The following is a 56,149-nucleotide window of genomic DNA, read 5'->3' as shown; positions in this document are numbered from 1 at the left end:
CGACAGCTCGTTGGTCACGCTGCGGGCGGTCTCGTAGCTGGTCTCGATGGTCTTCTGGGCTTCTTCGGCACCGGTCTTGAGCTTGGTGTAGGCTTCCTTGGACTGCTCGACGCCCTTTTCGGCGATGACGCGGAACTGGTCGGTGGCCTTGGAAACGTCGAAGCTCGGCATTTCAATGTTGTCTGCGAATTCTGCGGTCTTGGTCTTGGACATTGTCTCACCCTGTGGACTGGACGGGGTGGTGTCACCCGTCTCGTTTATTCGCATGTCTCATATAGGGCATTCGATTGTGCATTGCAATATCTATGTTGCAGTGCACCATTTTCAGGCTGGCGCGGGTTAACCACGTGACGAGAATAATCTCGCTCTATGACAGCTGTTTGCTAGACCTTGGCGATGACGGCTTTTATTAACAAAGCGTTAATTGTGAGAATGCGCGCCTTGCGGGACATGTGAATGCCGTCAGCAGCTTATTCCTTTATCGACGTCGCAGTCGTTGATCGTGTCAGGCAGCGTTTCGCTGCCGGGGACGCTATCGTCGTGCTGTCGGTCGATCTCGAGGACGTGCTCTGGGCCAATGGTCCCGGCGCTGTCGTGCTCGGCTATGACGACATCGACGCGGTGATCGGCGCGCCGGCGCGCCTCGGGCCGATTGCCCGCCGCCAGATCGCTGCGACGTCGGGCTTTCCCGAAATCGGTCGCGACCGCTCCATCATGGTGCGCGTGGCATCGGGGCTGACGAGCAACGCCGTTGCCTTTGTCGCCAGTTCGGTCCGGTTGCCGGACGGCGCGCCCGCGATCATGCTCGCCGTGCCCGCCGGCGCCCGTGGGGCTAGGGACATCGCTGCCAACGCCATCAGCGGATTCACCGAGCAAGGGCATTTCCTGGCCTTTCTCGACGCCCATGGCGAGGTCGAGGCCGCAACCGAAGGCTTTGCCAGGCTCGGCATCGCGCCTTCGACACTGGCCGGGCTGGTATCGGCAGTTGGCCGCGAGCGCGACCGCATCATCAAGCGGGCGATCCCCGCGACCGGCGGTTATCTGCCCGCCGGCCTGGCGCGGCTTACCGACGAGCCGGCACGCCACCTGCTGGTTGTTGTCGACGAACGCCTTGAAGCAATGGAAGATGCGGCGGCTGGCGAGGGACTGGACGTCGCCATCGCCAGCACCGATGCATTGAAGGGTGAGCCGAAAGGCAGCCAGACGACTGCATCAGCAACGGCGCCATCTCAGGACCATGCCGAGCACGACCATTGGTATTTCAGCCCCGAGGAGCGCGAAAGCCGGGCCGGCGCCACCGTTCGGGCGGCGATGGCCGACAGGGCTGTTGTGGGGCCTGTCGATGCTGAGTTTGAAGCGGTAGCCGAAAAGCCTACCATGGTTGATGTTGACGCGCCGGTCTCCGAGGCGGAGGCGGTTGTCCAGCCGGTTACGCCGCCAGAGCAGGTCGCACAGACGACATCCTCGCCAGAGTCGGTTGCCAAATCGGCTGACGTTCTGCAGGCTTCGGAAAAGGCTGCTGTGGCAACTGAAGCACCTGTGGCCGCAAAGCCCGCGCCGTCGCAGCCAGCGCCATCAAGGCCGGCACCGGACCGTTCGACTGCACCTGTCCGCTTTGTCTGGCGCACCGACGCAGAAGGCCGTTTCAGCGCCATTTCGCCTGAATTCGCGGCCGTTGTCGGCGACCATGCGGCGGACGTCGTCGGCCGCCGTTTTCAGGATGTCTCGACCACCTTCGAGCTCGACCCGTCAGGTGAGATCGCAGGTCTTTTGCAACGCCGTGACACGTGGTCCGGCCGCTCGGTGCTCTGGCCGGTTGCCGGCACCGACAGGCGTATCCCGGTCGACCTTGCCGCATTGCCGGTCTATGGCCGCGACCGCAGCTTCGAAGGTTTTCGCGGCTTTGGCGTAGCACGACCCGGCGAGGCCGTCGTCGACCACGAGCGCATCGGGCTGGCGCTGGTTCCCAACGGCAAGCATCCGGAACATGTCGGGCAGCAGGCTGGCGTGGGCGAGGACCGGTCCGCTGCAGCACCGGTTGCCGTCGAACCAACAACTGCAGAACCCGTTGCGGTCGAACCGACCGCTTCAGGGCTCCCAGGTGGTGAACCAGCCGTGACGGCGCCAGAAGCTGGAGACGCTGAGATCGAGCTTGCAGAACCTCGTCCTGTCGAGCCCAGCCGTGCTGCAGAACCAAGCAACATAGACGACCCCTTTGCGGGCGAAGTGCCGGCCCTGGAGATCGATCGCAGGCATGATCGGCGCTATTCCGACAAGGTGATCCGCCTGGCCGAGCATCGGCTGACAGCGAACGAGGAGCCTGCCAACGGCAAGGGCCTTTCCAGCACCGAGCGCAGCGCCTTCCGCGAGATCGGCGAAAAGCTCAAGCGGGCACACGAGATCGTCGCGGCAAGGCAGCAGGCCGCAGCCGGCGAGACAGTCGAGGCCTCGGCAGCGGAGAAGCCCATTTCGGAAAATAACGGTGAGGCCGCCTCGGCCGAGATCGCCGCCTATGCGGAAGCGGCGGCTGCGGAAACGGCCGAGCATGAGCCGACAGCAGCAGAGGCCCCCGAGTCCGCGCGTACAGCCGGAGAGCCGGAGCCGCTCGGGGCGAAAGTTGCCGAGGAACCGGCGACGAGGGACGTGGCCCTACCGACTCCCTTCGAGAGCGCGGAAATCGTGTCGCTTTCGTCAGTGCGGCCTGTCGAGCCCGTCGTCGAGCAGATCGAGATCGAACGCGAGCAGCCGGAAAAGCCGCCACTACGTGCCGAAGACGTCATTCCGTCCTTCGCCGCCGGACGCGATACGCATGTCGATGCGCCTATCCTGGAACAGCTGCCGGTGCCGGTGCTGATCCATGCCGGCGACGTGCTGCATTACGCCAATGCCGAGTTCCTCGACCTGACCGGCTACGGCTCGGTCGACGATCTGGCGCGGGCAGGCGGCCTCGATGCCCTGTTCGCCGAGAGCTATGGTGACGAGCCCGGTTCCGACCACGATCTCAGATTGAAGACCCGCGACGGCGAGGAGTTCCCCATCGAGGCGGTGCTGCGCTCGGTGCCTTGGCAGGACGGCAAGGCGCTGATGCTGGTCGTCCGACGCATCAGCGCTGACGATGATGTCGAAGGTGCCGTCGAGCAGGTGGCCGAACTCGAAGAGCGCCTCGCCGAAATGCGCACGATCATCGACACCGCCACAGATGGCGTCGTGCTGATCGACCGCGACGGCGCTATCCGTTCGATCAGCCGTCCGGCCGAGGCCCTGTTCGGTTTCGACAGCGACGAGGTCACCGGCAAGCCGTTCTATTCGCTGTTCGCCATCGAGAGCCAGCGCGCCGCGCGCGACTATCTCGTCGGGCTTTCCGAACATGGCGTCGCCAGCGTGCTCAATGATGGCCGTGAGGTCATCGGCCGTGAATCGCAGGGCCGCTTCATTCCACTGTTCATGACCATCGGCCGCTTGCCCAACGACAGCGGCTTCTGTGCCGTGGTCCGCGACATCACCCAGTGGAAGCGTGCCGAGGAAGAGCTGACCCAGGCGCGCGCCGTGGCCGAGCGGTCGTCGTCGCAGAAGACCGATTTCCTCGCCCGCATCAGCCACGAGATCCGCACACCGCTCAACGCCATCATTGGTTTTTCCGAACTGATGGTCGACGAAAAGTTCGGCCCGGTCGCCAACGACCGCTACCGCGACTACCTGCGCGACATCAACCGCTCCGGCAACCACGTGCTGTCGCTCGTCAACGACCTGCTCGACATTTCCAAGATAGAGGCCGGCCAGCAGGAGATGGACTACGAGGCGGTGTCGCTCAACGACACGCTGGCCGAGACTGTCGCGATGATGCAGCCGCAGGCCAATCGCGAGCGCGTCATCATTCGCTCGAGCTTTGCCTCGCGCTTGCCGGAGATCGTCGCCGACCGGCGCTCGATCCGCCAGATCGCGCTCAACGTCCTGTCCAATGCCGTGCGCTACACCCAGGCCGGTGGTCAGGTCATCGTCTCAACCTCTTACGAGAGTTCGGGCGATATCGTCATGCGAGTGCGCGATACCGGCATCGGCATGAGCCAGGCCGAGATCGAGCAGGCGCTGAAGCCGTTCAAGCAGATCAATTCGCTGAAGCGCTCGCGTGGCGACGGAACCGGTCTCGGACTGCCGCTGACCAAGGCCATGGTCGAAGCCAATCGTGCCCGCTTTGCCATCGCATCGACACCCGGTGAGGGTACGCTTTTCGAGGTGACTTTCCCTTCGACGCGCGTCCTTGCCGAGTAGTTGGTTGTTAGCGAGGTGCGGCATTTTCGCACATTTTCGTGAACAAGCCATGCGACTGTTAGAAATTGTCGAACAAGCCATTGAATCCGGTGCAAAATGCTCCAGTTTAGAAGCTTTCTAAACTATTGATATGGCTGACCTTTAAACTTGACCGCAAGAGTCACGATGACCATAGGGGAGACAGTCTCGAATTCGAGGCTGCCACGTGTTCCCTGAGGGAATTTGCCCCCTTTGGCCAGGAGAGAGAAATGAAGATTGGAAACGCCAGGTCGGCCATTGCAGGCGGTGCGCTTGCCATTGCCGCACTCTTCACCACCTCGGCGCTCGCCGATGGCGTCGTGAACATCTACACCTATCGCCAGCCCGATCTGATCAAGCCCGTTCTCGAAGCCTTCACGGCCGAGACCGGCATCAAGACTGAAGTGCTGTTCCTCGACAAGGGTCTTGAGGAGCGCGTTCTGGCCGAGGGCGCCAATTCGCCCGCCGACGTCATCATGACCGTCGACATCGCCCGCCTAACCTCGGCCAAGGAAAAGGGCGTTACCCAGCCGCTGGTCGACGAGGAAATCAACAAGCTGTTGCCGGTCGAGTATCGCGATCCGGAAGGTAACTGGTTTGGCGTCACCAAGCGCGCCCGCGTGATCTATGCCTCGAAAGAGCGCGTCAAGGACACGGCGATCACCTATGCCGAGCTCGCCGATCCCAAGTGGAAGGGCAAGATCTGCATGCGCTCGGGCCAGCACGACTACAACCTCGCGCTGTTCTCGGCTGCCATAGCTCACTGGGGTCCGGAAAAGACCGAAGAGTGGATGAAGGGCCTCAAGGCCAACCTCGCCAAGAAGCCTGACGGCGGCGACCGTCCGCAGGCCGGCGCCATTGCAGCCGGTGAGTGCGACATCGCCATCGGCAACACCTACTATGTCGGTCTGATGCGCAACAACGAGAAGGACCCGAAGGAAAAGGAATGGGGCAACGCCATCAACGTGCTGTTCCCAACCTTCGAGAACGGCCTGACCCACGTCAATATTTCGGGTGCAGCACTCGCCAAGAACGCGCCGAACCGTGACAACGCCGTCAAGCTGATCCGCTTCCTGGCCAGCCACAAGGCGCAGCAGGTCTACGCCGAGAAGAACTACGAATATCCGGTCGAGCCGGGCCTGGAGCCGTCCGAGACGGTCAAGGCGTTCGGCGAGCTGAAGGCGGACACGCTGCCGCTGGTCGACATCGCCAAGGGCCGCAAGGCAGCGTCAGAGATGGTCGACCGCGTCGGTCTCGACGACGGCCCGAGCAGCTGATAGTCGGGTACATGAACTGAGGAAGAGCCGGGCCGGGCGATCGGTCCGGCTTTTCTGCATTGGCGCATCGGCCCGAGAATCGGCATCGATCTTCGGACAGCATGATGCGTAGGCACAAAGGACGGGAAAGTGCCCTTGCCGACGACAGGCGGAGCAGGTTCGGGGATTGCAGACGTGGCGTCAGCCGCGAACGCCCGCGCCTTGCCCGTCAGGCGCCTGCGCCATCCGCTGATCGGCACGCTCGCGCTCGCCGTCGGCATCGTCGTCATCCTGCCGGTGCTGTCGCTGGCCTTTGTGGCACTCTCCGGCACCGGCGAGGACTGGCCACATCTGATTACCAACGTACTGCCTGGCGCCACGCGCACGACGCTGGCGCTGCTGGCCATGGTCGCGGCGCTCACATCGATTGCCGGCGTCGCCTGCGCCTGGGCGGTTGTCGCGTATGATTTCCCCTTCCGCCGCATCCTGTCCTGGGCGCTGGTGCTGCCGCTTGCCGTGCCGCCTTATCTCGCGGCTTATGCCTTTGGCGAGTTCTTCCATTACCAGGGGCCGGTGCAGAGCCTGGTTCGCGCAATTTTCGGTTTCCAGACGATCCGCGATTACTGGTTTCCCGACATCCGCTCGACCTGGGGCACGGCCTTCGTGCTCGCCTCGGTGCTCTATCCCTACGTCTATCTCACCACCCGCATCGTCTTCCTGATGCAGGGCCGCAACATCGCCGACGTCGCGCGTACGCTCGGCGCGTCGCCGGCGCGCGTGTTCTGGCGCGTGCTTCTGCCCGTGGCGCGGCCGGCCATCGTTGCCGGTGTTGCCCTGGTGCTGATGGAGACGATCAACGACATCGGCGCCGCCGAGTATTTCGGCGTCCGCACGCTGACGGTCGCCGTCTACACCACATGGCTCAACCGCGGCAGCCTCGAAGGCGGCGCGCAGATCGCTATCCTGATGCTGGTGCTTGTCCTGCTTCTGCTCGTCGCCGAGCAATGGGCGCGCCGACGCCAGCGCTTTCATTCCGGGCGCGGCACACATCTCAAGGTCCACCCGCCGCGCACCGCGCTCAAGGGATGGAGGCGCTTTGCCCTGCCTGCCGCCGTGTCGCTGCCGATATTCAGCGGCTTCGGCGTGCCGATCACCATCTTCGGCCAATATGCATCACGCCGGCTCGAGCAGTTCGTCTCGCCCGATGTGGCCAGCGCATTCCTCAACAGCCTGATGACGGCGTCGCTGACCGCCACCTTCACCGTCGTCATTGCGCTGTTCCTGCTCAATGCCCAGCGCCTGTCGAAAGGTCGCGCCATGGCTGCCACTGTGCGGCTTGCCTCGGTCGGCTATGCGCTTCCCGGCGGCATCCTTGGTCTGGGCCTGCTGTTCGTTTTGGCGCGCTTCGACAATTCGCTCGATGCCTTCGCGCGCGCCTGGCTCGGCTTCTCGACCGGGCTGCTGCTCACCGGTTCGGCCGCTGCGGTGATCATCGCCTGCACCATCCGCTTCGTCGCCCTTGCGGAGGGTGCGGTACGCTCCGGCATGGAAAAGCTGCCCGGCAGCCTCGACGAAGCCGCGCGCAGTCTCGGCAAGACGCCGGCGCAGAGTGCCACCAGCGTGCTGTTGCCATTGCTCAAGCCGGCGATCCTGACGGCTGCTGTCCTCGTCTTCGTCGATACCGTCAAGGAATTGTCGGCAACCATCCTGCTCAGGCCCTTCGGCTTCAGCACGCTTGCGACGCATGTCTATGAAAACGCCTCGCGCGGTGTGCCGGAAGAGGGCGCAGTGTCCGCAATCGTCATCATCATCACCGCCATGGTGCCGGTGGTGCTGCTTTCGGGTGCACTGGTGCGCGACGCAGAGGCGTCACTCTAAGTTCTTTTTAGACCAGGCTAAAGAAAAAGGCGCCACTCGGGCGCCCTTAAGGTAGATGCTGTTTCAACGGGGACTTGAGCTGAACTGGCTATCCTCAGAGATGAGGAAAGGGATTTCTCCCTCAAGTTGATAACGACTATCAGGGTCGAACCTTAACAGCACCTTACTCCAGTGATGAAAAATTTACGAAAGTGTACCACTCCTGAAGTCTAGGTAAATTTGGCGGTTACGTTTCGTTAAGCATGCCGCGTCTCAGCTCCTGAGCTGCGCGATGTCGCTGTAGAGATCGAGCGCTTCGGGATTGGCCAGCGCTTCCTTGTTCTTGACGGCGCGACCATGGACGATATCGCGCACGGCAAGCTCTGTGATCTTGCCCGACTTGGTGCGCGGGATGTCTGTGACGGCGACGATCTTCGCCGGTACGTGGCGCGGGCTTGCGCCTGCGCGGATTTTTGTCCGGATGCGCTTTTCCAGGCTATCGTCGAGAATGACGCCAGGCGCGAGGCGCACGAAGAGCACGACGCGCACGTCGCCATCCCAGTCCTGGCCGATGCAGATCGCTTCCGCGATCTCCGGCATCTGCTCGACCTGGTTGTAGATCTCGGCGGTGCCGATGCGCACCCCGCCCGGGTTCAGCGTCGCATCCGAGCGGCCATGAATGATCATGCCGCCATGGGCTGTCCATTCGGCGAAGTCGCCATGGCACCAGACATTGTCGAAGCGCTCGAAATAGGCGGCGTGATACTTCTTGCCGTCGGCATCGTTCCAGAAGCCGATCGGCATTGCCGGGAACGCCTTGGCGCAGACCAGTTCGCCCTTCTCCTGGCGTACCGGCTTGCCGTCATCGTTCCAGACATCGACGGCGAGGCCGAGGCCGGCGCCCTGGATCTCACCGGTCCAGACGGGTTCGGTCGGCACGCCGAGCACGAAGCACGAGACGATGTCGGTGCCGCCCGAGATCGAGGCGAGGTGGATGTCCTTCTTGATGCCGTCATAGACGAAGTCAAAGCCCTCCGGCGACAGCGGCGAGCCGGTCGACGAGATGGTCCGCACGCTGCCGAGGTCATGGCTGTCGATGGGCCTGAGACCGGCCTTGCGCACGGAATCGATGAACTTCGCCGACGTGCCGAAATAGGTCATCTTCTCGGCATCGGCGAAGTCGAACAGCACGTTGCCGTCGGGATGGAATGGCGAGCCGTCATAGAGCAACAGCGTCGTCTCCGAGGCCAGCCCGGAGACCAGCCAGTTCCACATCATCCAGCCGCAGGTGGTGAAGTAGAAGAAGCGATCGCCCGGCTCGAGCCCGGCATGCAGGCGCTGCTCCTTGAGATGCTGGATCAGCGTGCCGCCGGCGGAATGCACGATGCACTTGGGAATGCCGGTCGTGCCCGACGAAAACAGGATGTAGAGCGGATGCGAAAAGGGCAGGGGCTCGAACGTCGCCGCCTTGGCGGCGAAAGGCGCCAGCGCGTCGTCGAGCGCCTCAGCCTTGCCGATGGTCGCGGCGACATCCCCAGCGGTGCCGAGATAATCGGCGACCAGCACCTTGGCCACGCTGCCGAGCTTGTCGGCGACGGCCGCTATCTTCGACCCGACCTCGATATGCTTGCCGCCATACCAGTAGCCGTCGGGTGCTATGAACAGTTTTGGTTCGATCTGGCCGAAGCGGTCGAGCACGCCCTGTTCACCGAAATCGGGCGAGCATGACGACCATACGGCGCCCAGCGAGGCCGTTGCCAGCATTGCGGCCACCGTCTCCGGCATGTTTGGCATCATCGCAGCGATGCGGTCGCCCCTGGTCACGCCTAGCGAGACGAACAGTTGCTGCAGCCTCGACACCAGCGCCGACAGTTCGTCCCAGGTGAGCCGGCGCTCGACCTTGTCCTCGCCGCGGAAGACGATGGCCTCGCCGCTGCCCGAACCGCGCAACAGGTTCTGCGCGAAGTTCAGGCTGGCATCGGGGAAGAACTGTGCTCCCGGCATGCTGTCGCCATCAACGAGCACACGGCTGCCCTTGTCCCCGATGACACCGCAGAAGTCCCAGACAAGATCCCAGAACGCCTCGCGCTCGCTGATCGACCAGGCATGCAGCTCGGCATAGTTGGTGAATGACTGGCCGGCGCGCTCGCCTGCCGCAGCCATGAACGCCGTAAGGGGCGCTTGCGCCACCTGCGTTGACGAGGGCGTCCAAAGCGGCTTTTCGACAGTCATCGGCATCTCTCCCAGAACGCGCATGGTTATGCATGTCGCACTGCAGCAGATCAAGGAAATGTCGATTAGCGCCATTGCGCTGTGCGCAAACGTCATCGCATGGCCACAAAGACTTGAAATGCCGCGTTACTCGGTTACACCCGTTAGCCACAACGGCGCAGCACGGGCGGCACAAGGGCAACATGCCATCACCACTGTTCAGGCGCAGCATCTGGGCGATTGCAGGACTCATCGTCCTGATCGCCGCTACGGTTGCCGCAGTGCCGTTCATCGCTTCCACACAGATCGTCAAGGACCGCATCGCCTTCGAGATGAGCGCGTGGAGCGGCTTCCGCGTGTCGATCGAGGGAACGCCCGACATCGAAATCTGGCCGGTGTTCCGCGCTACCCTGACCGACGTGACCTTGACCGACTGGGATGACGAGCAGGGCTCGCCGGTCATCGAGGCCGAACGCGTCGAGATAGAGCTTTCGGCGCTTTCGGCGCTGAGTGGCAATGTCGATTTCTCCGACGCGCATTTCATCCGGCCGACACTGCGCCTGAAGCGCCTTGCCGATGGCGGCGTGGAGATGCCGCATTCGAGCGGCGGGCGTCTCAGCCGCGCCATCGAGCGTGCCCGCGCCACTGTCGCGTCGAATCCGATGGAGCCCGATCTCAGCGCACTGCCCGCTGATGAGTTCGGTGCTGTCGAATTCATCGACGGCCGAGTCGTGGCCGTTTCCGACGAGGGCGAGGACGAGATCCTGACCGATCTCACCGGCAAGGCCAGCCTGCCGGCGCTGAACAAGGCGGGCAAGCTGACCGCGACAGGTGTCTGGCATGGCGAGCAGGTGGCGCTTGAACTGTCGTCACCGCGCCCGCTGATGCTGTTTGCCGGTGGTGAGGCGCCGATCGTCGCTTCGTTGAAGTCGGCGCCGGTCGAAGCCTCGTTCGACGGCACCATCGACATGGGCCCCGACGCGCATGTCGATGGCCAGGCCAAGATCGTGTCGCCGTCCTTCCGCCGCATGCTGGAATGGTCGAAGCCGGGCATCCTGCCGGGCAGCCCGGTCGGCTCGATCTCGCTTGCCTCCAAGATCACCGGCGATCTTGCCCGCCTCAAGATCGAGAATGCACAGGTCACGCTCGACGGCAATCCCGGCATGGGCATCCTCGACATGTCGTTCGACGGGCCGGTACCGTCTGTTTCGGGCACGCTGGCTTTCGACACGCTCGACCTGATGACGTTTGCCTCGTCATTCGCGCCGATGGCGCCAACAAACAATGTGGCCACGACCGAGATCGACACCAGCTTTTCTGACCGCATCAATCTCGACCTCCGGCTGTCGGCGACAAAGGCCACGGCCGGTTCCATCGCACTCGCCGAGGTCGCGGCCACGGCGCAGGTCAAGGGCGGTCTGGCAGCGTTCGACATTTCCGATGCCGAAGCCTTTGGCGGCAACGTTCAGGCCAGCATCCGCTTCGACCGTAAGCCGGGCGGCACCCAGGCCGAGATGCGGCTGTTGGCGTCTGATATAGATGGCGGCGCCTTTGGTACGGCGGCAGGCATGAGCCACATCGTGCCGATCGGCCGTGGCACTGTGTCGGTGATCCTCCAAGGCCCGGGCCTGAACTGGAACACGCTGCTGGAGAATGCCAACGGCTCGATCGCCGCCACCTTCGGCGTCGGCGCCATTGCCGGGCTAGACCTGCCGGCCTTTCTCAAGCGCACGGCCGGCCGGGGCTTCTTCTCTCTCGACGAAGTATCCGGCGGCACGCTACCGGTCGACGGCGTCGAGCTGAAGGCGACGATTTCCAACGGCGTTGCCAGGATAGACAAGGCCGAGGCCCGCACCCCCACCAGCCGCATCTGGCTGACCGGCATCGTCCCTTATGTCGGGCGCGGGCTCGCGCTCTCGGGTGCGATCGAAGCCAAGGAAATCACTGCCTCCACCTCGACGACGACAGCCCCTGTTGCACCGACGGTGCCGCCGACCGCGTTCTTCGTCGGCGGCTCGTGGAGCGCACCGTTCATTTCGCCATTGGTGGCGCCGGTCATCTCTTCGCCCACCGGCGACTGACCCTTTGTTACTTTAGAACAGGCTGCCCTGATTGCCAGGTTCCCTGACCTTGGCAGCAGGCCTCGCCACCGGCTTCGGCTTGGCCTCACCGCCGGTGGCGGTCGCATCGCCGCTGGTGGCAATCGCATTGGTGGTGCCGTCTGCGAATTCGATCGACAATGCAGCACCCGTGGCCACCTCGCCGGCACGCTTGAGCACCGTGCCGTCAGCGTCGCGGATGAGTGCGAAACCGCGTGCCAGCACCGCTTTGTGTGACAGCGTCGCCATCAACCGGTCGGCCTGCGACAGGCTGGTCCGCGCCCGTTCGAGTCTGCGTCCGACCGCCATTGTGGCCCGGCGTTCGAGCGCCGTGAGCTGTTGGCCAAAGGCCTCCTGGCGCCGCACCAGCGGCTCCGGCGACAGCCGTCCCTTGGTGCGGTCGAAGCGGATGCGCTTTTCGCGTACCATCGCCCGCAAGGCGGCGTCGGCACGAAGCATGTCGCGGTCGAGATGACGGCGGGTCTCGCCGATGCGCCGGGCCAATGTCGCCGGCGATAGCCGCACGGCGGACAGCCGGGCGCGCTTGCGCTCGGTGGTAACGGTCAGCGCCCGGCCAAGCCGGCTGGTTGCCTCGTCGAAGCGGCGGCGCGGCAGCGCCAGCAACTGGTCCGGAGTGGGCAGGGCACGTGCGGCTGCACGAACCGCCTGGCTCCGTCGGTCGATCATCCGCGAAACGGCGCCACGTAGCCGCGCGCCAAGATTGGCGAGCACGGCCTCGAGTTCGGCTTTGACCGGCACGGCAAGCTCGGCGGCACCCGTCGGTGTCGGCGCACGCCTGTCGGCGGCGAGGTCGATCAGCGTCCAGTCGGTTTCGTGGCCGACAGCCGAGATGACCGGGATGTGCGATGCTGCAACGGCACGGATCAGCGCTTCGTCGTTGAAGCCCCAGAGGTCTTCGAGGCTGCCGCCGCCGCGCGCCACGATCAGAAGGTCGGGGCGGCTGATGGCACCGAGCTCGGGCAGCTCGTTGAAGCCGTTGACCGCAGCGGCCACTTCGGCGCCCGACGTCTCGCCCTGCACCCGCACCGGCCAGACCAGCACATGCAACGGGAAGCGGTCCTTGATGCGGTGGATGATGTCGCGGATGACCGCTCCGGTCGGCGATGTCACTACGCCGATCACCAGCGGCATGAACGGCAACAGCTGCTTGCGCCTGTCGTCGAACAGGCCCTCGGCGGCCAGCCGTCTTTTGCGTTCCTCGAGCAGCGCCATCAGCGCGCCGGCGCCTGCAGGCTCGAGGCTGTCAATGACGATCTGGTACTTCGACGAACCGGGATAGGTGGTCAGCTTGCCTGTGGCGATCACCTCCATCCCCTCTTCGGGACGGAATTTCAGCCGGCTCATTGTGCCTTTCCAGACTACCGCTTCGATGCGGGCGCGGTCGTCCTTCAGCGAGAAATAGGCATGCCCCGACGAATGTGGCCCGCGATAGCCTGAGATTTCGCCGCGTACACGCACATTGCCGAACACATCCTCGACGGTGCGCTTCAACGCGCCGGATATTTCGCTGACGGTGTATTCGGCAGCGTTGGTGCGTGATTCGGTGGCAAGTTCGTTCATGGCGCGATTGAGGGCCGCACGGCCCTGCTCGTCAAGCTTTGTGGCTCAGTTGCCGATTACCATCCCGGCATGATGTGGCTGGGCTTGAGCCGTCGGCCGCGCGCAGCGGCAAGGGCCGCGAAATCGAACGTCCCGCTCTCCTCGGTCAGCGGCACCGAGATGTTGTCGAGGCTCTCCGAGATATGCCGCGCCAGCGCGTCGACGATGTCCGGCCGGCTGGAATGTCCGCGCAGGATGCCGATCTTGCAATCGGGCAGGGCGGCGAAACCGTCGGCTTCGCCCAGCACGCGCATGCCCGGCCGCAGCGCGCATTCGGGCAGCACCGACACGGCGAGCCCGGCCAGAACGGCGGCGGTGATGACGTTGGCCGACCAACTGGTGAAAAGGACGCGGTACTCGCGGCCGCTGGCCTGGAGCAGGTCCGTCGCCATCTGTCGCCACTGGCAGGTCGGCCGGCCGAAAGCCATCGGCAGGATTGTTTCCTCATGCACCATGTGGCTGGCCGACGACACCCAAAGAAGCGGTTCGTTGCGCACGATCTCGCTCGGCCGGGTGTCCACGCACTCGGTCACAAGTGCGATGTCGAGATTGCCGCGGCGAATCTGGTCGGCGAGATTGACGGTGGGCTCGCACAGCACCGACAGCTCGACGCGCGGGTTGGAGCGCGAGAAGCGCGCCATGATCTCGGGCAGGAAACGGTCGGCATAATCGTCCGGCACGCCGATGCGGACCGTACCCTCCAGCGCCTTGTCGTCGAAGGCAGCCAGCGTCTCGCGGTTGAGGTGCAGCAGCCGCCTGGCATAGGTGAGCAGGCGCTCGCCTTCCTCGGTCAGCTTGTTCATGCGCCCTTCCTTTTCGAAGAGCGCCTTGCCGATGCGATCCTCGAGACGGCGCATCTGCATCGACACTGCCGACTGCGTGCGGTGCACCTCGTCGGCGGCGCGCGTGAAGCTGCCGGTATCGACGATGGAGATGAAGGTATGGAGCTGGTCAAGATCGAGAGGAGCGGCCATCGACGTTTCCATCATGAACATTGATGGTAAAGATTAGAAACATTCGTTGGATTAATCAATATGCCGATGGCACTCTCGCATTGTCCACATGAGGCATGTGAATCGGAACCGGTGCGGCAGCTGAAGGAGCGTCGACCGGAACGGGACCCGTTTGTCCCCGATCTGAGAGGAGATCGTCATGACCACGCTCGACCATTCCACTGAGACGACGCGTTCCGCGGCTCGGCCGGTGAATGCGATGCGTATCGTCAACTATACAGCCGATCTATTCCGTGCCTGGAAAAATCGCCGTGCCTTCTATCGCCTTGGCGAGTTGAGTGACACCGAACTCGCCGATGTCGGCCTGACCCGCGGCGACCTGTGTGTGGCCGTCGATCTGCCGTTCGCCACCGACCCGACCGTGCGTCTTCGCTCGATCAGGCAGGCGCGCAGCGAAAACATCGAAGTCATGGCGCGCCGCGTCGCATAGCCGAAATCTGCTTTTGCAGGCTCCCCACTCCCAGCCGGTCCCCGCCGGCCTCGCCTGCACGCTGCCCGGTCCTCCCAAGGACCGGGCTTTTTCGTAATCTGGGGGCTCCTCCGGTATTCAGATCAGATCTGCGACGGTCTTCCTAAGCTGTCGCTGCGAGGATGAGACCGCCGACGACAGCGAAGTTGATGATGAAGGCCGAGCGCAACCCCTGCCTCTCCGGGCCGGTATAGCGCCAGAAATTGAGCGCCATCAACGTCGCGGCGATGGTGAACAGGATCAGTGCCACCGCCGCGTAGGGACGCATCACGCCGATCGCCAGGCAGAGGCCGGCAATGATCTCGACGATCGAGCCCAAAGCAAGCAGAACTGCTGCTACGGGCAGGCCTTTGTCGGTCAGGTAGCCGGTAACAGTGCGGAAGTTCCAGAAATGCTCGGTACCGGCCCAGACGAAGACGCCACCGAGCAGGATGAAGCCGAGGCTTGCGGCCATCGTCGCCATCTCAACTTGCCGACCAGACCGCCAGTTCATAACCGTCGGGATCTGCGAAGTGGAAACGTCGACCGCCGGGAAATTCGAACATCGGCTTGACGATCCTGGCGCCAGCAGCCTCAAGGCGGCTCTGTGTTGCGGCCAGATCGTCGGCATAAAGGATGACAAGCGGTCCGCCTGGTCTGACCGGTCCGCCTGTCGTCAGTCCCCCGGTCAGGCGGCCATCGGTGAAGTCGCAATAGGTCGGACCGTAGTCTGTGAAGCTCCAGCCGAAGGCCTTGCCGTAGAATTCACGCGACCGCTTGAGGTCGCTGACGTTGAATTCGATGTTGTCGATCCGGCGATCGTTTCCGCTCGTACCCATGGCAAATCTCCTGCGTTTCTTGGGATAGCCGCCGATAGCTGACGGGGCGACGGAAATCTTGAACGAAACGGCCAATCAGCCACTTATCTGGCGCACGAAGCTTCCGGCGGTCATACCGCACAATGTCTGGATCTCACGGCCGAGATGCGCCTGGTCGGCATAGCCGGCCTCATAGGCCAGGCCTGCCATACGCTGCTTGCCTTGCGCGCGCACCAGGGAAAGAAAGTTCTGGAAACGCAGGATACGGTCCAGCGTCTTCGGTCCATATCCGAAGTAGTCGTGGCTGCGCCGCCTCAGCGTGCGCTCGCTGATGTCAAGCCGATCCACAAGCGACGAAATCCTGCCGGCGATTGCATCCGATCCCGATGCCATTGCCGCAAAGATCGCGCCTGCGTCCTGCGCCGGGCGCTCCAGTTCCGGCAACTGATTGAGCAGCTGTTGCTGCAGCACGGCAGCCTGCCGTTCGATGGTCGGCGCCTCGCCGATCCGCAGGCTCAGTTCGCGAGCTACGTCACGATCCCATACGTCGGCGAGTTCAACCGCCTGGCCGACGAGCGTGCTCATCGGCGTGCGCAGCCAGCGGAGTGCCGCGCCCGGGCGGAATCGAATGCCCAGCACTGTCGTCCCGCCACCCAACTCGGGACTGGCCGCAACGATGTCAGGCCCGACCACCACCAGCCGTCCGTCCTTCCACAACAGGTCGACGCAGCCGTCCGGCACGACCGCGACCGGCCCGAAATGATCCCTGGGGATGGCGTTGGTCCAAACGCATTGGAAATGGGCGTCGAGGCCTGGCAACGGTGCAAATTCGTCGTAGCGCCCGAGGCAATTGGCGAGCACCGATACCGTCGGCCTGTTCGCGTCGCTACAAGCTGAAGCCTCAGGCGAGGTTCGCATCGACCGCCAGGCCTTAGCTCAGCGATACCTGTCCATGCCCTTGCTGAACTGGTCGAAGATCGACTCGACGCCCTTCTGATAGTCGTCGCGCTGTTGGCTGCCGGTTTCGAACATCTTGCCGAACAGGTCGTCATAAGGATTGCGCGGCCGGCCGCTCGGATTTGCCTGTGGTTGCGGCTGGCGCGCTTGGGGCTGCGGTTCAGGCTGGGCGCGGCCGCCGCCCAGCATCTCCTCGAAGATCTTGCCGAGCGGGTTGTCGCCATAGGGGCTCTGTTGCGGCGCCTGCTGGCGCGGCGATGGCTGCGGCTGACCCTGGCCGCCGCCGAACATGTCCTTCAGCACCTTGCCGAACGGGTTGTCGAAGGGATCGGGCGCCTGGGTCTGCTGCGGGGCCTGTCGAGGCTGCTGCCCGCCGCCCATCATGCCGCCACCCTGCCTCATCATCTGCTCGATGATCTCGCCGAGCGGGTTGTTGCCGCCGCCCATGCCGCTCGCTGCCTGCATCTGGCCCGTCGTCTGCTTGAACAGCCCGCCCATGATCATCGAGGCGATGACAGGCAGCATCTGCTTGAGCACGTCCTGGCCAATGCCGGTCGCCTGCGCCGCCTGGCCGGCGACCGCGCGCGACAGCTCTTTCGAACCGAACAGGTGGCCAAGGATGCCGTTGCCTTCGTCGACGCCCTGGGGCGAGAAGGCGCGACTGGCGTCCTCGAAATACTTGGCGTGCTGGCCGCTCGCCATCGCCTGCAGGAATGAGCCGACGCCATAGGGATCGGAGGCGTTGCGCTTCAGCCCCTGGCTGAAGGCCGGCATCAGCGCTTCGATCGCCGATTGCGTCTGCTGCTGGCTCAGCCCGAACTGGCGCGATAGCGCCTCGACGCCATTGCCGTTCTGGGCATTGGCCAGCATCTCGAACAGTGGCAGCATTTCTTCCTCCTCGGGATCATCGATCGAGGAGGAGCGTAGTGCGTTTCCAGCGGCGATTGAAGGGCTTTTCGCCGCCTAGTAGGCATACTCCAGGAACGCAGGCTCGATCGAACCGCCCCAGCGCGTGTTGTAGGCGCTGAGCATTTCCTCGGCACTCGTCGTACCACGCGCGATGACCTCGTCGAGCGTGTTGAGGAAGCCGGCCTCGTCGAAGCCTTCGCGGTTCTTGCGGCCGCGATTGACGAGCCCCTGGCGCGACAGGGCCAGCACTTCACGGCCGATCTCGCGCTGCGTGGTGTTGCGGAACGGTGCTGCGATACCTTGCTCGGGCACGGCGTCACGCATCGCCAGCACTTCGGCGTAGGTCCAGTTGCGGGTCAGTTCTTCTGCGGCATCGAGCGTTGCCTGATCGTAGAGCAGGCCGACCCAGAAGGCCGGCAGGGCGCAGATGCGGCGCCATGGTCCACCGTCGGCGCCGCGCATTTCGAGGAAACGCTTGAGGCGCACGTCCGGGAATAGCGTCGACAGGTGGTTGGCCCAGTCGCCCATCGTCGGCATGCCCTGGGGAATCTCGTTGCGCGCAGCACCTGCCATGAACTGACGGAAGGTGATGTGCGTCATGTCGCGGTACTGCTCGTCGCGGATGACGAAATACATCGGCACGTCGAGCGCCCATTCGACATAGTCGGCAAAGCCGAATTGCGGCGAGAAACAGAATTCGAGCAGGCCCGAACGTTGGTTGTCGGTATCGCGCCAGATGTCGCCACGCCAGCTCTGCATGCCGTTGGGGCGGCCGTCGGTAAAGGGCGAATTGGCGAACAGCGCCGTCGACAGTGGCTGCAGCTTGAGCGAGACCTGCATCTTGCGGCGCATATCGGCTTCACTCTCGAAGTCGAGATTCACCTGGATGGTGCAGGTCCGGTACATCATGTCGAGGCCCTTGGTGCCGACCTTCGGCATGTAGGCGGTCATGATGTCGTAGCGCGATTTCGGCATGCGCGGCGTCTCGGGAAGCGTCCACTTCGGGCTGCCTCCCAGGCCGAGGAAGCGGATGCCAAGCGGTTCGGCGATCTCGCGCAGCTGTGCCAGATGCGCATTGCCCTCGCGACAGGTCTGGTGGATCGTTTCGAGCGGCGCGCCGGAAAGCTCGAACTGCCCCCCGGGCTCGAGCGAGATCGCACCCTGGCCGGTCGGCTCGACCAGCCCGATGATACGTCCGGCATCGATGATCGGATCCCAGCCAAGCGTCTTCTGCATGCCTTCGAGCAGCGCGCGGATGCCGCGATCGCCGCCATAGGGAACCGGTGCGTTGCCATCGACATAGAACGGGAATTTCTCGTGCTCGGTGCCGATCCGCCACTTGTCGCGCGGCTTGTTGCCGGCTGCGAGATAGTCGACGAGTTCGTCCATCCCCTCGATAGGCCGGAAATCGGTGGTGTCGCGCGCCATATATGCTTCTCCTGAAGGCGGAAGGACCGCGGGCGCTTGATGGACGATCCAGCGCTCGCCGATCAAGCGAAAAATCCTGAGCCTTCGTCAACAGGAATTGATCGTTTCGGGTGCCGATAGTGAAATGTTGATGCTTGGAATTGTCCCGTTGCGGACTGCACGTCCCAAATCCAAGGTTTTTGCGACCGGTTTACGCTAGCGCCGCTTTCACCAGCGTTGCTGCAGCTTCGCCGGCCGTTTCCATATAGGAGGGGTCGCGGTTGAGCAGCACGACGGCGAAACAGCCGTCCAGCAACAGAATGATCTGGCGCGCCAAAAGCTCCGGCGACCGGGCGCCCTCGGCGGCGAAGGCGCTGGCTAGCCAAGCCTCGACCCGCTTCTTGTGCGCGATGCCGGTCTTGATCGCCGGGTGTCCGGGCATGGTGGCCAGTTCGGCTGCCGTGCGCAGATAGCCGCAGCCCTTCCATCTGGGATGCCGTGCGGATTTGGCCAGTTGCCAGAAGATCATCCGAATTTTCTGATCGATCCCGCCCTCGGCCTCGTCGAACCAGCGCTGGAACAGCCCCAGGTTGGGCTGGTCGCGGCCGTCGAGATAGGCTGCTATCAGCTCGTCCTTGCTCTGGAAGTGATAATAGAGCGTGCGCTTGGTAAGCCCCGCCTTTTCGGCCACGGCATCGACGCTGACAGCGCGGATGCCCTCGCCATAGAACAGCTTCGAGGCCGCATCGATGATGCGCTCGCGGGTCGGCTTCCCTGAGGTTTTCATTGCCGAAGTATACTGACTAGTGAGTGTAATTGGAAAGCCGAATTCGCTAGCGCTCGAGGCGGAAAGCGAGGTGCACCATGTCGATTGCAGTTTTGGTGAGTGAGCCCAGAGCTATCGAGGTCGTGTGTGCCGATGGCGTTGTGCTGCGCGGCCACATCTGGCCGCATGCGCGTGGCGAAAAGGCCGGGACCGTCATCGTCAATCCGGCCACTGGCGTGCTTGCCAGCTACTATCATCGCTATGCCATGTTTCTCGCCGGTCGCGGCTTCGACGTCGTCACCTATGATTATCGCGGTATCGGCGCTTCGCGGACGGTTCGCCTGCGCGGTTGTGGCCATCGCTGGCGCGACTGGGGCGAACGCGATTTCGAGGCGGTGCTGCGTCTGGCCAGACGCCTCGATCCGGCCGCGCCATCGATGGTGGTGGGGCACAGCATCGGCGGCGTCTTGCCCGGCCTGGCGGAGTCCGCCACCGGCATCGCCCGCATGCTCACCGTTGGCGCGCAATTTGCCTATTGGCGCGATTATGCCGCCGCCCGCCGCCCTAGGCTGCTTCTCAAGTGGCATGTGGCGATGCCCGTCATCACCGCCCTCTGCGGCTACTTTCCTGGAAAGCGGCTCGGCTGGCTGGAGGATTTGCCCAAGGGGGTCGCCAACGAGTGGAGCTTTCGTGGCGCGCGCATCGAGTTGAGCCACCCCGAGGCGGAACGGGGCGATGTCCTGCGTCGCTTTGCTGCGGTTACGGCGCCCATCCTGGCCGTCGGCGTTGCCGATGACGAAATCGGCACGCCACAGGCCGTTCGCCGTGCACTCGGCTACTACACCGGTTCGAACACGACACAGCTATTGCTCTCGCCTGGAGATTTCGACCGGCCGGCGATCGGCCATTTCGGCCTGTTCCACAGCCGACACGCGGCCGACTTCTGGCTCGACACGCTGTTGTGGCTGCGCGACGGCATTAACCCGTGGCCAGGCAAGGTGCTCAGCTGATTACCAGTCGCCGATGACAGCCTGGATGACGGCAAGGGCCGCCACTGCCGCCGTGTCGGCGCGCAGGATGCGTGGCCCCAGCGGAATGGCGGTCACGTAAGGCAGGGCGCGCAGCATGCGACGTTCGTCGTCGGAGAAACCGCCCTCAGGCCCGACCAGCAGGGCGAGCTTGCGCTCCTTGATGCCCTGCAAGGCTGCCATCGGATTGTTGGTCGAGGCGTCCTCGTCGCAGAAGATCAGCCGCCGTTCCTTGTCCCAGCCGGCGATAAGGTGCTCCAGCTTCACTGTCTCGCGCACCTCGGGAATGGCCAGGATGCCGCATTGCTCGGCGGCTTCCACGGCGTTCCCCCGCAGCCGGTCGATCCCAGGCTTCATCTGCGTGTGCTGGGTGATGACGGGCACCAAAGTTCCTGCGCCCATCTCGACGGCCTTCTGCACGAGGTAGTCGAGCCGTCCGACCTTGAGCGGTGCAAAGCAATAGAAGAGGTCGGGATGAATGGGCTGCGGCCGTTGCAGGTCGACAACCTCGAGCCGCACCGCCTTCTTGGTCTTGCCCGCGATCCTTGCGGACCACTCGCCGTCGCGGCCATTGAACAGCAGGACTTCCGCGCCTTCGCCGAGGCGAAGCACATGGGCGAGATAGTGGCTCTGCTGCGGATCGGCATCGAAGGTCGCGCCGGAAGCGAGGTCATCAGGCACGAACAGCCGTTGCATCTTGTAGTTTGCGCGCATGGCCGAGCAATGCGGCAGGCCGCGCCAGCGGTCAAGGGACAGCTTCGGCCGAAAGCCGCTCGGCGCTTGGATGCCATTCCGGCGCATAGCCCTGGTGCAGCACTGCAAGTGTCGTCGCCGGCGTGACAATGCACATGTCGGTGTCGGCAATGTCGTCGAAGCCGAGTGCGGCATCGTAGCCCGCGAAGCTCCAGCGCAGTGCCTTGCCGCTGCGCACGGCATAGTCGGAAGCACCATCCGAAAACATCGCCCCATCAGGCAGCAGGTGCAGTCCGTGCCGGTCCAGTTCGACCGGCTGGCCGCGCGAAGCCAGCCGCTCCCGGTGCAGCCGGGCGTCGATCTCGTCGACATTCGTATGCTCCTTGCCGAAGGCGCCGGCATAGGCCGCCGCAAAAGCCTTGGCGCGCTGGCGCCGGCAATAGAAGCAGGGGCGGTGCCCGGCGGCGAGCGCCGTCACTTCGTCCAGGAAGAACAATTCGGTCCAGCCGGTCTTGTTTCCGGGACGGTTGCGCCCCATCGGCACACGGCGCACGCCCTTGAATTCGAGCGCGCAGGTGATCCACGCCTTGGTCGCCCAGCGCCGGTTGAGCAAGGTCCGGGTCTCAGGGTCGTGGATGATGCCGCGATTGCCGGTGAAGCTGCCGCGCTCCGATGTGGCGTGAATTTCGCCGAAAGGGTCGACCCGGTTCTGCAGTGGCATAGCCGATCCTTCTTGGCTGCGGTGCAAGCCGCATGATAGGGCTCGCCGCAACTTTGTCACCGCCGGAAAGGCCGAGATGCGCGTCCTCGTTGTCCAGAATTATGAAGGCACCGGCCTTGGTCAGCTCGGCAATGCCCTTGCCGAAGTCGAGGCGGTGATCGACCAGCGCAATGCCCATCTCGGCGATGCCTTGCCGGCAAGCGCCGATAGCCATGACGCGATGATCATGCTTGGCGGCGGCCAGAATGCCCGCGACGATGCGCATTCGCCCTACTTTCCCGAATTGCTGGAGTTGGCGCGCGACTTCGTCGAACGGGACAAGGCGGTGCTCGGCATCTGCCTCGGCGGCCAACTCCTGGCGCGCGCCTTCGGCGGCCACAACCGCGTTGGCGGCTCGACCGAATTTGGCTGGCACGGCATTACCTTGACCGATGAGGCCCAGGACGATCTCGTCTTCAGCGAATTGCCGCAGCGCTTTCCGATCTTCCAGTGGCACGACGACACCTTCACCTTGCCCGAGGATGCGGTGAGGCTGGCCGGCAGTTCGGTCACCGGCAACCAGGCGTTCCGCGTCGGTCGCGCCGGCTACGGCATCCAGTTCCATTTCGAGGCCGACCGACCGCTGGTGCGCCAGTGGAACGAGGCCTTTGCCGATACGATTGCCCGGCGCCACCCCGATTGGGCCGGGCGCCACGAAATCGAAGCCGCCCGCGACGGCCCCGAGGCCGATGCGGTTGGCCTGGCACTGTCGCGTGCCTGGGTCGCCGCCATCTGACCATTTTTAGTGACATTTTTGGCACGTCGGACAAAATCCGCAGTGCATAGTCATCTGCCGGCTGGATTGTGCCCGGAAGCCTTTTTAAAGACAGCTCGGCGCCAGCTGGCGATGGTATCGCGAATGAACCATCTCCGAGTGCAGCGCGACACAAGCCCGATACAGAACCACCCTAGAAGCACGGCCGTGATGCTGCGCGACTGCGGTCAGGCATAAACTTTTCGGAAACGTATTCGTAACCCCATTCGTGCAGGATGCAGGAAGCTCAACCTGAGATGACTCCCTTGAAAGCAGCGCTTCTGTCCTTCGCCATGCTGTCGGCAATCGTGCTCGGCGGCTTCGGGATTTATGCCGCGGATGCCGCGGCCGACCATCATGCGGTCGACGGCTACGGCGTCACCGCAGCCGCCCGCTAAATCAGGCCGTTCGCACTGAGATCAGCCGTTTTTCCGCGCCGTCGACGACGAGCGCGGTCAATACGCCTGAGTGGAACACGCCGGTGTCGACATTGACGCGGTTGGCCAGCACTTCGGGCTCGGCCTGCGGTGTGTGGCCGTGCACGACGACCTTGGGGTGCAACTCGGGATAACGCAGGAATTCGTTGCGGATCCAGATGAGGTCCTCCGGATCCTGTCGATCGAGTGCGACGCACGGGCGAATGCCGGCGTGGCAGAAGAAGAAATCGCCGAACGACGCCGACCGGGGCAGGGCGCGCAGGAAGCGTTGATGGCTGTCCGGCACGGCTGCCGCCAGTTCGCTATGGCCTCTCGCGAGCGACGCGGCATTGTCGACTTGCAGATCCACTCCATATGACCGGGCGGTCTCACGACCACCATGTCGGGCAAACAGGCCAACCGGGTCGGGCTCGGCGAGGAAATCGAGGAAGCCGACGTCGTGATTTCCCGCCAGCACCATGTTGCGCGGATCGCGCGCCACCGCAGCGATCAGGAACCCGATCACACCGGAGCTGTCGGGGCCCCTGTCGACGAGGTCGCCGAGGTGGATGATGCGCCAGTCCGCCGGCTTGTCGCGCGCGATCTCCCCGGCGATACGCTCATGCATGTCGCGCAGCAGGTCGAGATGGCCATGAATGTCGCCGATGGCATAGACACGCATGCCGTCGGGGCTGCGGGCGTCGAGATAATGCATTCCAGTCACGGCTTCCGGCCCGTCTCGGTGCTGTCGGTGCGCTGCCTCAGCCTCAGGCGCGAGATACGCTGCCAGTCGCCGCTGCGCTCGGCCTCGGCCATGGCACGCTCCAGATAGGTGATGTGGTCCATCGCCGCCTTGCGCGCCGCGGCCGGGTCTCCTGCCACGACCGCGCGATGGATCGCCTTGTGCTGCTCGAGCAGCACGTCGCGCGTGCCGCTGACGGTGAACACCACCAGGCGGTTGGTGAACACGCCGTCCGACAGCAGCCTGTAGCATGAGCGCAATGTGTGCAGCAGTATGATGTTGTGGGCGCATTCGCCCACCGCATGATGGAACTCGACGTCGACCGCACTTTCTTCCGCCGGATCGGCACGCGCGTGCGCCGCCTCCATCCGCGCCACGATGCCGTCGAGCAAAGCGAGGTCTTCTGCCGTCGCCCGTTGCGCCGCATATTCGGCGGCCAGCCCCTCGATCTCGCGGCGATATTCGAGATAGTCGGCTGCTGCCTTGCGGTGGTTGACGATCAACTCCATCACAGGCTTGGAAAACACCTCGCCGATGACGTCGGCGACAGAGGTGCCGCCGCCATGGCGTGTCACCATCAGCCCGCGCGCTTCCAGCGTCTTCAGCGCATCGCGCAGGATCGGCCTGGAGACGTCGAACTGCTTCGCCATCTCGCGCTCGCCCGGCAGCCTGTCGCCGGCGCGCAGCACACCTTCGAGGATCAGGCTTTCGATCTGCTGCACCACCTCGTCGGCCGTGCGCGAATGCTCGATCCTAGAAAAAATGTCGCTCAATGCTGCTGTCCGGAAACTTTGTCCTGTCCGCAAGGATAGGAGGGCGCCCCTCGACTGGTCAAATTATTTATCCAGTCCGGCGGTTTCCAGCCCGGCACGCCATGAGGCACAGTATCAGCTGCCCCTGAAGTTGGCGTTTGCCACTGGCGGCAAACTTACCTAGAGGCAGGAAGGTCTGGCATCGAGGGAGCCTGAAGTGACAGCCGAGCCGTCATCACTGGAGTTCCTGCCGCGCTCGACCGGCAGCGTCCTGGGCTTTCCAGCCCATGAGGGGCGTCCCGGTGCGCTTGGCGAGGTCCATTCGCGGCCGCATCCGCTAGTCGAAAGCCCGCGCGTTCTGGTACAGCTCTCGTTCATGACCGAAGGCGGATCCGCCGTCGACCATGCGGTGCTGTCCGAACTGTCCCGGCGCCTCGGCATCGCCGCACCCGACCGCCAGGCCCGCCATCACGCCATGAAGTGGGGGCAGGGCACGTTGCGCTGGGAGCGTCACACCGAGTTCTCGACCTATTTGTGGGAAGGCCCGCTCGACGAAGGCGACCGCTCGCACGAAGAGTCGCCCTTCGGCAACGGCTTCAGCCCGCCCGGCACGGTCATCTCGGGCATCCGGCTGGAGATCCGCAAGTGGACGCCGGCCAACGAGAAGCTGATCGCCAGCTTCGATCCGACCAGCCTGTGCTACTCGCTTGTCGAGGGCGGTGCAGCCGGTATCGTCACCGATTTCCGCCAGGATGGCGACGGAATGACCCGCATCCTCATCCTCGACCGTGGCCTGACGCCGGCGCGGACAGGTGCGCTGTCGCAGCGCCTGATCGACATCGAGACCTACCGCACGCTGGCGATGCTCGGCCTGCCGATGGCGCTGTCGCTGTCCGGTCGCGTCCGTCGCATCGAGGACCGGCTTGCCCAAGCAACCCGCGAGATGAAGGCGACAGAGACGCGAGACAGCCAGGCGCTGCTCGCCGACCTCACCGAACTCGCCGCCGAACTCGAGGCGGATGCCGCTTCGAGCCTCTACCGCTTTGGCGCCAGCAAGGCCTATGACGGCATCGTCCGCGAGCGCCTCGAAGCGCTCGAGGAGGAGGTCGTCACCGGCTACGACACCTGGGCCGGTTTCCTCAAGCGCCGCGTCGCGCCCGCCATGCGCACCTGCCGCTCGGTCGAGGAGCGCCAGGCCAACCTGTCGCGTAAACTCACCCGCGCCACCACGCTCTTGCGCACCTGGGTCGATGTCGAGGTCGAGAAGCAGAACCGCGACCTGCTGGCGTCGATGAACAACCGCGCCCGGCTGCAACTGCGCCTGCAGCAGACGGTCGAGGGTCTGTCGGTCGCCGCCGTCTCCTATTATGTCGTCGGCCTCGTCGGCTATATCGCCAAGGGCGCCTCGGCCATCGACCATGCCTTTGCACCCGAGATCGTCACCGCCGCCGCCGTGCCGCTCGCCGTCCTGCTCGTCTGGTGGGGCGTGCGCCGCGTCCACCGCGCCCACAGCGAATCCAAGCTGCATGCGGGCGAGTAGCTGCGCCCGGCGGCAAGCGCCCAGAGCAATAGCGGAAGGTTAGGGCCAGCGGCAGATTGACGCTGCGAAGGCCGCCGGTCCACCTGACCCGGCTAACGACTTTCGTTCGATTTGCATGCATCGGCACCAACTGGTAAAAGCTTTTTACCAGTTGTCGACCGAGGTGACCGATGTCCGGCATTTTGATGCCCAAGCCCGATGCGGCAACGCTTGCCCGCCGCGCCGAGATCGTCGCCGACATGCGCATCATCGTGCCGGGCGAGGGTGTGGTCGACACGATCAACGAGATGCGCGCTTTCGAAAGCGACGGCCTTACCGCCTATCGCCAGCTGCCGCTGGTCGTGGTCCTGCCGGAGACGGTCGCCCAGGTTTCGCGCCTGCTCAAATACTGCAACGAGCGCAACATCCGCGTCGTGCCCCGCGGCTCGGGCACCTCGCTGTCGGGCGGCGCGCTGCCGCTGGAAGATGCCGTGTTGCTGGTCATGAGCCGCTTCAACCGCATTCTCGAGATCGACTATCCCAACCGCACCGTCACAGCCCAACCCGGTGTCACCAATCTCGGCATCACCACATCAGTGGAACTCGACGGCTTCTACTACGCCCCCGATCCATCGTCGCAGATCGCCTGTTCCATCGGTGGCAATGTCGCCGAGAATTCGGGCGGCGTGCACTGCCTGAAATACGGGCTTACCGCCAACAATGTGCTCGGCATCGAGATGGTGCTGATGAACGGCGAGGTCGTGCGCCTCGGCGGCAAGCATCTTGACGCCGAGGGCTACGACCTGCTCGGCGTCATGACCGGTTCGGAGGGACTGCTCGGCGTCGTCACCGAGGTCACCGTCCGCATCCTCAAGAAGCCCGAGACGGCACGCGCGCTGCTGATCGGTTTTCCCTCAAGCGAAGAGGGCGGCCAATGCGTCGCCGACATCATCGGCGCCGGCATCATCCCCGGCGGCATGGAAATGATGGATGGCCCGGCAATCCGCGCCGCCGAAGATTTTGTTCATGCCGGCTATCCTCTCGAATCCGAGGCGCTTTTGATCGTCGAACTGGACGGACCCGCCGTCGAGGTCGACCACCTGATCGGTCTGGTCGAGGCGATCGCCAACCGCAACGGCGCCACCACCTGCCGCATATCGCAGTCGGAGCAGGAGCGGCTGACCTTCTGGGCCGGTCGCAAGGCGGCATTCCCCGCTGTCGGCCGCATTTCGCCTGACTATTACTGCATGGATGGCACCATCCCGCGCAAGGAACTGCCGCGCGTGCTGGCCGGCATGCGCGAGCTGTCCGAGCAATATGGCCTCGGCGTCGCCAACGTCTTTCACGCCGGCGACGGCAATCTGCACCCGCTGATTCTCTACGATGCCAACAAGCCGGGCGAGCTCGAAAAGGCCGAGGCCTTCGGCGCCGACATCCTTCGCCTCTGCGTCAGGGTCGGCGGCGTGCTGACCGGCGAGCATGGCGTCGGCGTCGAAAAGCGCGACTTGATGCCGGAGATGTTCAACGACATCGACCTCGACCAGCAGATGCGGGTCAAATGCGCCTTCGACCCCAACCACCTGCTCAACCCGGGAAAGGTGTTCCCACAACTGCGCCGCTGCGCCGAGCTTGGCCGCATGCATGTCCACCGCGGGCAGGTGGCCTTTCCCGACATTCCGAGGTTCTGATGCTTTTGAAGCAGGCGACCCTCGAAGGCATCAGGCGCGGCGACATCACACTCGCCTTCCGCCGGTGGCAGAAGCCTACCGTCAAGGCTGGCACCGGCTTGCGCACGGCGATCGGCGTCGTCCGCATCGGCGCGGTCGAGCATGTCGACGAAGCGACCATCTCCGACGGCCACGCCCGCGCCGCCGGCTACGCGGACCGTGCTGGACTGATCGACGACTTGCGCGCTGACGGCACCCTCTATCGCATTGCCTTCGACGGCATCGAGCCAGACAACAGGCTGGCGCTGCGCGCGGCGGCCGACCTCAGCGATGACGACTGGCACGTGCTCGCCGCCCGCTTCGCCAAATGGGACAGCACGGTGCCAGCCTATTTCCCCTCGATCCTTCGCCTCATCGGCCAATGCCCTGAAGTGGCAGCCGCCACACTTGCCGAACGCCTCGGCGTCGAGAAGCTCAAATTCAAGCGGGATGTGCGCAAGCTCAAGGAATTCGGCCTGACCGAAAGCCTCGACATTGGCTACCGCCTGTCCCCGCGCGGCGCGGCAGCCCTCGAAAAGCTGCGGGAGCATCGTTTGTGATCGCGGTGAGGGCTTTTTCAGCATGGCTTCCTCGCCCCTCCGGGGAGAGGTGCCGAGCGCAGCGAGGCGGAGAGGGGCGATGACGCACGCGACCCGTCGCCGACCAGACGAGATAAATCGTCGTGCCCGGGCCCTCAGGCATCGCGACAACACGGCCGAGGCGTTGCTATGGGACGAGCTCAAGGCCAAGCGCCTGGGCGGCCACAAATTTGTTCGCCAGATGCCGCTGGGGCCGTACTTCGCCGACTTCGCCTGTCGAACCGCAAAGCTCGTCGTAGAACTCGATGGTTCGCAGCACACAGACAGCGATTACGATCGCCAGCGTGACGAGTTCATGCCAGTGCAGGGCTATTCGGTTCTGCGCTTCTCCAGCGCGGATGCGGTGAAGGCAAGGGCGAGCATCTGTTCAACGATCCTTGCAGCCCTGGCCGCACAGCTGAATGTGGACGTTGCGGTAGCGGATCTCAGGTTCGTCCTGGCGCGACTGGAAGCGGGAGACGTTCTATGATCGGACCCCTCTCCGCCTCGCTGCGTTCGGCACCTCTCCCCAAAGGGGCGAGGAAGCCAAGCCTTGCAGCGTCGCCAGTTTCGACGCCGGTTCAAGCTGTCGAGCCGATACATGGCGCGACATTGCAGAATCTAGTTTCCTCGCCCCTCTGGGGAGAGGTGCCGAGCGCAGCGAGGCGGAGAGGGGCGACACGCACACCATGACCACCTTCACCCCCACCACATCAGCCGACATCCTCGCCGCCGTCCAATGGGCAGCCGCCGAAGAGGCGCCGCTCGAAATCGTCGGCCACGGCTCCAAGCGCGCCATCGGCCGGCCGCAGCAGGCCGAGCACACCCTGGATCTCTCGAAGCTTACCGGCGTCACGCTTTACGAGCCGGCCGAACTGGTGCTGTCGGCCAGGGCAGGCACGCCGCTGGCCGAGATCGAGAAGCTGCTCGCCGACAATGGCCAGCGCTTCGATTTCGAGCCCATGGACTATGGCCCGCTGCTGGGGAACGCGCCGGGCCGCGGCACCATCGGCGGCGTGCTCGCAGCCAACCTCGCCGGACCGCGTCGGCTCAAGGCGGGGGCTGCCCGCGACCACATCCTCGGAATCCACGCCGTTTCCGGGCGCGGCGAGGCCTTCAAGTCGGGTGGGCGCGTGGTCAAGAACGTCACCGGCTACGACCTGTCCAAGGCCATGGCCGGCTCCTGGGGCACGCTGGCGGTGGCGACCGACGTCACCTTCAAGGTTTTGCCCGCGGCCGAGACCGAGACCACGCTGGTCATCCGCGGCCTGCTCGACGACGACGCCACGGCCGCTATGTCGATTGCCATGGGCTCCAGCGCCGAGGTGTCGTCCGCGGCACACCTGCCCGAGCGCATGGCGGCTACCGTGCTTGACGGCAAGCTCGGCGGCGACCCGGCGACCTTGCTGCGCGTCGAGGGTTTCGGCCCCTCGGTCGCCTACCGCCTCGGCCAGCTCAGGCAGATGCTCGGCAATGCCGGCCCCCTCGAGGAGGTCGCCGAGGACGCGTCGCGCACGCTTTGGCGTGATGTCCGCGATGTCAGGCCATTCGCCGACGGCAATGACAAGCCGGTCTGGCGCATCTCGATGCCGCCGGCCAATGCCCATCATATGGTGCTGGCGCTGCGCATGCAGGCGGCGTGCGATGCCTTCTATGACTGGCAGGGCGGCCTCGTCTGGCTGCGCATGGAAGGCGAGCCGGAAGCGGATCTGCTGCGTGGTCTGATCAGGCAGTTTGGCGGCGGCCATGCCACGCTGGTCCGCGCCACCCCCGCCTGGCGCGCCTCCGTGGCAGTCTTCGAGCCGCAGCCGGCGGCGCTGGCAGCCCTTTCGGCGCGCCTCAAGGCCGAGTTCGACCCGAAAGCCATCCTCAACCCGGGCAGGATGGTGCATTCGTCCAACTCTGCTACCTCTATAGGAGCAACAGAGGGAGCCCCATCATGAGCGATCCGCAGCCGAATTTCACCCCGCGCCAGACCGACCGCTGGCTCGATCCAGGCCCAACCAACGTCCAGGTCATCTACATCCTCTATCTCGCTGGCCTGGTGATCGGCATCAGCGGTATTGTCGGCATCGTCCTGGCCTACATGAACCGGGGTAAGGCAGGTGGCTTCGTCGAGAGCCACTACACATGGCTGATCCGCACCTTCTGGATCGGCCTGATCTATGCGCTCGTGTCCTTCGTGCTGATGATGGTCTTCATCGGCTTCATCCTGATGTTCGCTGTCGCCGTCTGGTTCATCGTCCGCTGCATCATCGGCCTGCAGGCACTGGGCCGCGGCGAGCCGATCAAGAACCCCGAAAGCTGGCTGATCTAGCCACCGAAAGAGTGTCATAACGCCGTGCAGACCAATTTCACCACAGCCCAGCTTGCCGATCCGCATGTCCAGGAATCGGAGAAGATCCTGCGCAAATGCGTGCATTGCGGCTTCTGCACGGCGACATGCCCGACCTATGTGACGCTCGGCAACGAGCTGGATTCGCCGCGTGGCCGCATCTACCTGATCAAGGACATGCTGGAGAACGGCCGTCCGGCGGATAAGGAGATCGTCACCCACATCGATCGCTGCCTGTCCTGCCTCGCCTGCATGACCACATGCCCCTCCGGCGTGAACTATATGCATCTGGTCGATCATGCCCGTGCCCATATCGAGAAGACCTACAAGCGTCCGTTGGCCAACCGGCTGACGCGCGCACTGCTGGCATTGGTGCTGCCGCATCGCGGCCGCTTCCGTGCCGCCCTCAAGCTGGCGAAGCTCGGCCGGCCCTTTGCCGGTGCCTTCGACAAGGTAGCTGCGCTCAAGCCCATCGCTGCCATGCTCCGCCTGGCACCTGCTTCTGTGCCGGTGGCATCGTCGCTGGAAAAGCCGGGCGTGCACGCGCCGAAGGTGGCCGTGCGCGGCCGTGTTGCCATCCTCACCGGCTGCGCCCAACCGGTGCTCGACCCCGGCATCAACGAGGCGACGGTGTCGCTGCTCAACCGGCTCGGCATCGAGGTCGTCGTGCCCGAGGGCGAGGGCTGCTGCGGCGCACTCGCCCACCACATGGGCCGTGAAGAAGCAGCACTCGATCAGGCCAGGCAGAATGTCGATGCCTGGACGCAAGAGATCGAAAAGGGCGGGCTCGATGCCATCGTCATCACCGCTTCCGGCTGCGGCACCACCATCAAGGACTACGGCTTCATGCTCCGCCTCGACCCGGCCTATGCCGAAAAGGCGGCGCGGGTTTCGGCCTTGGCCAAGGACATCACCGAGTATCTTGTCACCCTCGACCTGCCCGAACCTCAGCGCAAACCCGGCCTGACCGTCGCCTATCACTCGGCGTGCTCGATGCAGCACGGCCAGAAGATCACCCGCCAGCCCAAGGACCTGCTTGCCCGTGCCGGCTTCGTCGTCAAGGAGCCGCGCGAAGGCCACCTCTGCTGCGGCTCGGCCGGCACCTACAACATCATGCAGCCGGAGATTTCGGCAAAGCTGCGCGAGCGCAAGGTCAAGAACATCGAGTCCACGGGGGCGGCGATCGTCGCCACCGGTAACATCGGCTGCATCACCCAGATTGCTTCGGCCGCCAACATGCCGGTGATCCACACGGTCAAGCTGCTCGACTGGGCCTATGGCGGCGAGAAGCCGGCCGGGGTGCCCGAGGCGAGGTTGGCAATGGCCGAGTGAGCACCAGCCAATCTGGCACGCAGTAAATCGAACCTATTACCTCTGAGGTCATTGAAGCCGCGCGCGGCTCTGGCATTTTCCTCGTCATTCGGACGGCGCCTTGCCGGACAATTCAGAGGAAACTGCAATGAGCGTCACCTACATCATCGGCTTCGACGTCCGCCCCGAACAGCGCGCCCGCTACCTCAAGCTGATCAATGGCGTGCTCGACACGATGCGCCATGAGCCGATGTTCGTCAGCGCGACGCTGCACAGCGACCCGGCCGACGAAAACCGTTTCCTGTTGCACGAAACCTGGGCTGATCACCAGGATGTGCTGGATGTGCAGCTCAAGCGGCCCTATCGCGAGGAATGGCACGCAGCTCTGGAGGAATTGTTGGCCGCACCGCGCGACATCTCGATGTGGCAGCCGATGCGCAGCGACTACAACCAGAGTTGACCAGAGCCTCGACCGTTCGGGATTGAACTTGGCGGGTGGAACGTGCGAAGGCTCCGTGCGTTGCAACAGATCGAAATCGCATTGGAAGCCTCTATGCCGACATTCACCCGCCGCAGGTTGCTGGCCTTGGCAGCAACTGGCGCAGCATCGGCCGTCCTGTCGGCATGCTCGACGACGCGCAGCGAACGGGTGGCTTATGAACCGTCGTTTCCTGCTGCACCCCCGCCGCCCACCATGCGCAACGATCCGTCTTTCGCCGACCCTGAGATGATGTATGCGCCGGTCAACGACAATGGCTATGACATTCCGGGCGTACCCTTCAAGAAGATCGATCCGCGCTACTACCGCCAGGTCGTGACCGACCCCACCGGCGAAGCGCCAGGAACGGTGGTCATCGATACGGCCGGCCATTTCCTCTATGTCGTCGCCGACAATGGCGAGGCGATCCGCTATGGCGTCGGCCTCGGCCGGGCCGGCTTCGAATGGGCCGGCCGCGGCGTCATCGAATGGAAGCAGACCTGGCCGCGCTGGTTCCCGCCGAACGAGATGATCGACCGCCAGCCTGAGCTGGAAAAGTATCGCGCCCGCCAGATCCCCGGAAAGAACGAGTGGGAGGGCGGCATGCAGCCAGGTGTGCAGAATCCGCTCGGCGCGCGCGCACTCTACATCTTCCAGGATGGCAAGGACACGCTCTACCGCCTGCACGGCTCGCCCGAATGGGCATCCATCGGCAAGTCGGTGTCATCGGGCTGTGTCCGCCTGATCAACCAGGACGTCATCGACCTCTACGGGCGCGTGCCTGACGGCACGCCGATCGTCGTCACCAACGGGCTGCAGATGGTTGCCAATCCGGTGGCGCAGCAGCCGATACAGCAGGACAGCTGGCGGCTTTAGCACCTGTAGGGTGGGGCGCGCCGGCGCGAACCCGGCGCAAAGCCCTATTCGGCGGCCAGCGTTGCCTCGGCAGTTCCGAACGTCGCGCGATAGACGGCGCGCTGGCGGTTGAGCGCCACCATGGTGTTGCGCAGCAGGATCGCCACCGTCACCGGCCCGACGCCGCCCGGCACCGGCGTGATCCACGACGCCACTTCCTTCACACTTTCGGTGTCGACGTCGCCGACGATGCGGCTCGAACCGTCGGGCAGCGTCTCGGAATTGATGCCGATGTCGATGACTGCGGCCCCGGGCTTGACCATGTCGGCCTTGATCAGCCTGGGCTTGCCGACGGCGACGAAAAGCGCGTCGGCGCGGCGCGCATGGGCTGCCAGCGAGCGCGTCATGTGATGGCACACCGTGACGGTGGCGCCTTCGCTCATCAACAGGAAGGCGATCGGCTTGCCGACGATCTCCGAATGCCCGACGACAACCACCTCAAGCCCCTTGAGGTCGAGTCCGGTCGCCTTCAGCAGTTCGACCGAGGCCGCGGCCGTGCACGGCGCTAGGTCGAGCTGGTTGTAGACGATGTTGCCGATCGAGGCCGGGTGCATGCCCTCGACGTCCTTCAGCGGATGCACCGCCGCCTGGATCGCCTTGATCGGGATGTGCGCCGGGACCGGCCGCTGGATGATGATGCCGGTGACGCGCGGGTCGGCGTTCATGCCGTGGATCGCCGCTTCCAGTTCGCCTGCCGTCAGCTCCGCCGGAAACCGCCGTTCCTCGAAGTCGATGCCGGCCAGCTCGGCCTTGGCGCGCTGGTTGCGGACATAGACGTCGACAGCGGCGACGTCGCCGACGGTGATCGATACGAGCTTGGGGCGGAAACCCTCATCCGTCGCCTGCTGCGCGGCGGCGCGGACTTCGGCGATGATGCGGGCGGCCACGGGGCCGCCTTTGAGATAGCGGTTGTCGTCGAGCGGCGGCATATGTCTTCCTTCGCAGGTCATCATCGGCTTGGAACGGGATACTTCGGCGCGCCCGGGATGAAAAGGGTTGATCCGATCAAATTTCATCCATGTTAAACAATTTTTCCTGAAATTTGCCGCGGAGTGAGATTTCCAGCCGCCGTCACGCGATGCGAAAAGGGCAGCACGGTCTTCCGCCGCACTGCCCTTTTGCATGGGAGCCTGGCCTTGCGGCCGGCTCCGCCCCCGTAACCTGATGATTACCTGACGATAACAGTGGTGCCGACCGCGACGCGCTCGTAGAGATCCATGACGTCTTCGTTGCGCATGCGGATGCAGCCCGACGACACAGCCCCGCCGATCGTCCATGGCTGGTTGGTGCCGTGGATGCGGTACAGCGTCGAGCCGAGATAGAGCGCGCGCGCCCCGAGCGGGTTTTCCGGGCCGCCGGTCATCATCGCCGGCAGCACGCGGCCCTTGGCGCGTTCGCGCGCGATCATCTCGGCCGGTGGCCGCCATTCCGGCCATTCGCGCTTCGACGTCACCTTGTGCGTGCCCGACCACTCGAAGCCCGGCTTGCCGGTGCCGACGCCGTAGCGCCGCGCCTGTCCGTCCGTCCCGACGAGATAGAGGAAGTTCTCCGTCGTATCGATGATGATGGTGCCGGCCTCCTCAGCACCGTCATAGGCGACAGTCTGGGGCAGGTAGATCGGATTGATCTGCGGCTTCACGCTGCGCTTTTCCGGGGCGCGCAAGGCTGCGGTCTGCACGCCGTCGGGGCGGACCTTCTGGCGCTGGGCGGTGCGGGGTGCCTCGCGCGGTGCCGCCGGCCTGACCTGAACCTGGGCGCGCTGCGGACGCCGCTGCTGACGCGGCATCACCTCGCCGGGATTGCGTCCGAGCTGCAGCACCCAGGGCGCCGACAGGTCGGGGCTCACTACGACAGGTGGCCGCTCGGCGTAGCGGTCATAGGCCAGAGCCGGCGAAACAAGCTCGGCCAACATGGCGGCCGATGCCAACAGGATCAGAGGTTTTCTCATGACGTGCTCTCAACTCGATCGTCAGCGGGGCAGGGCACGACCCATTCCCTTTTCAGGGTCATGTTGTCCGCGCCTTCCCACCGAAACATGAATCGGGTTGCTTAAAATGCGAGATTGTCAGGAAAGCTTTTGGTGTGGTTACCAGCCGGTTCAGGAGTCTGGTAAACCACCGGTAAATCAGTGCGATTACAGCGCCGCGCGTCCTCTTGGACGCGCAAAGGACGCTGTAACACTTTGGGTCGGTGCATGATCCTTTTCCGAAAATCGGCTTTCGATTTTCGGGGTCATGCACTGGACTGTTAACGAACGGAATGGACATGGACGAGAAAAAGACAGGCCTGATGGTCGGCGCGGATGGGGTGACACGCTGCTTCTGGCCGGGCACGCTGCCCGATTATCTGCACTACCATGACAATGAATGGGGCCGTCCGGTCGTCAACGACGTCAGGCTGTTCGAAAAGATCTGCCTCGAAGGGTTCCAGTCCGGCCTGTCGTGGCTGACCATCCTGCGCAAGCGCGAGAGCTTTCGCGAGGCATTCTCCGGCTTCGACTTCGACACGGTCGCCGAATATGGCGAAACCAATATCGAGAGGCTGCTTGGCAATCCCGGTATTGTCCGCCATCGCGGCAAGATCGTCTCGACCATCAACAATGCCAAACGGGCTCGAGAACTCGCCGACGAGGCCGGATCGCTCGCGGCTTGGTTCTGGAAGTTCGAGCCCGGCCCGGACGAACGGCCCAAGGTCGTCGACTATCCGACGCTGATCGCCAACCCGACGACGCCGACGTCGACGCGCATTTCGAAGGAATTGAAGAAACGCGGCTGGAGCTTCGTCGGCCCGACCACCGTCTACGCCTTCATGCAGGCGATGGGCATGGTCAACGATCATATCGAAGGCTGCATGTGCCGCGGCAAGATCGAAGCCGAGCGCAAGGCGTTCAAGCGGCCGGTGTGAGGGGGCCAAGTTCCTTCTCCCACAAGGGGAGAACGCGTTTAGCGTTCATACCGGCCCTTGTAGCCGCTGCCGGCGATGTTCCAGACCAGCGACCGGCCGGAAACCGTCAGCACCAGACCGCCGAAGCCGCGGTCGTCCGGCGTGTGGCGGCGGGAGGCGGCGCTGCGCCCGGCAGGGATGACCTCGACGGTCGCGCCGCGCTTCACCCAGCAGCCCTTGCCGTATTGGTCGTTGGCGCCATAAGCGAGCATGAACTCGAAGCTGCCGTTCGGCCTGAGCAGCAGTTCGGAGCCGACTTCCATCACGCCGTTGAGATAATAATGTCCGGCGAGCCTGGGGTCGCCGGGTGAGCAGGCCGCAGCCGTTGCAAGCCCGGCGGCGAGCGACAGCGCGCAAAGCGCTACGGTTGAAGCGATCCGTGGCATGGCAGTGCCCTTTCGGGACCGGATGAGGGTCCTAAGCGGAAAACATCAGGCCGGCTGCGATGGCACCGACGGCGGCAAGTGCCGGATAGAGCACGAGGCCCACCGCAAGCAGCGTATCCCCGAATGATGCCGCCCGTCGCGGGGCGACCTCTTCGCGCCGCGCCGGCAGTGGCTGCGTTGCGGTCTTATCGAGTTCTGCTGCGATCGTGGGCATCGTGTTTGTCCTGGCATTCAATGCTGCGCCTTGTCGCTTCGAGCTGTATCGGCACGATGTCGGTCAAATTGTGGAAATGTTTCGGCTTCCCCGCGGTGAGCCAAACGCTTGCCGCTCCATCCCATTTCGGTTACGACACGCCGCGCCGTGATCGCGGCCAAAATTTCTGGAAAACAGCGGAATTCTCGCCATGGCCGACAAATCGGAAAAGATGAAAGCGCGACTGCCGCGCGGCTTCGTCGACCGCAGTGCGGACGACATCCGGATCGTCGAGAAAATGATGGCTAGGATCCGCGAGGTCTACGAACTCTATGGCTTCGAGCCAGTCGACCAGCCGCTGATCGAATACACCGACGCGCTGGGCAAATTCCTGCCCGACCAGGACCGGCCCAATGAAGGCGTCTTCTCGTTCCAGGACGATGACGAGCAGTGGCTGTCGCTGCGCTACGACCTGACCGCGCCGATGGCGCGCTTCGTTGCCGAAAACTACGAGAAGCTGCCCAAACCCTACCGCAGCTACCGCTCCGGCTGGGTGTTCCGCAATGAGAAGCCCGGTCCCGGCCGCTTCCGCCAGTTCATGCAGTTCGATGCCGACACCGTTGGCACGCCTGGTGTCGCGGCCGATGCCGAGATGACGATGATGATGGCCGACGTGATGGAAGCGCTCGGCATCAAGCGCGGCGACTACGTCATCCGCGTCAACAACCGCAAGGTGCTCGACGGCGTGCTTGAGGCCATCGGACTTGGCGGCGACGAGAACGTCAATCGCCGGCTCACCGTGCTGCGCGCCATCGACAAGCTCGACAAGTTCGGCCCCGAAGGCGTGCGCCTGCTGCTCGGCAAGGGGCGGTGGGATGGCGGCCAGGAGGGCGAGGGCGACTTCACCAAGGGTGCTGGCCTGGATGAAGCGGCGATTGCCACCGTCATCGCCTTCACCGAGGCTGGCTCTGCCGATGTGGCGACCACCGCCGAAAACTTACGTGCCATCGTTGCCGGCAATGCCAGGGGGACCGAAGGCGTGGAAGAGCTCGCTCAGATCGGTGCTCTTGCCGCCGCGGCCGGCTATGACGACGGCCGCGTCAAGGTCGATCCGTCGGTGGTGCGCGGCCTTGAATATTACACCGGTCCTGTCTTCGAAGCCGAGTTGCTGGCGGAGATTCCCAATGACGATGGCCAGGTCGTGCGCTTCGGTTCGGTAGGCGGCGGCGGCCGCTACGACGGCCTCGTCTCGCGTTTTCGTGGCGAGCCGGTTCCGGCGACCGGCTTCTCCATCGGCGTGTCGCGCCTGATGACCGCGCTGAAGAACCTTGGCAAGCTCGACACGTCGGACGTCGTCGCACCCGTCGTCGTGCTGGTCATGGACAAGGACACCGAAAGCCTCGGCCGCTACCAGAAGATGGTCGCCGACCTGCGTCGCGCTGGCGTGCGTGCCGAAATGTATCTCGGTGGTGCCGGCATGAAGGCGCAGATCAAATATGCCGACCGCAGGGGCTCGGGTGTCGTGATCATCCAGGGCGGCGACGAGCGCGCCAATGGCCAGGTCCAGATCAAGGACCTGATCGAGGGTGCGCGCATGTCCGCCGAAATCACTGACAATGCCGAATGGCGCGCCGCGCGTCCGGCCCAGGTCACCGTTGCCGAGGCCGAGCTCGTTGCCGAGGTGAAGAAGGTCCTGGCCGCGCAGGCGGAAGAGCGGGCCAGGCAGTAAGGCCATGAACGCGCGTTATCCGGCGATTGCATCCGACATCCTGAAGCTCTTCGCCGCGCGCGGGGCCGATGCCGTCGATGTGCCGGTGCTGCAGCCGGCCGACCCGTTCCTCGACATGGCCGGCGAAGACCTGCGCCGCCGTATCTTCCTGACCGAAAGCGAGACGGGTGCCGCACTCTGCCTGCGGCCGGAATTCACCATTCCGGTCTGCCTCGACCACATCCACACCCAGTCCGGCACGCCGCGCCGCTATTCCTATCTAGGCGAGGTGTTTCGCCAGCGCCGCGAGGGCGGAAACGAGTTTTTCCAGGCCGGCGTCGAGGATCTCGGCGACAAGGACATCGCCGCGGCCGATGCGCGCTCGGTGGCTGACGCGCATGCGCTGCTGTCGCTATGCCTGCCGGGACATGAGTTGACCGTCACGCTCGGTGACCAGGCGATTTTCGAGGCGGTTCTTGCAGCGCTCGGCTTGCCGCGCGGCTGGCGCATGCGTCTTGCCCGCGCCTTCGGCTCGGCCGAGCTTCTGGCTGCCGCCCTCGGCGATCTCGCAGCCCCCACCCGCACCTCGGCCCTTGCTGAGCCCGCAGCGTCGCTCGTCGCCGACGGCTACCACGACGCGCTTGCCGCCCACATCGCCGCCGGCATGGAGCAGGCCGGTCTTTCGCCATCCGCCGGCCGTACACCCAACGACATCGCCCGCCGCCTGATCGAAAAGGCCGAACTGCGCAGCGTGCGGCTGTCGAGCGATGCCTTCGAAGCGCTCGAACGCTTCCTCGCCATCGACGTGGCGCTCGACGACGCGCCGGCAGCACTCAAGGAGTTCGCTGCAGGTGCCGGCCTGACGCTGGGGGCTGCACTCGACAATTTCGCCGCCCGCGCCAAGGCGATCTCAGGTCACGGTCTCGCCACCGGCTCCGTCCGTTACGATGCTGCCTTCGGCCGTCCGCTCGATTATTATACCGGCCTAGTGTTCGAGATCTTCGGTCCCGAGGCGGATCGGCCACTGGCCGGCGGCGGCCGCTACGACCGCCTGCTGACCCTGCTCGGCGCCGGCAAGCCCATTCCCGGCGTCGGCTTCTCCGTCTGGCTCGACCGTATCGAAGCCTTGAGGGAGGCGCGCTGATGGCCATTTCGATCGCACTTCCTTCCAAGGGCCGGCTCAAGGAGCAGGCGCTCGAGGTGCTGGCCAAGGCCGGCTTCACCGTCAACCTGCCCGACGACGACCGTCGTTACCGTGCCACCATCGAAGGCCGCCCCGACATCGAGATCGCCTTCCTGTCGGCGTCGGAAATCTCAGGCGAGATCGGCCAGGGCAATGTCGATCTCGGCATCACTGGCGAGGACCTGATCCGCGAAAACCTCGCCGACTGGGAACGCAAGGCCGCGATATCAGCTCGCCTCGGCTTTGGCCACGCCGATGTCGTCGTTGCCGTGCCGGACATCTGGCTCGACGTCGACACCATGGCCGACCTCGACGATGTCGCCGCCGATTTCCGCCAGCGCCATGGCCGCCGCCTGCGCATCGCCACCAAATACTGGCGGCTTACGCAGCAGTTCTTCTCCCAGATGCACGGCATCCAGGTCTACCGCATCGTCGAGAGCCTCGGCGCCACCGAAGGCGCGCCGGCCGCAGGCTCCGCCGACGTCATCGTCGACATCACCTCGACGGGCTCGACGCTACGCGCCAACCACCTGAAGATCCTGTCGGACGGCGTCATCCTGCGCTCGCAGGCCTGCCTCGTGCAGTCGCTGAAGGCCCGTACCGCCGCCGACGAGGCGACTCTCGCCGAGTTCAATGCCGCAATAGCGGCTGCAGTCCGCTGACAATCCGCGCCAGCTCCAGGCACTCATTGTGCCGCGGGCTGTTGCGGCGCCAGGCAAGGCAGATGCGCCGCTCCGGCACCGGCTCGGCGAAGGGCACGATCTTCAGGTCGCGCTGGTCGCTCGCTGGACCTGCAGCCATCTCAGGTATCAGCGTCACGCCGAGGCCATGCGCCACCATCTGCAACAGCGTCGTCAGGCTGGTTGCGCCATAATTGGCCATCGCCACCGGCTTGACGCTGCCGCATACCGCCAGCGCCTGTTCGCGCAGGCAATGGCCTTCCTCAAGCAGCATCAGCCGTTCCAGCGCCGGACTTTCCGGCGGCACTGGCGGTGAAACGAAGTCGGGGTCGTTTGCCGGCACTGCGAGGTAGAAGCGATCGGAAAACAGCTCCTGTGTCATCAACCCGGCATGGTCGAGCGGCAGGGCTGCCACGAAGGCGTCGATGCGCCCGTTCAGCGCGTCCTCGGCCAGCGCACCGGTGATTGCCTCGCGCAGTTCGAGCCTGAGCTTGGGGTATTCGTCCTTGAGCGCCGGCAGCACGTGCGGCAGCAGATAGGGTGCCACAGTCGGAATGATGCCAAGCCGCATTCGCCCTTCCATGGCCAGCCGGCCGCGCCGCGCCGTTGCCTCGACCTCGCGGATGTCGGTGAGGATCCTGTCGATGCTTGGCTGCAAGACCAGCGCATCCTCGGTCAGCCGCACGGCCTTGCCGCCGCGCTCGAACAGCGTGCAGCCGAGCCGTTCCTCCAACTCGGCGATCTGGGTCGAAAGCGCCGGCTGGCTGACGCCGGCATATTCGGCGGCGCGGCCGAAATGCAGCGTTTGCGCCAGCGCCGCGAAATATTCCATCTGTCGGATTGTGAGGCGGATCATAATCAAAAGCTATCAAACTTCTTAGAAAAGGCAATTTGGCTTTATCGGAATCGCATCCTAGACTGGAACTATTCCAATCAGGGCGGTATACAGTATTCAGTTTCGCGCCTAAAACGGTCTAGCAAGTTCTATCCAGAGGGAGGGCGCAAGCCATGACGAAAATGAAGATGTTCAGGAACGCTGCGGACCCCGTGCCCGACCCCGTCATGGCCGCATTGGCCTGACCGCTTCTGGCCTCGTCCTGCCTTTGTCGCAGGATGCCCGACAGGCCGCAAACCAACCACGCAAAGACGTTCGGAAAGAGATTTCAGATGGATACCACGACCGAGACGAGCGCGGGCAAGTGCCCTGTCGCCCACAAGCCCACCGGCACCGGCAATCGCGACTGGTGGCCGAACATGCTGGACCTCAGCGTCCTGCACCAGCACTCCGCCCTGTCCGACCCGATGGGCGAAGCCTTCGACTACGCCAAGGAATTCGAGAGCCTCGACCTCGACGCGGTGATCAAGGACCTGACCGCCCTGATGACGGATTCGCAGGACTGGTGGCCGGCAGACTTCGGCCATTACGGCCCGCTCTTCATCCGCATGGCCTGGCACAGTGCCGGCACTTACCGCATCGCCGACGGCCGTGGCGGTGCGGGTGCGGGCCAGCAGCGTTTTGCTCCGCTCAACAGCTGGCCTGACAACGTCAATCTCGACAAGGCCCGCCGCCTGCTGTGGCCGATCAAGCAGAAATATGGCCGCAAGATCTCGTGGGCCGACCTGATGATCCTGACCGGCAACGTCGCGCTGGAGACGATGGGCTTCAAGACCTTCGGCTTCGCCGGCGGCCGCGCCGACGTCTGGGAGCCCGAGCAGGACATCTATTGGGGCAAGGAAGGCAAGTGGCTGGCCGACGAACGCTACAGCGGCGACCGCGAGCTCGAAGGGCCGCTGGCCGCCGTGCAGATGGGGCTGATCTACGTCAACCCGGAAGGCCCGAACGGCAATCCTGATCCGCTCGCAGCCGCGCGCGACATCCGTGACACCTTTGCCCGCATGGCGATGAACGACGAGGAAACCGTTGCCCTGATCGCCGGAGGTCACACCTTCGGCAAGACCCATGGCGCCGGCGACGCCGCCAATGTCGGCAAGGAGCCCGAAGCAGCCGATCTCGAGCTGCAGGGTCTTGGCTGGCACAACAGCTTCGGTACCGGCAAGGGCGGCGACGCAATCGGTTCCGGCCTCGAAGTGACATGGACCACGACGCCGACCAAATGGACCAACAACTTCTTCTGGAACCTGTTCGGCTATGAATGGGAGCTGACCAAGAGCCCGGCCGGCGCACACCAGTGGACGCCCAAGCACAATATGGGTGCCGGCACCGTGCCGGATGCGCATGACAAGGCCAAGCGCCATGCTCCGGCGATGCTGACCACCGACCTGTCGCTGCGCTTCGATCCCGAATACGAGAAGATCTCGCGCCGCTTCCTGGAAAACCCGGATCAGTTCGCCGACGCCTTCGCCCGCGCCTGGTTCAAGCTGACCCACCGCGACATGGGCCCGCTTGCCCGCTATCGCGGTCCGCTGGTGCCGCAGGAAGAACTGATCTGGCAGGATCCGATCCCCGCCGTCGACCACGTGCTCGTCGACGATGCCGATATCGCGGCCCTCAAGGCCAAGATCCTCGGCTCGGGGCTTTCAGTGTCGCAGCTGGTCTCGACCGCCTGGGCTTCGGCCTCGACCTTCCGCGGTTCGGACATGCGTGGCGGCGCCAATGGTGCGCGCATCCGCCTTGCCCCGCAGAAGGATTGGGCCGTCAACCAGCCGGCGCAGCTCGCCTCGGTGCTGGAGAAGCTTGCAGCGATCCAGAACGAGTTCAACGCGTCGCAGGCGGGCAACAAGAAGGTGTCGCTCGCCGACCTGATCGTGCTTGGCGGTGCAGCTGCCGTCGAGAAGGCGGCCAAGGATGCCGGAAATGACGTCACGGTGGCCTTTACGCCGGGCCGCATGGACGCCTCGCAGGAGCAGACCGACGTCGATTCCTTCGCCCCGCTCGAACCCACCGCCGACGGCTTCCGCAACTATTCGAGCGGCCGTCAGCGCCTGAGCGCCGAGGAGAACCTCATCGACCGTGCGCAGCTGTTGAAGTTGACGGCACCGGAACTGACGGTGCTGGTCGGCGGCCTGCGCGTGCTCGGCGCCAACGCCGGCGACACTGCCCACGGCGTCTTCACGACCCGTCCTGGCACGCTTTCCAACGACTTCTTCGTCAACCTGCTCGACATGGGCACGGAGTGGAAGGCAACGTCGGACGCCAAGGACCTCTTCGAGGGCCGTGATAGAAGCACGCAGGAAGTGAAGTGGTATGGCACCCGCGTCGATCTGCTGTTCGGCTCGCACTCGCAATTGCGTGCGCTGGCCGAAGTCTATGGTTCCGCCGATGCCGGTGCGAAGTTCGCCAAAGACTTCGTCGCCGCATGGAACAAGGTGATGAACGCCGACCGCTTCGCATAAGCGGGCCGAACGGATCCAGGGCTATTCCAGGAAAAGGGTGTAGCGGTTTTCCGTTCGGGATTGCGCAAGAACAAACGGTAGAGAGATTCCGCTTGTTCGAAGAAAAGCGGAAACGCTCTAACGAGACCGGCGCGGAGCGATCCGCGCCTGTTTCATTTTGCGCTGTGCGCCTTTATGGGAAGTTTTTGCCTCGACAAGGCTGGCCGGCGCTTGTGCATTCCGCCTCTGCTGTTTAGCTAGGTCTGATACGGGTCAACCGAAAGCGGAAAACCGAATATGCGACTTGGCGGACGACTGGCTGCGGCCATTGAAGTTCTCGACGACATCGACAGGCGGCACAGGCCCGCCGCGGACGCACTGAAAGATTGGGGCCTTTCCCATCGCTTTGCCGGCGCCGGCGACCGCGCCGCGATCGGCAACATCGTTTACGACGCCTTGCGCCGCAAGCGTTCCGCCGGCTGGCTGGTCGGTGACGAGACTTCGCGCGCGCTCGGCTTCGGCGCCCTGCTGCTCGAATGGGACCAGTCCGCCGAAGCGCTCAACCAGACGCTCGACGGCGACAAGTTTGCGCCTGAGCCGTTGAGTGCTGCCGAACTTGCGACGATCGCCAACAACAAGTTGGACAATGCGCCAGATGCCGTTCGCGCCGACTGCCCCGACTGGTGCGCACCGCTGCTCGAACGCGCCTTTGGCCAGGAGTGGGTCGCCGAGGGAGCCGCCCTTGCCGCGCGTCCGCCGCTCGACATTCGCGCCAACACTCTGAAGGCCGACCGCGCCCGCGTCATCGCCGAACTCGAAGGCACTCAGGCAGCGCCGACCGCACTTGCCCCGCATGGCGTGCGTATTCCCCCCATCGACGGCAGCGGTCGCCACCCCAATGTCCAGGCCGAGCCGGCATTCCAGAAGGGCTGGTTCGAGATCCAGGACGAGGGCTCGCAACTGGCGGCCGAACTGGCCGGCGCGTTGCCCGGCATGCAGGTTCTCGATTACTGCGCCGGTGCCGGTGGCAAGACGCTGGCGCTGTCGGCGGCGATGGAAAACCGCGGCCAGATATTCGCCCACGATTCGGAGAAGTCGCGGCTCGCGCCGATGTTCGACCGGCTGCGTCGCTCCGACAACCGCAATGTCCAGGTGGTGTCCAAGCCATCCGAGCTCTTGGGCCTGAGCGGTCACATGGACCTCGTTCTGATCGACGCGCCCTGCACCGGCAGCGGCACCTGGCGCCGCCGGCCCGACGCCAAGTGGCGACTGACACAGCGCCAGCTTGACGTGCGCAAGGCCGAGCAGTCGGCTATTCTCGACACCGCCAGCGCCTATGTGAAGCCGGGCGGGCTCGTCGTCTACATCACCTGTTCGGTCTTCGACGAGGAGAATGCCGACCAGGTCGCAGCGTTCATCGAACGCAACGAACGCTTCACAACCGTCGACCACCAGGCCCTCTGGTCGCAGCATTTTCCTGGTCGCAGCGATGCCGTACGCTTCGGGGAACAGGGCCTGTCGTTGACCCCGGCCCGCAGCGGCACCGACGGCTTCTATTTCGCCGCGATGCGTCGCGCCTGATCTCGCGTGGCACAGGTCGTTCTGCGCTGTGGCGGAGCGAAATGTGCAACCAGATCCGGCCTTTGGCGTTCTGCGCCTCGGGTGCGCAGTGCAGGAGGTCGCATGAACAGATACGTCGCCTTGCTCGGTTTCATCGTCGTCGTCTTCGGCGGCGGCTTGCTCATAGGCTATCTGACGCTGCCGGGCGAGTGGTATGCCGGGCTCGCCAAGCCATTCTTCAATCCGCCAAACTGGATTTTCGGTCCGGTCTGGTCGGTGCTGTATGTCCTGATAGCGCTCGCCGGCTGGCGCGTCTGGTCCAGCGATCCTCATGGCGCTGCCATGCGCCTGTGGGTTGCCCAATTGGTGCTCAATTTCCTGTGGTCGCCGACCTTCTTCGGACTGCAGCAGATGGGCCTGGCCCTGTTGGTCATCCTGGCCTTGCTTGGCGCCATCCTCGGCTTCATGGCGACTACAGCGAAATCGGACCGTGTCGCTGCCTGGCTGTTTGCGCCTTATGCCGCCTGGGTCGCCTTCGCCACGTTGCTCAATGCTGCGCTTTGGTGGTTGAACTGATTTCAGTTTTGCACTGCAGCATTTCCGGTTGCCAGCTTTTGCCGGCTTTGCGATAAGCGAAGCCAAGAGGACATCCGATATGGCAGCCAAGATCGTACCCGCGGCCGACTATGACGAGCGCGTCAGGTCGTCCTTCGCGCGCCAGAGCGCGATGCGCACCATCGGCGCCGAACTGACGCTGGTCACTCCAGGCATCGTCGAGATCGAGATGCCTTATTCCGGCGAGCTGACCCAGCAGCATGGCTTCCTGCATGCCGGCGTTATTTCCACCGCTCTCGATTCCGCCTGCGGATACGCGGCCTTTTCGCTGATGCCCGAGAATTCGAGCGTGCTGACCATCGAGTTCAAGGTCAATCTGCTGGCACCCGGCAAGGGCGAGCGCTTCCTGTTCCGCGGCTCCGTTACCAAGCCGGGCCGCACGATCGTCGTCGCCGACGGCCAGGCCTATGCCATCGCGGCCGACGGCGAGGCCAAGCTGATCGCCACCATGACCGGAACGATGATGGCTATCGCCGGCCGCGACGGCATCGAGGGCTGAAACCGTGCCTGTTGCCCAATTCTCCGGCCGCAACGTCCTGTTCGTCATGGCCGTCAATGCCGAATATGGCCCGCATCTGCGTGAGTTGTTCGAGCCGCTGATGACCGGCGTCGGCCCGGTCGAGGCTGGCGTCAATGTCGGTGCCGAACTGTCGCGGCTCGCTGCCTGCAACGCGCTTCCCGACCTCGTCGTCTGCCTTGGCTCGGCCGGCAGCCGCAGGCTGGAGCAGACCGAGGTCTACCAGGCCGTTTCGGTAGCCTATCGCGATATGGACGCCTCGGCCCTCGGCTTTGCGAAAGGCACCACGCCCTTCCTCGATTTGCCGGCGACGGTGGCCTTGCCGCTGCGCATTCCCGGTGTCAGGGCGGCTAGCCTCTCCACCGGTGGCACCATCATTTCGGGCAGCGCCTATGATGCGATTCGGGAGGACATGGTCGACATGGAGACCTTTGCCGTGCTGCGCGCCTGCCAGATGTTCGGCGTGCCGCTCATCGGCCTGCGCGGCATCTCCGACGGTGCCGCCGACATCAGCCATGTCGGCGACTGGACCGAGTATCTCCACGTCGTCGACGAGAAGCTGGCGCATGCCGTCAACCTGCTCGGCCGCGCCATCCAGAGCGGCGAGCTGAGGCTCTAGGCAATTCCAGAAAAAGTGTTCAGCGGTTTTCCCAGGAAGCCGAAACCAGACAGCTGGAAGGATTGCGCTTTTCGAAGAAAAGCAGAAGCCCTCTAGGCAGCGCGCGGCAAGTTCTTGGCGTTGCCGAACAGGACACCCGCAAGCCGCACTTTGACGTCGCGGTCCCTGCTCACATAAGTGATTTCGCCGGCCTCGTGGTCGAGCGCCCAGCGGCCGGTCACCCCATTGTCCCAGTCGACGACATAGCCGCCCTCGGCGAGCGCCCATGTTCCCGTGCGTGTCTCGCCGTCGTCGAGCAGCATGTGCGCCACATCGCCGGTTTCGAAATAGACATAGGCCTCCTTGCCGTTGCGGTCGAGCACATGGGTCGTGCCTGCAATCAGCACCTTCAGGGCGTCTTGATCGAGAATTGCCATCGTCGTTTCCTCTTGCTACCCAGTTGGTCAAGTATCTTGACGATATGCGCGATTGGAAAAATGGTCAAGCAGCTTGACGAAAACGCGGAAAAACCACTGCCAGACCATGTCGGCTGGCGCCTGTGGCAGGCGAGCCGCGCCTGGCAGGCCGAGTTCGCCGAGGCGATGCGCGCGGCCGGCCATGGCTGGTTCAGCGAAAGCCGTGCCGGCCTGCTCGGCCACATCGCGCGCCGCGGCACCAGGCAGGCAGCGCTCATCGAACGCGCCAGCATCTCCAAGCAGGCGGTGCAGCAACTGCTCGACGGGCTGGAGGCGGAGGGCGTCATCGAGCGCGCGCCCGATCTTGAGGACAAGCGCGGCAAGCTGGTTCTCTACACCGCAAAAGGCCTTGCCGCGCTCGACGACGGCGACGCCATCAAGCTCGACATCGAAAAGCGTTACCGGCAGCATCTTGGCGAGGGCGGCTTCGATGCCTTGATGGCAGCGTTGCGCGCTCTCGCTGAACCGCAAGCCCGGTGATCGGCCGGGCCGGACAGGTCGGGCCCTGCACAGCGCACTTGTCACCCATGCAATCGAGCCCATTGCACAGACGTGATTCTTTCTTTAAACGCCCGCCATGAAGAACTCCGAGCACCCCGAAACCGTCCTCATCATCGACTTCGGCAGCCAGGTGACGCAGCTCATTGCGCGTCGCGTGCGAGAGGCCGGGGTCTATTCCGAGATCGTGCCCTTCCAGTCGGCCGCAGAAGCCTTCAAGCGGATCAACCCCAAGGCGGTGATCCTCTCGGGCAGCCCGCACTCCACCGTCGACATCGGCAGCCCGCGCGCCCCTGAAGCCGTCTTTTCGGCCGGCATCCCGGTGCTCGGCATCTGCTATGGCGAACAGACCATGTGCGCCCAACTCGGCGGCAAGGTCGAGGCAGGCCATCACCGCGAATTCGGACGCGCCTTTCTCGAGATCCAGGACGACAGCCCGCTGTTCGAGGGCGTCTGGGCCAAGGGCACCCGCCATCAGGTGTGGATGAGCCATGGCGATCGCGTCACCGAGATCCCCGAGGGCTTCCGCGTCATCGGCACCTCGAATGGCGCGCCATTCGCGGCCATCGCCGACGAGAGCCGCAACTTCTACGCCGTGCAGTTCCACCCCGAGGTCGTGCACACGCCCGACGGCGCCAAGCTGCTGCGCAACTTCGTCCACAACATTGCCGGCATCGAAAGCGACTGGACCATGCACGCGTATCGCGCGCATGCCGTCGAGGCGATCCGCCAGCAGGTCGGCGACAAGAAGGTCATCTGCGCCCTTTCGGGCGGCGTCGACTCGTCTGTAGCGGCACTGCTCATCCACGAGGCTGTCGGCGACCAGCTGACCTGCATCCTCGTCGACCATGGTCTTATGCGCAAGAACGAGGCGGCCGACGTCGTCGCCATGTTCCGCGAGCACTACAACCTGCCGCTGATCCTCGTCGACGCCTCCGAGCGCTTCATCTCGGCGCTCGAAGGCGAGTCCGACCCGGAAAAGAAGCGCAAGACCATCGGTCGCCTGTTCATCGAAGTGTTCGAGGAAGAAGCCAAGAAGCTCGGCGGCGCCGATTTTCTCGCCCAGGGCACGCTCTATCCGGATGTCATCGAGAGCGTATCCTTCACCGGCGGCCCCTCTGTGACCATCAAGTCGCACCACAATGTCGGCGGTCTACCCGACCGCATGAACATGAAGCTGGTCGAGCCGCTGCGCGAGCTGTTCAAGGACGAGGTCCGTGTGCTCGGCAAGGAACTCGGCCTGCCTGACAGCTTCATCGGCCGCCATCCGTTCCCCGGACCAGGCCTCGCCATCCGCTGTCCGGGCGGCATCACCCGCGAGAAGCTTGAGATCCTGCGCGAAGCCGATGCGATCTATCTCGACGAGATCCGCAAGGCCGGCCTCTACGACGCCATCTGGCAGGCTTTTGCCGTGCTGCTGCCGGTCCAGACCGTCGGTGTCATGGGTGACGGCCGCACCTACGAATTCGTCTGCGCGCTCCGCGCCGTGACCTCGGTCGACGGCATGACCGCCGACTTCTACCATTACGACATGAACTTCCTCGGCCAGGCCGCCACCCGCATCATCAACGAGGTCCGTGGCATCAACCGCGTCGTCTACGACGTCACGTCCAAGCCGCCAGGCACGATCGAGTGGGAATGATTAAGGTCCAGCCGGGCGTATCCAAAAAATACGACATGTCGAAATAGCAGCTCTCCGGTCACGCCTTGTTCGGCGCCGTCCACCAGGGCGTCGTAGATCTTCTGCATCTCCCCACCCATGCCGATGACCTGCTGGCGCTTCGTCTCGATCGACGGCTCAACTGGCGGATTTCGGTCTCGATCTCCTGCATCAGCTTCTCGCGCTGCTGCACTTCGGCTGCTTGGGCAGGCGTCAATCTCTGCCGCCTGGAGCGCTGAATGCTGCGCTGCGCCCTATCATATAGGTCCTGGGGCTGATCGATCTCGTTGAATGGCACGGATCCTTGCTGGCCAATTCCGAGCTTACTCAACCGCTGCGAATGCGAACAGCCCCGCAGTGCTGCCAGGCAATCGGGAGGATCAGGGTCGCTGTCGGATACGAGCCTGCTATCCCACGCGGGCGATGACAGTTCTTTGACTACCGCATTTGGGGCGGTATGCGCCTTAGTCTTTGGCGGCCGGCAATTGTCCGATCAGCACGAGATATTCGCAAAGCAAGGCGCGAACAGCATCCTGGCGATTGCCGAGCGCCACGTTGCCCTGGCGATAGGCATCTATGGCATCCAGAACTTCAGCCGATAATCTTACATGCACTGGTACGCTGCCCGTCGGGGGCCTGCCCCGCTTAGGTCTATTGTCCTTCACGCAGTCGAATCTCCCCCACACCCAAGTGAATGCTAATATTCAGATCAGCTATAGGGCAAGATGGGGCAAAGGACTGGAACCACGGATTTGCGGAAGGTCAGGTTGCCGCCTCTACGGATCGTGAGCTGTTTCATTGGCTCATCTCCTGCGACCAGCTGATGGCATTGACGTAGATGCCGAGCCTATTGGCGCTGAGCCTTTCGGCATCGCGTGGCGGCTGGATCACGTTGGTCAGGGTCGCAGTCCAGCACTGGGTCGCAGAGCTTCTCGCTCTCGCAGCGGCGCTCGGTCCAGCCGACGCGGAAAGAGTCCGAAGATGCGCGGCTGACCGAGGAGACCTCGACGGCGATCTGTTGCTCGCCGACTTCGGTGAATGGGTCATTGGTGCGAACATAGTCGTTGAGCGCCGCCGCACTGCGATCCGTGCTCGACGCATAGGCGCGCAGCCAGTTCTGGCGCTCGATGATCGGGTCAGCCGGGATCGAGCGGACCTGTTCGATGAAGTGGGCGAGGTACCGTGCGATCTGCGGATCGGTCGGGCCGGAGTGCGGCGAGCACGACAGCCATGACGTCGTCGATGCTCGGGGTTTGGCTGCCAGAGCCTTGCGTGAACTGGATGAGAACTGTCGAGCCATGCCGATGATCACGGCAAGCACCATCAACGTGTCGAAGAGCTGGATCGCCAAGATGCCGAAACCCTTCACCGTGTACGCCGGCTGACACCCGAAATCCTTCGCCATCGGCTGGTGAAGAGGCAACAGCCAGCTTTGCGCTGCGGGTGGACATTCTTGTACCTTCGATGCGCCGCACCGTGATTGGTGCGGCTGTGGCTCATGGCCGGATTATTGCGACGAAATCGCAGGCCAACTCATTAGTTTTTCTCCAAGAAGGGCAAATAAAATCATTGGTCCTGCTGGACCCAGTCGTGCAACATTCCTGACGTAAAGCGATAGCTTCTGCGGCTCACGTCGTTGGGAGGTTTGATGACCAAGCTGGCTGTGGCCCTTGGAGCAATCCTCTTGGGTATCATTTTGCTCCCGGTTGTTCAGCCCGTGCTCGCGCAGGAGCGATCCGAACGCATCATTTTCGCAAGCGGACGCTCCTCGCAGACCGTGCAGGACAGCATCGCCGGCTACGAAACTGTCAACTACCGGATCAACGTCCGCGCCGGGCAGCGACTTGCGGCGACTTTGAAGACGGACAATGCCAGCAACTACTTCAACATCTGGGCGCCCGGCGCGTCGGAAGCGATCTACAACAGTTCGACGTCGGGTGAACTGGCCGATGTAATCGTTCAGTCGAGCGGCGACTACCGCATCCAGGTGTACCTGATGCGCAACGCGGCGCGTCGAAACGAAACTGCCGACTACAGTCTCAGGCTGGAGGTTACCGGCGGCAATCCGGCCAATGGCGACGACGCCAAGACTGTACCGGACTATGCCGACGGCTTGTCAGGCGGCCCCGATTTCTGGGAAGTGGCGAATGTCGCGCCGGGAGACCGGCTCAATGTCCGGTCATGCCCGACGGCGCAGGCCCCGATCGTCGTTCGCTTGCGCAATGGCGCGGTCCTGCGCAATCTCGGCTGCCGCATGAACGGCCAGACACGCTGGTGCAAGGTCGAGCGGCGCGAGGGCAGTGGTTCGGGCTGGGCGGCGGGACGGTTCCTGGTCGAGTCGGGCGGTTAGCAAACGGTCGTGTCCGCAAGAGTGCGTTTCAGGGAGGACTGACATGAACCGATACTATTTCCTGCTCGCAGGGTCGTTGCTCATAGCCGGCTGCTCGACCGATTCCGGCTCGTCCGTGCCTGCCGGCGCGGCAGCGCCCATGATGGACCAGAGCGTGCCCCAGGTCGCACGAAACGCCTGCCTTCGCGAGGTGGCCCGTACCACCAACACCCAGCAGGGCGTCATTCTCGACATGCTTTATTCCGAGGCGAACTCGCAGGTCACCATTGGCGTCGGTCCGGAGCGTGCGCGGTGGCAGTGCACGGTTTCCAACAGCGGCGTCGTCGCAAATGTGATGTCGTTGACAGACGAGGGCAAGCTCTGATCGGCGAGACTGAGGAGCGTGGGAGAGGAGAACGCCGTGAGATCGATGCGCCTGCGTGCTGCCGCCACGTTCTTCCTTGCCGCGCTGGTCGCAGGTTCCGCGCGCGCTGAGGATGCTGCCGGTCTTCCAGCCCTCGACGCCGACAAGCTCGTCTTCTCCATCTCCAACATGGATCCGGGCGTCAAACCGGGGATAGACTTCTATCGGTATGCCTCGGGAGCCTGGCTCGACAGGGTGGACCGTCCCGCCCGCCTGTCGAGCTACGGCGTTTTCGATGTCATGGCCGAGAGGCTACGCGCCCAGATGTCGCTTGCCGTTGCGAAAGCAGGCGAGGAGGCGGCTAACGCGCCGAAAGGCATCCCGGTGCAGCAGGTCGGGAGTCTCTACAACGCGTACATGGATACAGCTAAGCTCGATGCTGCCGGCATCGAGCCAATCCGCGGTGAGCTTGACCGCGTTGCGGCGATAAAGTCGTTCGACGATCTGGTTCAGGTCATGGCTCGGCAAATCTATGTCAACGGACCGATCCTTTTTGCCGCCTTTGCGACCTTGAACGATCCGGCCGACACGACGCGGAACGCGTTCTATGCCGTCGGAGGAGGCTTCGGGATAGAAGCCGGTTTCGATTCGATACTGGCCGCGGCACCGGATGACCCGCGTCGTGCGGCATATCGCAAGTACGTCGCGTCAGTCATGCAGATCGCTGGATACCCCGATGAAGAGGCAGCTCGAATCGCCGACCTCACGCTGACCGTCGAGACCGAACTCTACGCCGCAAAATTGTCTCCGGCCGAAGGCGCCGACCCGCGCAATCGCTTCACGAAGGCGACATTCGATGAATTGCAGCCCCAGATTCCTGAACTGGACCTCAAAGCCTACTTCCGCAGCGTCGGGTATGAAGTCCCTCAGTCGGTCGTGATGTACGAACCGCGCTATCTGCCGGTGCTATCGAAACTGCTGCGCGAGCGGCCGCTCGGCGAAATCAAGGACTACATTGCCTTTCGCATTGTAAGGTCGTTCAGCCCTGTCCTGACGACGGCGTTCGACGCGCCGGAACTGGCGCTGCAGGAAGCCCTGACCGGGGTCGGCGTTCAACAGCCGCGACAGGAGCGGCTGCTGAAGCTGCTGCAAGACAACCTCGGACATCCGGTCAGCCAGATCTACGTCCAGAGCTTCTTCCCTGAAGAGAACAAGCAAAAGGCGCTCGACATGGTCGAACGCATCCTGACCGCATTCCGTGAGCGGATACCATCGCGCGCATGGCTGTCTGACGCCACCCGTGCCGCGGCTCTCGAGAAGGTGAACAAATTCTACTATCGCGTCGGCTACCCGGAACATTGGATAGACTACTCGAGAGTCGAGATCGGGCCGGACCTGGTGGCCGATATGATCAATATTGGCGCTTTCGGCCAAAAGCGGGAAATCGAAAAGCAGGGGAAACCGACGGTACACGAGGAGTTCAACAGCTCTTCCGCCACGCTGCCAATCGTCATCAATGCGGGATATACGCCATCGATCAATGGGTTCGAGGTTACCGCCGCCATCCTGCAAGCGCCCGCTTTCCTGCCCGACATGGATGCTGCCGTGTATTTTTGCAGGATAGGCGGCATCATCGGGCACGAGATGGTCCATGGCTTCGACAGCGGCGGCCGGCAATATGATGCGCAGGGCAACTTCCGCGACTGGTGGGCGCCTTCAGACGCCAAGGCTTTTGAAGCCGAGGCGCAGAAGCTGATTGACCAGGCCAACGCATTTGAAGTCCTGCCCGGTCTCCATGCCAATGGTCCCCTGAATGTCCGGGAGAACATGGCCGATGTGGGAGGCATCACGCTCGCCTACGCTGCGTTGATGGATTATCTGAAGGAGCACCCGGGCGAGAACGTCAAAGTAGATGGGCTGACGCCGGCGCAGCGCTGTTTCATATCCTGGGCCCAAATGTGGACGTGGAAGGCCACGGACCAATACCAGCGCGCCATCGTTGCAGGTGATGGCCATCCGCCGAATAACTACCGAGCCGTAGCGCCGCTCCAGCACCTCGACGCCTTCTATCAAGCATTCGACATCAAGCAAGGTGATCCCATGTGGCTGCCGCCCGAGAAGCGCGTAAAGGCATGGTGACCAAGGATGCCATCTTTGCCTAACGACGGTATCAGCAGACGCGCGTTCGGATTGGGTGTGGCGGCTTCCGTCTGGTCGGGCTTGGTCGCGAGCGCTCTTGCCGACACCAGGGCCAACAAGACCGCGGACTTTCTTCAGAACGGCGAATACAACTGGTTCCCCGAGAGGTCGCCGACTGGGCCTGTCGTGATCATTGTTTCCGTTCCCGACCAGATGGTCCATGTCTATCGAAACGGCATCAGGATAGCGGCGTCGTCCTGCTCCACCGGAAAGCCGGGTCACGGCACGCCGACAGGCGTGTTCAAGATCCTGCAGAAGGACAAGCATCATCGTTCCAGTACCTACAGCAACGCGCCAATGCCCAACATGAACCGACTGACCTGGTCTGGGATCGCGCTGCACGCCGGCAACCTGCCCGGCTATCCTGCGTCTCACGGCTGCGTGCGGCTGCCGCTAGGGTTCTCGGAACTTCTCTTCGGGATCACCAAGCTCGACATGACCGTGGTCATCGCCGACGAGAATTCACAGCCAGCCTCAGTGGTGCATCCTGGCATGGTTCTCGGCAATTATGCGAGCCAGGAATTCGGCGCGGTGGACGCCTCGATAAAGCACTACCAATACGCGCAAGGGCGCAGCCAGGAAACCAGTGCGACCAGCATCGTCGTCAGCGCAAAGGACCGATCGATAAGCCTGTGGGACAACGCCAGGATCGTCGCCACCGGAAAAGTCGACATAGCACAGCCGGAAAAGCCCATAGGCAGGCACGTTTATACGCTCACTCAGGTCAACGAAGGGACGAAAGAGCTAACGTGGGTGTCGATGGCGATGTCTTCCCGCAGCAAGAATGCCGATGACAATGCGTTGCGGCGAGTGAAGGCGCATCCAGACATATTGAAGAAGGTTCAGAAGGCGATGAGGCAGGGTATGACCCTGGTCCTTACCGACGAGTCGAGCGGTTCCAGCAATCGGACTGCTGACAATTTCACCATCTTCACCGGTGAGGGCCTCTACTAGCGTCGCGGGCGCTGGTGAGGAAGTTTAGAAAATATCCCAAAAGGAGGCACAGATGAAGTCGCGTGTTTTGCTTGTCGCAACGTTTGGCGTGGCGTTGGCCGGGGAGGCCGCCGCCAAAATTCCGCTTCTCAACGCCACATGCCCGACTGGTATCGAGGTCCATGCCGACGAAGGCGGTCCCGTTTACATCGACGGCAAGGAAGGCAAGCTGAAGGTCTTCAACGAGAATTACTACGAGATCAAAGGCGGCGGCGTCACCATTTCGCTCAGCATCAATCCAGATGGTTCCGCAGATGTTTCGTACACCGGCAAGGGCGG

General features: G+C 63.9%; 53 protein-coding genes and 1 pseudogene (2 of these 54 running past the window's edge). 33 read left to right on the top strand and 21 right to left on the bottom strand.

Annotation, left to right across the window (positions count from 1 at the left end; genetic code table 11):
* Nucleotides 1–213, bottom strand: partial view of a phasin gene (locus DY201_RS23025; RefSeq protein ID WP_115733235.1) — the start only. It extends 246 nt beyond the left edge of the window; 213 of the gene's 459 nt are visible here — the first part of the coding sequence; the start codon lies at nt 211–213; its stop codon lies beyond the left edge, outside the window.
* A gap of 243 nt (nt 214–456) precedes the next feature.
* Here DY201_RS23025 and DY201_RS23020 point away from each other — a divergent pair, with 243 nt between their 5' ends.
* From DY201_RS23020 to DY201_RS23010, 3 genes are all read left to right on the top strand, one after another.
* Complete coding sequence (locus DY201_RS23020; protein WP_115733234.1) at nt 457–4,269, top strand: PAS domain S-box protein; 3,813 nt, start codon at nt 457–459, stop codon at nt 4,267–4,269.
* A 248-nt stretch (nt 4,270–4,517) separates the two neighbouring features.
* Nucleotides 4,518–5,564: a Fe(3+) ABC transporter substrate-binding protein gene (locus tag DY201_RS23015; RefSeq protein ID WP_115733233.1), complete on the top strand. Its 1,047-nt coding sequence runs from the start codon at nt 4,518–4,520 to the stop codon at nt 5,562–5,564.
* A gap of 384 nt (nt 5,565–5,948) precedes the next feature.
* Nucleotides 5,949–7,421 carry an ABC transporter permease gene (locus DY201_RS23010; RefSeq protein ID WP_245432150.1) on the top strand — a complete coding sequence of 491 codons (1,473 nt, stop codon included), beginning with the start codon at nt 5,949–5,951 and terminating at the stop codon, nt 7,419–7,421.
* Nucleotides 7,422–7,673: 252 nt separating this feature from the next.
* Here the strand turns inward: DY201_RS23010 and DY201_RS23005 are convergent, their stop codons facing one another.
* Nucleotides 7,674–9,632 (bottom strand): acetoacetate--CoA ligase, encoded by a 1,959-nt coding sequence (locus DY201_RS23005; RefSeq protein WP_115733948.1) that lies wholly within the window; start codon nt 9,630–9,632, stop codon nt 7,674–7,676.
* A 182-nt stretch (nt 9,633–9,814) separates the two neighbouring features.
* Here DY201_RS23005 and DY201_RS23000 point away from each other — a divergent pair, with 182 nt between their 5' ends.
* Nucleotides 9,815–11,692, top strand: coding sequence for an AsmA family protein (locus tag DY201_RS23000; RefSeq protein ID WP_115733231.1), 1,878 nt, complete (start codon nt 9,815–9,817; stop codon nt 11,690–11,692).
* Nucleotides 11,693–11,704: 12 nt separating this feature from the next.
* On the opposite strand, the gene xseA is transcribed toward DY201_RS23000, so the two are convergent.
* Complete coding sequence (gene xseA, locus DY201_RS22995) at nt 11,705–13,291, bottom strand: exodeoxyribonuclease VII large subunit (RefSeq protein ID WP_115733230.1); 1,587 nt, start codon at nt 13,289–13,291, stop codon at nt 11,705–11,707.
* A gap of 56 nt (nt 13,292–13,347) precedes the next feature.
* A complete protein-coding gene (locus tag DY201_RS22990) occupies nt 13,348–14,304 on the bottom strand; it encodes a LysR substrate-binding domain-containing protein (protein ID WP_115733947.1) in 957 nt (318 codons plus the stop codon).
* Between the two features lie 178 nt (nt 14,305–14,482).
* On the opposite strand from DY201_RS22990, the gene DY201_RS22985 reads away from it, so the two are divergent.
* Nucleotides 14,483–14,773, top strand: coding sequence for a DUF1127 domain-containing protein (locus DY201_RS22985; RefSeq protein ID WP_115733229.1), 291 nt, complete (start codon nt 14,483–14,485; stop codon nt 14,771–14,773).
* A 142-nt stretch (nt 14,774–14,915) separates the two neighbouring features.
* Here the strand turns inward: DY201_RS22985 and DY201_RS22980 are convergent, their stop codons facing one another.
* From DY201_RS22980 to DY201_RS22955, 6 genes are all read right to left on the bottom strand, one after another.
* Entirely contained in the window at nt 14,916–15,275 is a 360-nt protein-coding gene (locus DY201_RS22980) for a DoxX family protein (RefSeq protein ID WP_115733228.1), read from the bottom strand.
* A 1-nt stretch (nt 15,276) separates the two neighbouring features.
* On the bottom strand, nt 15,277–15,630 hold the full coding sequence (locus DY201_RS22975; RefSeq protein ID WP_115733946.1) for a VOC family protein: 354 nt from the start codon (nt 15,628–15,630) through the stop codon (nt 15,277–15,279).
* 75 nt (nt 15,631–15,705) lie between these two features.
* Nucleotides 15,706–16,527, bottom strand: coding sequence for a helix-turn-helix domain-containing protein (locus tag DY201_RS22970; RefSeq protein ID WP_115733227.1), 822 nt, complete (start codon nt 16,525–16,527; stop codon nt 15,706–15,708).
* A gap of 18 nt (nt 16,528–16,545) precedes the next feature.
* Nucleotides 16,546–17,454, bottom strand: coding sequence for a DUF937 domain-containing protein (locus tag DY201_RS22965; protein WP_115733226.1), 909 nt, complete (start codon nt 17,452–17,454; stop codon nt 16,546–16,548).
* A gap of 75 nt (nt 17,455–17,529) precedes the next feature.
* Nucleotides 17,530–18,903 carry a glutamate--cysteine ligase gene (locus tag DY201_RS22960; RefSeq protein ID WP_115733945.1) on the bottom strand — a complete coding sequence of 458 codons (1,374 nt, stop codon included), beginning with the start codon at nt 18,901–18,903 and terminating at the stop codon, nt 17,530–17,532.
* A 190-nt stretch (nt 18,904–19,093) separates the two neighbouring features.
* Nucleotides 19,094–19,669 carry a TetR/AcrR family transcriptional regulator gene (locus DY201_RS22955; RefSeq protein WP_115733225.1) on the bottom strand — a complete coding sequence of 192 codons (576 nt, stop codon included), beginning with the start codon at nt 19,667–19,669 and terminating at the stop codon, nt 19,094–19,096.
* Between the two features lie 77 nt (nt 19,670–19,746).
* On the opposite strand from DY201_RS22955, the gene DY201_RS22950 reads away from it, so the two are divergent.
* The gene (locus tag DY201_RS22950; protein WP_115733224.1) at nt 19,747–20,658 is read left to right on the top strand and encodes an alpha/beta hydrolase family protein; all 912 of its coding nucleotides are present in this window, start codon (nt 19,747–19,749) and stop codon (nt 20,656–20,658) included.
* Here the strand turns inward: DY201_RS22950 and DY201_RS22945 are convergent, their stop codons facing one another.
* Nucleotides 20,659–21,390, bottom strand: coding sequence for a 16S rRNA (uracil(1498)-N(3))-methyltransferase (locus tag DY201_RS22945; RefSeq protein WP_115733944.1), 732 nt, complete (start codon nt 21,388–21,390; stop codon nt 20,659–20,661). It lies immediately after the preceding gene.
* A gap of 31 nt (nt 21,391–21,421) precedes the next feature.
* Nucleotides 21,422–22,090, bottom strand: a complete 669-nt coding sequence (locus tag DY201_RS22940; protein ID WP_115733223.1) for a hypothetical protein — start codon at nt 22,088–22,090, stop codon at nt 21,422–21,424.
* Nucleotides 22,091–22,166: 76 nt separating this feature from the next.
* On the opposite strand from DY201_RS22940, the gene DY201_RS22935 reads away from it, so the two are divergent.
* Nucleotides 22,167–22,865, top strand: coding sequence for a type 1 glutamine amidotransferase (locus DY201_RS22935; RefSeq protein ID WP_115733222.1), 699 nt, complete (start codon nt 22,167–22,169; stop codon nt 22,863–22,865).
* 275 nt (nt 22,866–23,140) lie between these two features.
* Nucleotides 23,141–23,281 (top strand): hypothetical protein, encoded by a 141-nt coding sequence (locus DY201_RS22930; protein WP_165915765.1) that lies wholly within the window; start codon nt 23,141–23,143, stop codon nt 23,279–23,281.
* A 1-nt stretch (nt 23,282) separates the two neighbouring features.
* Here the strand turns inward: DY201_RS22930 and DY201_RS22925 are convergent, their stop codons facing one another.
* Complete coding sequence (locus DY201_RS22925) at nt 23,283–24,014, bottom strand: metallophosphoesterase family protein (RefSeq protein ID WP_245432149.1); 732 nt, start codon at nt 24,012–24,014, stop codon at nt 23,283–23,285.
* A 5-nt stretch (nt 24,015–24,019) separates the two neighbouring features.
* Nucleotides 24,020–24,814 (bottom strand): FCD domain-containing protein, encoded by a 795-nt coding sequence (locus DY201_RS22920; RefSeq protein ID WP_115733220.1) that lies wholly within the window; start codon nt 24,812–24,814, stop codon nt 24,020–24,022.
* Nucleotides 24,815–25,010: 196 nt separating this feature from the next.
* On the opposite strand from DY201_RS22920, the gene DY201_RS22915 reads away from it, so the two are divergent.
* From DY201_RS22915 to DY201_RS22875, 9 genes are all read left to right on the top strand, one after another.
* Complete coding sequence (locus tag DY201_RS22915) at nt 25,011–26,333, top strand: DUF3422 family protein (protein WP_115733219.1); 1,323 nt, start codon at nt 25,011–25,013, stop codon at nt 26,331–26,333.
* Nucleotides 26,334–26,503: 170 nt separating this feature from the next.
* Entirely contained in the window at nt 26,504–28,000 is a 1,497-nt protein-coding gene (locus DY201_RS22910) for an FAD-linked oxidase C-terminal domain-containing protein (RefSeq protein ID WP_115733218.1), read from the top strand.
* Entirely contained in the window at nt 28,000–28,578 is a 579-nt protein-coding gene (locus tag DY201_RS22905) for an ASCH domain-containing protein (RefSeq protein WP_115733217.1), read from the top strand. The genes DY201_RS22910 and DY201_RS22905 overlap by 1 nt, the downstream gene beginning before the upstream one ends.
* A 79-nt stretch (nt 28,579–28,657) precedes the next feature.
* Nucleotides 28,658–29,086 carry an endonuclease domain-containing protein gene (locus DY201_RS22900; protein WP_115733942.1) on the top strand — a complete coding sequence of 143 codons (429 nt, stop codon included), beginning with the start codon at nt 28,658–28,660 and terminating at the stop codon, nt 29,084–29,086.
* Between the two features lie 199 nt (nt 29,087–29,285).
* Nucleotides 29,286–30,539 (top strand): glycolate oxidase subunit GlcE, encoded by a 1,254-nt coding sequence (glcE, locus tag DY201_RS22895; protein WP_115733216.1) that lies wholly within the window; start codon nt 29,286–29,288, stop codon nt 30,537–30,539.
* Nucleotides 30,536–30,913 carry a DUF4870 family protein gene (locus DY201_RS22890; protein ID WP_115733215.1) on the top strand — a complete coding sequence of 126 codons (378 nt, stop codon included), beginning with the start codon at nt 30,536–30,538 and terminating at the stop codon, nt 30,911–30,913. The genes glcE and DY201_RS22890 overlap by 4 nt, the downstream gene beginning before the upstream one ends.
* Nucleotides 30,914–30,937: 24 nt before the next feature.
* A complete protein-coding gene (gene glcF, locus DY201_RS22885) occupies nt 30,938–32,263 on the top strand; it encodes a glycolate oxidase subunit GlcF (RefSeq protein ID WP_115733214.1) in 1,326 nt (441 codons plus the stop codon).
* Between the two features lie 127 nt (nt 32,264–32,390).
* A complete protein-coding gene (locus tag DY201_RS22880) occupies nt 32,391–32,702 on the top strand; it encodes a putative quinol monooxygenase (RefSeq protein WP_115733213.1) in 312 nt (103 codons plus the stop codon).
* Nucleotides 32,703–32,795: 93 nt separating this feature from the next.
* Nucleotides 32,796–33,596, top strand: a complete 801-nt coding sequence (locus DY201_RS22875; RefSeq protein ID WP_115733212.1) for a L,D-transpeptidase — start codon at nt 32,796–32,798, stop codon at nt 33,594–33,596.
* Between the two features lie 44 nt (nt 33,597–33,640).
* Here DY201_RS22875 and DY201_RS22870 read toward each other — a convergent pair whose 3' ends face one another.
* Together DY201_RS22870 and DY201_RS22865 are read right to left on the bottom strand one after the other, a co-directional pair.
* A complete protein-coding gene (locus tag DY201_RS22870; protein WP_115733941.1) occupies nt 33,641–34,564 on the bottom strand; it encodes a bifunctional 5,10-methylenetetrahydrofolate dehydrogenase/5,10-methenyltetrahydrofolate cyclohydrolase in 924 nt (307 codons plus the stop codon).
* Nucleotides 34,565–34,803: 239 nt separating this feature from the next.
* Nucleotides 34,804–35,583, bottom strand: a complete 780-nt coding sequence (locus tag DY201_RS22865; RefSeq protein ID WP_115733211.1) for a L,D-transpeptidase — start codon at nt 35,581–35,583, stop codon at nt 34,804–34,806.
* Between the two features lie 317 nt (nt 35,584–35,900).
* Here DY201_RS22865 and DY201_RS22860 point away from each other — a divergent pair, with 317 nt between their 5' ends.
* Complete coding sequence (locus DY201_RS22860) at nt 35,901–36,539, top strand: DNA-3-methyladenine glycosylase I (protein WP_115733940.1); 639 nt, start codon at nt 35,901–35,903, stop codon at nt 36,537–36,539.
* Between the two features lie 38 nt (nt 36,540–36,577).
* Here the strand turns inward: DY201_RS22860 and DY201_RS22855 are convergent, their stop codons facing one another.
* Nucleotides 36,578–36,964 carry a hypothetical protein gene (locus DY201_RS22855; RefSeq protein ID WP_115733210.1) on the bottom strand — a complete coding sequence of 129 codons (387 nt, stop codon included), beginning with the start codon at nt 36,962–36,964 and terminating at the stop codon, nt 36,578–36,580.
* Between the two features lie 31 nt (nt 36,965–36,995).
* A complete protein-coding gene (locus DY201_RS22850) occupies nt 36,996–37,178 on the bottom strand; it encodes a hypothetical protein (RefSeq protein ID WP_131922221.1) in 183 nt (60 codons plus the stop codon).
* Between the two features lie 190 nt (nt 37,179–37,368).
* Here DY201_RS22850 and hisS point away from each other — a divergent pair, with 190 nt between their 5' ends.
* Genes hisS through hisG form a run of 3 tightly spaced genes read left to right on the top strand, consistent with a single transcriptional unit; the run spans nt 37,369 to nt 40,710 of the window.
* The gene (gene hisS, locus DY201_RS22845; RefSeq protein ID WP_115733208.1) at nt 37,369–38,886 is read left to right on the top strand and encodes a histidine--tRNA ligase; all 1,518 of its coding nucleotides are present in this window, start codon (nt 37,369–37,371) and stop codon (nt 38,884–38,886) included.
* Nucleotides 38,887–38,890: 4 nt separating this feature from the next.
* Nucleotides 38,891–40,009 carry an ATP phosphoribosyltransferase regulatory subunit gene (locus DY201_RS22840; RefSeq protein WP_115733207.1) on the top strand — a complete coding sequence of 373 codons (1,119 nt, stop codon included), beginning with the start codon at nt 38,891–38,893 and terminating at the stop codon, nt 40,007–40,009.
* Nucleotides 40,009–40,710 carry an ATP phosphoribosyltransferase gene (gene hisG, locus DY201_RS22835; protein WP_115733206.1) on the top strand — a complete coding sequence of 234 codons (702 nt, stop codon included), beginning with the start codon at nt 40,009–40,011 and terminating at the stop codon, nt 40,708–40,710. Before DY201_RS22840 ends, hisG begins: the two co-directional genes overlap by 1 nt.
* On the opposite strand, the gene DY201_RS22830 is transcribed toward hisG, so the two are convergent.
* Complete coding sequence (locus tag DY201_RS22830) at nt 40,679–41,584, bottom strand: hydrogen peroxide-inducible genes activator (RefSeq protein ID WP_115733205.1); 906 nt, start codon at nt 41,582–41,584, stop codon at nt 40,679–40,681. The genes hisG and DY201_RS22830 overlap by 32 nt on opposite strands.
* 311 nt (nt 41,585–41,895) lie before the next feature.
* On the opposite strand from DY201_RS22830, the gene katG reads away from it, so the two are divergent.
* The 5 genes from katG (at nt 41,896) to DY201_RS22805 (ending at nt 47,372) form a co-directional block, all read left to right on the top strand.
* Nucleotides 41,896–44,082 carry a catalase/peroxidase HPI gene (gene katG / locus DY201_RS22825; protein WP_115733204.1) on the top strand — a complete coding sequence of 729 codons (2,187 nt, stop codon included), beginning with the start codon at nt 41,896–41,898 and terminating at the stop codon, nt 44,080–44,082.
* 276 nt (nt 44,083–44,358) lie between these two features.
* Entirely contained in the window at nt 44,359–45,642 is a 1,284-nt protein-coding gene (locus DY201_RS22820; RefSeq protein WP_115733203.1) for an RsmB/NOP family class I SAM-dependent RNA methyltransferase, read from the top strand.
* A 102-nt stretch (nt 45,643–45,744) separates the two neighbouring features.
* Complete coding sequence (locus DY201_RS22815; RefSeq protein ID WP_115733202.1) at nt 45,745–46,197, top strand: TspO/MBR family protein; 453 nt, start codon at nt 45,745–45,747, stop codon at nt 46,195–46,197.
* 79 nt (nt 46,198–46,276) lie between these two features.
* The gene (locus tag DY201_RS22810) at nt 46,277–46,735 is read left to right on the top strand and encodes a PaaI family thioesterase (protein ID WP_115733201.1); all 459 of its coding nucleotides are present in this window, start codon (nt 46,277–46,279) and stop codon (nt 46,733–46,735) included.
* Between the two features lie 4 nt (nt 46,736–46,739).
* Nucleotides 46,740–47,372, top strand: coding sequence for a 5'-methylthioadenosine/S-adenosylhomocysteine nucleosidase (locus tag DY201_RS22805; RefSeq protein ID WP_115733200.1), 633 nt, complete (start codon nt 46,740–46,742; stop codon nt 47,370–47,372).
* Between the two features lie 92 nt (nt 47,373–47,464).
* On the opposite strand, the gene DY201_RS22800 is transcribed toward DY201_RS22805, so the two are convergent.
* Entirely contained in the window at nt 47,465–47,788 is a 324-nt protein-coding gene (locus DY201_RS22800; protein WP_115733199.1) for a hypothetical protein, read from the bottom strand.
* 60 nt (nt 47,789–47,848) lie between these two features.
* Between DY201_RS22800 and DY201_RS22795 the strand changes: the two genes are divergently transcribed.
* Entirely contained in the window at nt 47,849–48,307 is a 459-nt protein-coding gene (locus tag DY201_RS22795) for a MarR family winged helix-turn-helix transcriptional regulator (RefSeq protein ID WP_115733198.1), read from the top strand.
* 97 nt (nt 48,308–48,404) lie between these two features.
* On the top strand, nt 48,405–49,967 hold the full coding sequence (gene guaA / locus DY201_RS22790) for a glutamine-hydrolyzing GMP synthase (protein ID WP_115733197.1): 1,563 nt from the start codon (nt 48,405–48,407) through the stop codon (nt 49,965–49,967).
* Nucleotides 49,968–50,780: 813 nt separating this feature from the next.
* Here guaA and trbF read toward each other — a convergent pair.
* A pseudogene (trbF, locus tag DY201_RS22775) lies at nt 50,781–51,189 on the bottom strand (conjugal transfer protein TrbF); the annotation flags it as partial.
* Nucleotides 51,190–51,633: 444 nt separating this feature from the next.
* On the opposite strand from trbF, the gene DY201_RS22770 reads away from it, so the two are divergent.
* The 5 genes in view from DY201_RS22770 to DY201_RS22750 are tightly spaced (at most 52 nt apart) and all read left to right on the top strand, a layout consistent with a single transcriptional unit that may run on beyond the window.
* Nucleotides 51,634–52,335, top strand: a complete 702-nt coding sequence (locus tag DY201_RS22770; protein WP_115733194.1) for an SH3 domain-containing protein — start codon at nt 51,634–51,636, stop codon at nt 52,333–52,335.
* Between the two features lie 43 nt (nt 52,336–52,378).
* Nucleotides 52,379–52,699: a hypothetical protein gene (locus tag DY201_RS22765; RefSeq protein WP_115733193.1), complete on the top strand. Its 321-nt coding sequence runs from the start codon at nt 52,379–52,381 to the stop codon at nt 52,697–52,699.
* Nucleotides 52,700–52,744: 45 nt separating this feature from the next.
* Entirely contained in the window at nt 52,745–54,817 is a 2,073-nt protein-coding gene (locus tag DY201_RS22760; protein ID WP_115733192.1) for a M13 family metallopeptidase, read from the top strand.
* A 15-nt stretch (nt 54,818–54,832) separates the two neighbouring features.
* Nucleotides 54,833–55,831, top strand: a complete 999-nt coding sequence (locus DY201_RS22755) for a L,D-transpeptidase (protein WP_207904322.1) — start codon at nt 54,833–54,835, stop codon at nt 55,829–55,831.
* 52 nt (nt 55,832–55,883) lie between these two features.
* Nucleotides 55,884–56,149 carry the 5' portion of a hypothetical protein gene (locus tag DY201_RS22750; protein WP_115733190.1) on the top strand. The gene runs 28 nt beyond the window's last position, so 266 of the gene's 294 nt are visible here — the first part of the coding sequence; the start codon lies at nt 55,884–55,886; the stop codon falls past the right edge of the window.

It is taken from the genome of Aminobacter aminovorans (genome assembly GCF_900445235.1).
Taxonomy (GTDB): Bacteria; Pseudomonadota; Alphaproteobacteria; order Rhizobiales; family Rhizobiaceae; genus Aminobacter; species Aminobacter aminovorans.
Note: the sequence above shows the minus strand (reverse complement) of the source record. Positions and strands in the feature narration are given on the sequence as shown.

Coding starts and splice junctions, on each gene's coding strand:
- DY201_RS23005 (WP_115733948.1), bottom strand. CDS start 9,632: ATGACTGTCGAAAAGCCGCTTTGGACGCCCTCGTCAACGCAGGTGGCG.
- DY201_RS22830 (WP_115733205.1), bottom strand. CDS start 41,584: ATGATCCGCCTCACAATCCGACAGATGGAATATTTCGCGGCGCTGGCG.
- DY201_RS22865 (WP_115733211.1), bottom strand. CDS start 35,583: ATGAGAAAACCTCTGATCCTGTTGGCATCGGCCGCCATGTTGGCCGAG.
- DY201_RS22940 (WP_115733223.1), bottom strand. CDS start 22,090: ATGCCACTGCAGAACCGGGTCGACCCTTTCGGCGAAATTCACGCCACA.
- DY201_RS22905 (WP_115733217.1), top strand. CDS start 28,000: ATGCTTTTGAAGCAGGCGACCCTCGAAGGCATCAGGCGCGGCGACATC.
- DY201_RS23020 (WP_115733234.1), top strand. CDS start 457: ATGCCGTCAGCAGCTTATTCCTTTATCGACGTCGCAGTCGTTGATCGT.
- hisS (WP_115733208.1), top strand. CDS start 37,369: ATGGCCGACAAATCGGAAAAGATGAAAGCGCGACTGCCGCGCGGCTTC.
- glcE (WP_115733216.1), top strand. CDS start 29,286: ATGACCACCTTCACCCCCACCACATCAGCCGACATCCTCGCCGCCGTC.
- DY201_RS22980 (WP_115733228.1), bottom strand. CDS start 15,275: ATGGCGACGATGGCCGCAAGCCTCGGCTTCATCCTGCTCGGTGGCGTC.
- DY201_RS22810 (WP_115733201.1), top strand. CDS start 46,277: ATGGCAGCCAAGATCGTACCCGCGGCCGACTATGACGAGCGCGTCAGG.
- DY201_RS22930 (WP_165915765.1), top strand. CDS start 23,141: ATGACTCCCTTGAAAGCAGCGCTTCTGTCCTTCGCCATGCTGTCGGCA.
- DY201_RS22795 (WP_115733198.1), top strand. CDS start 47,849: ATGGTCAAGCAGCTTGACGAAAACGCGGAAAAACCACTGCCAGACCAT.
- DY201_RS23015 (WP_115733233.1), top strand. CDS start 4,518: ATGAAGATTGGAAACGCCAGGTCGGCCATTGCAGGCGGTGCGCTTGCC.
- DY201_RS22770 (WP_115733194.1), top strand. CDS start 51,634: ATGACCAAGCTGGCTGTGGCCCTTGGAGCAATCCTCTTGGGTATCATT.
- DY201_RS22975 (WP_115733946.1), bottom strand. CDS start 15,630: ATGGGTACGAGCGGAAACGATCGCCGGATCGACAACATCGAATTCAAC.
- DY201_RS22890 (WP_115733215.1), top strand. CDS start 30,536: ATGAGCGATCCGCAGCCGAATTTCACCCCGCGCCAGACCGACCGCTGG.
- xseA (WP_115733230.1), bottom strand. CDS start 13,291: ATGAACGAACTTGCCACCGAATCACGCACCAACGCTGCCGAATACACC.
- DY201_RS22970 (WP_115733227.1), bottom strand. CDS start 16,527: ATGCGAACCTCGCCTGAGGCTTCAGCTTGTAGCGACGCGAACAGGCCG.
- DY201_RS22935 (WP_115733222.1), top strand. CDS start 22,167: ATGCGCGTCCTCGTTGTCCAGAATTATGAAGGCACCGGCCTTGGTCAG.
- hisG (WP_115733206.1), top strand. CDS start 40,009: ATGGCCATTTCGATCGCACTTCCTTCCAAGGGCCGGCTCAAGGAGCAG.
- DY201_RS22880 (WP_115733213.1), top strand. CDS start 32,391: ATGAGCGTCACCTACATCATCGGCTTCGACGTCCGCCCCGAACAGCGC.
- DY201_RS23010 (WP_245432150.1), top strand. CDS start 5,949: ATGGTCGCGGCGCTCACATCGATTGCCGGCGTCGCCTGCGCCTGGGCG.
- DY201_RS22900 (WP_115733942.1), top strand. CDS start 28,658: ATGACGCACGCGACCCGTCGCCGACCAGACGAGATAAATCGTCGTGCC.
- DY201_RS22860 (WP_115733940.1), top strand. CDS start 35,901: ATGGACGAGAAAAAGACAGGCCTGATGGTCGGCGCGGATGGGGTGACA.
- guaA (WP_115733197.1), top strand. CDS start 48,405: ATGAAGAACTCCGAGCACCCCGAAACCGTCCTCATCATCGACTTCGGC.
- DY201_RS22955 (WP_115733225.1), bottom strand. CDS start 19,669: ATGAAAACCTCAGGGAAGCCGACCCGCGAGCGCATCATCGATGCGGCC.
- DY201_RS22850 (WP_131922221.1), bottom strand. CDS start 37,178: ATGCCCACGATCGCAGCAGAACTCGATAAGACCGCAACGCAGCCACTG.
- DY201_RS22950 (WP_115733224.1), top strand. CDS start 19,747: ATGTCGATTGCAGTTTTGGTGAGTGAGCCCAGAGCTATCGAGGTCGTG.
- DY201_RS22840 (WP_115733207.1), top strand. CDS start 38,891: ATGAACGCGCGTTATCCGGCGATTGCATCCGACATCCTGAAGCTCTTC.
- DY201_RS22870 (WP_115733941.1), bottom strand. CDS start 34,564: ATGCCGCCGCTCGACGACAACCGCTATCTCAAAGGCGGCCCCGTGGCC.
- katG (WP_115733204.1), top strand. CDS start 41,896: ATGGATACCACGACCGAGACGAGCGCGGGCAAGTGCCCTGTCGCCCAC.
- DY201_RS22875 (WP_115733212.1), top strand. CDS start 32,796: ATGCCGACATTCACCCGCCGCAGGTTGCTGGCCTTGGCAGCAACTGGC.
- DY201_RS22815 (WP_115733202.1), top strand. CDS start 45,745: ATGAACAGATACGTCGCCTTGCTCGGTTTCATCGTCGTCGTCTTCGGC.
- DY201_RS22910 (WP_115733218.1), top strand. CDS start 26,504: ATGTCCGGCATTTTGATGCCCAAGCCCGATGCGGCAACGCTTGCCCGC.
- DY201_RS22855 (WP_115733210.1), bottom strand. CDS start 36,964: ATGCCACGGATCGCTTCAACCGTAGCGCTTTGCGCGCTGTCGCTCGCC.
- DY201_RS22820 (WP_115733203.1), top strand. CDS start 44,359: ATGCGACTTGGCGGACGACTGGCTGCGGCCATTGAAGTTCTCGACGAC.
- DY201_RS23000 (WP_115733231.1), top strand. CDS start 9,815: ATGCCATCACCACTGTTCAGGCGCAGCATCTGGGCGATTGCAGGACTC.
- DY201_RS22985 (WP_115733229.1), top strand. CDS start 14,483: ATGACCACGCTCGACCATTCCACTGAGACGACGCGTTCCGCGGCTCGG.
- DY201_RS22945 (WP_115733944.1), bottom strand. CDS start 21,390: ATGCGCGCAAACTACAAGATGCAACGGCTGTTCGTGCCTGATGACCTC.
- DY201_RS22990 (WP_115733947.1), bottom strand. CDS start 14,304: ATGGCCGCTCCTCTCGATCTTGACCAGCTCCATACCTTCATCTCCATC.
- DY201_RS22965 (WP_115733226.1), bottom strand. CDS start 17,454: ATGCTGCCACTGTTCGAGATGCTGGCCAATGCCCAGAACGGCAATGGC.
- DY201_RS22960 (WP_115733945.1), bottom strand. CDS start 18,903: ATGGCGCGCGACACCACCGATTTCCGGCCTATCGAGGGGATGGACGAA.
- DY201_RS22925 (WP_245432149.1), bottom strand. CDS start 24,014: ATGCATTATCTCGACGCCCGCAGCCCCGACGGCATGCGTGTCTATGCC.
- DY201_RS22760 (WP_115733192.1), top strand. CDS start 52,745: ATGCGCCTGCGTGCTGCCGCCACGTTCTTCCTTGCCGCGCTGGTCGCA.
- DY201_RS22800 (WP_115733199.1), bottom strand. CDS start 47,788: ATGGCAATTCTCGATCAAGACGCCCTGAAGGTGCTGATTGCAGGCACG.
- DY201_RS22765 (WP_115733193.1), top strand. CDS start 52,379: ATGAACCGATACTATTTCCTGCTCGCAGGGTCGTTGCTCATAGCCGGC.